45 protein-coding genes (1 of these 45 running past the window's edge) are annotated in these 57,671 nt (G+C 54.0%); 20 read left to right on the top strand and 25 right to left on the bottom strand.

What is annotated here, in order from left to right; genetic code table 11:
• A protein-coding gene (locus tag PMI30_RS26120) for a polysaccharide biosynthesis protein (protein ID WP_032834803.1) crosses the window boundary here: on the bottom strand, positions 1-1,125 show its 5' portion. Its footprint begins 870 nt before the window's first position; only the first 1,125 of its 1,995 coding nucleotides appear in the window; its start codon is at positions 1,123-1,125; its stop codon lies beyond the left edge, outside the window.
• 510 nt (positions 1,126-1,635) lie between these two features.
• Between PMI30_RS26120 and PMI30_RS0129395 the strand changes: the two genes are divergently transcribed.
• The 13 genes from PMI30_RS0129395 (at position 1,636) to PMI30_RS26165 (ending at position 18,194) form a co-directional block, all read left to right on the top strand.
• Positions 1,636-2,616: a glycosyltransferase family 2 protein gene (locus tag PMI30_RS0129395; protein WP_238541968.1), complete on the top strand. Its 981-nt coding sequence runs from the start codon at positions 1,636-1,638 to the stop codon at positions 2,614-2,616.
• A 919-nt stretch (positions 2,617-3,535) separates the two neighbouring features.
• Positions 3,536-4,354, top strand: a complete 819-nt coding sequence (locus PMI30_RS26125) for an ABC transporter permease (protein WP_032834811.1) — start codon at positions 3,536-3,538, stop codon at positions 4,352-4,354.
• A complete protein-coding gene (locus PMI30_RS26130) occupies positions 4,344-5,660 on the top strand; it encodes an ABC transporter ATP-binding protein (RefSeq protein WP_008005986.1) in 1,317 nt (438 codons plus the stop codon). Before PMI30_RS26125 ends, PMI30_RS26130 begins: the two co-directional genes overlap by 11 nt.
• 38 nt (positions 5,661-5,698) lie before the next feature.
• On the top strand, positions 5,699-6,646 hold the full coding sequence (locus PMI30_RS30075) for a class I SAM-dependent methyltransferase (protein ID WP_008005985.1): 948 nt from the start codon (positions 5,699-5,701) through the stop codon (positions 6,644-6,646).
• 113 nt (positions 6,647-6,759) lie between these two features.
• Positions 6,760-9,156 carry a glycosyltransferase family protein gene (locus PMI30_RS30245; RefSeq protein WP_157173009.1) on the top strand — a complete coding sequence of 799 codons (2,397 nt, stop codon included), beginning with the start codon at positions 6,760-6,762 and terminating at the stop codon, positions 9,154-9,156.
• Between the two features lies 1 nt (position 9,157).
• Positions 9,158-10,111 (top strand): CgeB family protein, encoded by a 954-nt coding sequence (locus tag PMI30_RS30240; RefSeq protein WP_008005982.1) that lies wholly within the window; start codon positions 9,158-9,160, stop codon positions 10,109-10,111.
• 7 nt (positions 10,112-10,118) lie between these two features.
• Positions 10,119-11,783 carry a hypothetical protein gene (locus PMI30_RS26135; protein ID WP_008005980.1) on the top strand — a complete coding sequence of 555 codons (1,665 nt, stop codon included), beginning with the start codon at positions 10,119-10,121 and terminating at the stop codon, positions 11,781-11,783.
• Positions 11,784-11,901: 118 nt separating this feature from the next.
• Positions 11,902-13,446 (top strand): UbiA family prenyltransferase, encoded by a 1,545-nt coding sequence (locus tag PMI30_RS26140; RefSeq protein WP_008005979.1) that lies wholly within the window; start codon positions 11,902-11,904, stop codon positions 13,444-13,446.
• Entirely contained in the window at positions 13,443-14,756 is a 1,314-nt protein-coding gene (locus PMI30_RS26145; protein ID WP_008005978.1) for an FAD-binding oxidoreductase, read from the top strand. Before PMI30_RS26140 ends, PMI30_RS26145 begins: the two co-directional genes overlap by 4 nt.
• Positions 14,753-15,493 (top strand): SDR family oxidoreductase, encoded by a 741-nt coding sequence (locus PMI30_RS26150; protein WP_008005977.1) that lies wholly within the window; start codon positions 14,753-14,755, stop codon positions 15,491-15,493. The genes PMI30_RS26145 and PMI30_RS26150 overlap by 4 nt, the downstream gene beginning before the upstream one ends.
• 78 nt (positions 15,494-15,571) lie before the next feature.
• Complete coding sequence (locus tag PMI30_RS26155; RefSeq protein WP_008005976.1) at positions 15,572-16,507, top strand: NAD-dependent epimerase/dehydratase family protein; 936 nt, start codon at positions 15,572-15,574, stop codon at positions 16,505-16,507.
• Between the two features lie 2 nt (positions 16,508-16,509).
• On the top strand, positions 16,510-17,796 hold the full coding sequence (locus PMI30_RS26160; RefSeq protein ID WP_008005975.1) for an NAD(P)/FAD-dependent oxidoreductase: 1,287 nt from the start codon (positions 16,510-16,512) through the stop codon (positions 17,794-17,796).
• Positions 17,793-18,194 carry a GtrA family protein gene (locus tag PMI30_RS26165; protein ID WP_008005974.1) on the top strand — a complete coding sequence of 134 codons (402 nt, stop codon included), beginning with the start codon at positions 17,793-17,795 and terminating at the stop codon, positions 18,192-18,194. The genes PMI30_RS26160 and PMI30_RS26165 overlap by 4 nt, the downstream gene beginning before the upstream one ends.
• Positions 18,195-18,325: 131 nt before the next feature.
• Here PMI30_RS26165 and PMI30_RS26170 read toward each other — a convergent pair whose 3' ends face one another.
• From PMI30_RS26170 to mtnA, 17 genes are all read right to left on the bottom strand, one after another.
• Positions 18,326-19,351 carry an MraY family glycosyltransferase gene (locus PMI30_RS26170; RefSeq protein WP_008005973.1) on the bottom strand — a complete coding sequence of 342 codons (1,026 nt, stop codon included), beginning with the start codon at positions 19,349-19,351 and terminating at the stop codon, positions 18,326-18,328.
• On the bottom strand, positions 19,348-20,310 hold the full coding sequence (locus tag PMI30_RS26175) for a UDP-glucose 4-epimerase family protein (protein ID WP_008005972.1): 963 nt from the start codon (positions 20,308-20,310) through the stop codon (positions 19,348-19,350). The genes PMI30_RS26170 and PMI30_RS26175 overlap by 4 nt, the downstream gene beginning before the upstream one ends.
• Positions 20,307-21,230: a glycosyltransferase gene (locus PMI30_RS26180; protein ID WP_008005971.1), complete on the bottom strand. Its 924-nt coding sequence runs from the start codon at positions 21,228-21,230 to the stop codon at positions 20,307-20,309. Before PMI30_RS26180 ends, PMI30_RS26175 begins: the two co-directional genes overlap by 4 nt.
• 56 nt (positions 21,231-21,286) lie before the next feature.
• The gene (rfbA, locus tag PMI30_RS26185) at positions 21,287-22,177 is read right to left on the bottom strand and encodes a glucose-1-phosphate thymidylyltransferase RfbA (protein ID WP_008005970.1); all 891 of its coding nucleotides are present in this window, start codon (positions 22,175-22,177) and stop codon (positions 21,287-21,289) included.
• Positions 22,174-23,067, bottom strand: a complete 894-nt coding sequence (gene rfbD, locus PMI30_RS26190) for a dTDP-4-dehydrorhamnose reductase (RefSeq protein WP_008005968.1) — start codon at positions 23,065-23,067, stop codon at positions 22,174-22,176. The genes rfbA and rfbD overlap by 4 nt, the downstream gene beginning before the upstream one ends.
• Positions 23,064-24,140 carry a dTDP-glucose 4,6-dehydratase gene (gene rfbB, locus PMI30_RS26195; protein ID WP_008005966.1) on the bottom strand — a complete coding sequence of 359 codons (1,077 nt, stop codon included), beginning with the start codon at positions 24,138-24,140 and terminating at the stop codon, positions 23,064-23,066. Before rfbB ends, rfbD begins: the two co-directional genes overlap by 4 nt.
• A 226-nt stretch (positions 24,141-24,366) precedes the next feature.
• Positions 24,367-24,606, bottom strand: a complete 240-nt coding sequence (locus tag PMI30_RS26200; protein WP_008005963.1) for a LapA family protein — start codon at positions 24,604-24,606, stop codon at positions 24,367-24,369.
• Positions 24,607-24,633: 27 nt separating this feature from the next.
• Positions 24,634-24,930 (bottom strand): integration host factor subunit beta, encoded by a 297-nt coding sequence (ihfB, locus tag PMI30_RS26205; protein ID WP_007899751.1) that lies wholly within the window; start codon positions 24,928-24,930, stop codon positions 24,634-24,636.
• A 150-nt stretch (positions 24,931-25,080) separates the two neighbouring features.
• Entirely contained in the window at positions 25,081-25,359 is a 279-nt protein-coding gene (locus tag PMI30_RS26210) for a hypothetical protein (RefSeq protein ID WP_007899746.1), read from the bottom strand.
• Positions 25,360-25,585: 226 nt separating this feature from the next.
• The gene (gene rpsA / locus PMI30_RS26215) at positions 25,586-27,277 is read right to left on the bottom strand and encodes a 30S ribosomal protein S1 (protein ID WP_008005961.1); all 1,692 of its coding nucleotides are present in this window, start codon (positions 27,275-27,277) and stop codon (positions 25,586-25,588) included.
• Between the two features lie 120 nt (positions 27,278-27,397).
• The gene (cmk, locus tag PMI30_RS26220; RefSeq protein ID WP_007899742.1) at positions 27,398-28,087 is read right to left on the bottom strand and encodes a (d)CMP kinase; all 690 of its coding nucleotides are present in this window, start codon (positions 28,085-28,087) and stop codon (positions 27,398-27,400) included.
• Positions 28,084-30,291, bottom strand: a complete 2,208-nt coding sequence (locus PMI30_RS26225) for a bifunctional prephenate dehydrogenase/3-phosphoshikimate 1-carboxyvinyltransferase (RefSeq protein ID WP_008005959.1) — start codon at positions 30,289-30,291, stop codon at positions 28,084-28,086. The genes cmk and PMI30_RS26225 overlap by 4 nt, the downstream gene beginning before the upstream one ends.
• A 28-nt stretch (positions 30,292-30,319) precedes the next feature.
• Complete coding sequence (gene hisC, locus PMI30_RS26230) at positions 30,320-31,432, bottom strand: histidinol-phosphate transaminase (protein ID WP_008005957.1); 1,113 nt, start codon at positions 31,430-31,432, stop codon at positions 30,320-30,322.
• Positions 31,433-31,444: 12 nt separating this feature from the next.
• Positions 31,445-32,539: a prephenate dehydratase gene (gene pheA / locus PMI30_RS26235; protein WP_007899727.1), complete on the bottom strand. Its 1,095-nt coding sequence runs from the start codon at positions 32,537-32,539 to the stop codon at positions 31,445-31,447.
• Positions 32,539-33,624 carry a 3-phosphoserine/phosphohydroxythreonine transaminase gene (gene serC / locus PMI30_RS26240; protein ID WP_008005955.1) on the bottom strand — a complete coding sequence of 362 codons (1,086 nt, stop codon included), beginning with the start codon at positions 33,622-33,624 and terminating at the stop codon, positions 32,539-32,541. Before serC ends, pheA begins: the two co-directional genes overlap by 1 nt.
• A gap of 304 nt (positions 33,625-33,928) precedes the next feature.
• Entirely contained in the window at positions 33,929-36,598 is a 2,670-nt protein-coding gene (gyrA, locus tag PMI30_RS26245) for a DNA gyrase subunit A (protein ID WP_008005952.1), read from the bottom strand.
• A 417-nt stretch (positions 36,599-37,015) separates the two neighbouring features.
• The gene (gene mtnA, locus PMI30_RS26250; protein ID WP_032834806.1) at positions 37,016-38,092 is read right to left on the bottom strand and encodes an S-methyl-5-thioribose-1-phosphate isomerase; all 1,077 of its coding nucleotides are present in this window, start codon (positions 38,090-38,092) and stop codon (positions 37,016-37,018) included.
• Positions 38,093-38,201: 109 nt separating this feature from the next.
• On the opposite strand from mtnA, the gene PMI30_RS26255 reads away from it, so the two are divergent.
• From PMI30_RS26255 to PMI30_RS26275, 5 genes are all read left to right on the top strand, one after another.
• Positions 38,202-39,536: a TRZ/ATZ family hydrolase gene (locus PMI30_RS26255; protein WP_008005939.1), complete on the top strand. Its 1,335-nt coding sequence runs from the start codon at positions 38,202-38,204 to the stop codon at positions 39,534-39,536.
• A 71-nt stretch (positions 39,537-39,607) separates the two neighbouring features.
• A complete protein-coding gene (gene ubiG / locus PMI30_RS26260; RefSeq protein WP_008005938.1) occupies positions 39,608-40,306 on the top strand; it encodes a bifunctional 2-polyprenyl-6-hydroxyphenol methylase/3-demethylubiquinol 3-O-methyltransferase UbiG in 699 nt (232 codons plus the stop codon).
• Between the two features lie 4 nt (positions 40,307-40,310).
• The gene (gene mupP, locus PMI30_RS26265; RefSeq protein WP_008005936.1) at positions 40,311-40,982 is read left to right on the top strand and encodes an N-acetylmuramic acid 6-phosphate phosphatase MupP; all 672 of its coding nucleotides are present in this window, start codon (positions 40,311-40,313) and stop codon (positions 40,980-40,982) included.
• Between the two features lie 222 nt (positions 40,983-41,204).
• The gene (locus PMI30_RS26270; RefSeq protein ID WP_007899713.1) at positions 41,205-41,945 is read left to right on the top strand and encodes a YciK family oxidoreductase; all 741 of its coding nucleotides are present in this window, start codon (positions 41,205-41,207) and stop codon (positions 41,943-41,945) included.
• Between the two features lie 374 nt (positions 41,946-42,319).
• Positions 42,320-43,246 (top strand): GGDEF domain-containing protein, encoded by a 927-nt coding sequence (locus PMI30_RS26275; RefSeq protein WP_008005926.1) that lies wholly within the window; start codon positions 42,320-42,322, stop codon positions 43,244-43,246.
• 203 nt (positions 43,247-43,449) lie between these two features.
• Here PMI30_RS26275 and PMI30_RS26280 read toward each other — a convergent pair whose 3' ends face one another.
• Positions 43,450-44,211: a TenA family transcriptional regulator gene (locus tag PMI30_RS26280; protein WP_443216277.1), complete on the bottom strand. Its 762-nt coding sequence runs from the start codon at positions 44,209-44,211 to the stop codon at positions 43,450-43,452.
• A 76-nt stretch (positions 44,212-44,287) separates the two neighbouring features.
• On the bottom strand, positions 44,288-46,747 hold the full coding sequence (locus PMI30_RS26285; protein ID WP_008005924.1) for an EAL domain-containing protein: 2,460 nt from the start codon (positions 46,745-46,747) through the stop codon (positions 44,288-44,290).
• Positions 46,748-46,969: 222 nt separating this feature from the next.
• Here PMI30_RS26285 and PMI30_RS26290 point away from each other — a divergent pair, with 222 nt between their 5' ends.
• Positions 46,970-51,610, top strand: a complete 4,641-nt coding sequence (locus tag PMI30_RS26290) for a deaminase domain-containing protein (RefSeq protein ID WP_008005922.1) — start codon at positions 46,970-46,972, stop codon at positions 51,608-51,610.
• A gap of 13 nt (positions 51,611-51,623) precedes the next feature.
• Here PMI30_RS26290 and PMI30_RS26295 read toward each other — a convergent pair whose 3' ends face one another.
• The 5 genes from PMI30_RS26295 to PMI30_RS26315 all read right to left on the bottom strand — a co-directional run bounded on the left by PMI30_RS26295 (position 51,624) and on the right by PMI30_RS26315 (position 56,037).
• Positions 51,624-53,441: an ABC transporter ATP-binding protein gene (locus PMI30_RS26295; RefSeq protein ID WP_008005919.1), complete on the bottom strand. Its 1,818-nt coding sequence runs from the start codon at positions 53,439-53,441 to the stop codon at positions 51,624-51,626.
• Complete coding sequence (locus PMI30_RS26300) at positions 53,434-54,036, bottom strand: DsbA family protein (RefSeq protein ID WP_177318830.1); 603 nt, start codon at positions 54,034-54,036, stop codon at positions 53,434-53,436. Before PMI30_RS26300 ends, PMI30_RS26295 begins: the two co-directional genes overlap by 8 nt.
• Positions 54,037-54,075: 39 nt before the next feature.
• Positions 54,076-55,017: an oxygen-dependent tRNA uridine(34) hydroxylase TrhO gene (trhO, locus tag PMI30_RS26305; protein ID WP_008005914.1), complete on the bottom strand. Its 942-nt coding sequence runs from the start codon at positions 55,015-55,017 to the stop codon at positions 54,076-54,078.
• Between the two features lie 183 nt (positions 55,018-55,200).
• Positions 55,201-55,500, bottom strand: a complete 300-nt coding sequence (locus PMI30_RS26310; RefSeq protein ID WP_008005913.1) for a BolA family protein — start codon at positions 55,498-55,500, stop codon at positions 55,201-55,203.
• Positions 55,501-55,512: 12 nt separating this feature from the next.
• Complete coding sequence (locus PMI30_RS26315; RefSeq protein WP_008005911.1) at positions 55,513-56,037, bottom strand: DUF2059 domain-containing protein; 525 nt, start codon at positions 56,035-56,037, stop codon at positions 55,513-55,515.
• A gap of 192 nt (positions 56,038-56,229) precedes the next feature.
• On the opposite strand from PMI30_RS26315, the gene PMI30_RS26320 reads away from it, so the two are divergent.
• A complete protein-coding gene (locus PMI30_RS26320) occupies positions 56,230-57,624 on the top strand; it encodes a class II fumarate hydratase (RefSeq protein ID WP_032834792.1) in 1,395 nt (464 codons plus the stop codon).
• Positions 57,625-57,671 lie beyond the last annotated feature (47 nt).

The following is a 57,671-nucleotide window of genomic DNA, read 5'->3' as shown; positions in this document are numbered from 1 at the left end:
CCAGGTCTTCATCACATCAAGCAGTTTGTGCGGGTGACGAATGGAACCCAGGATAGGCAGCAACTTGACCGACACTGACTCACGACAGCCACGCTGCTCCAACTCCGACAGAATGCTGTAAAGGTTGAACTCACTGTGCTCAAACAGCAGAAGCGTGGTCGGGCCAAGGGAGAAAATCTGCCGACAAAGCTCTGCACCGATCGAACCGCCCGCGCCAGTCACCATCACGGTCTTGCCTTTGATACAGCGTTCGAGCAAATCGGCCTGGGCTGGCACGGCGTCACGACCCAGCAAGTCAGCGATATCCACTTCCTGAATGTCTTCAACCTTGACCCTGCCGCTGGCCAGATCGGTGAAGTTCGGGACGCTTCGCACGTGAAGCGGGAATCCCTCCAACAGATTGAGAATCTCCCGGCGTCGTGCGCGGGTAGACGACGGTAGGGCCAGAAGGATTTCCTGGGCGCCGGTGACGTCGATCATCTGCTGGATGTGTTTGGGTTTGTAGACCTGGAGGCCTGAGATAGAGCGATCGGCGATGCTCGGGTCGTCGTCGATGAATGCCACTGGGCGCATCACCCGCCCCATGCGCAATGCAGCAACCAACTGATTGCCAGCTACGCCTGCGCCGTAGATGGCGACTTTGGTGAGGCCGTCATCGCGGCTGGTGAACGGCACATGCTGGGCGGCGGTGAACCAGTCGCCCATAAAGTATTGACGCATGCACAGGCGTAGGCCGCCAATGATTACCATGCTCAACCACCAGTAGTTGAAGATGATGGAACGGGGCACGACGGTTTGATGGTTGCTGTACCAATAGACAACCACCGCCAGGATCAGCGACGAGAGGCTGACAGCCTTAATGATGGCTATCAGGGCATCGTTGCCAAAATAACGCATGACCGCTCGGTACATGCCGAAGCGGATGAACAAGGGAATGGCTACAACCGGCGCGCAGGCGAAAAGCCAGAAGTGGACCTTCAAAGGATTGTACATGTCGTCGATGCCAAGGCGGACTATGAAGGCCAACCAAAGAGCGATCCACACGAGCACCACGTCGGTAGCTACCTGCAGAAGACGCTTCTTTCGACGCGGAAGACCCAACAGAGAAGATCTGATTTTATCCATGACATCATCCGACACCGTGTTACGCTCCCTCAATCTATACTCACTCGCGTGCACGGCCATTGTACGCGCCTGAAAAGTCTGGAGCCATTAAAGATATCGACTCCAGCCCCCCCCACAAGATTGTTCGCTAGGTAAGAACCGAACAGATCGCAAAAATCCGACCAATCGTCACGCCCACAGCAAATATGAAAAACATTCTAGTAGAGAATAGCGTGAAAACCTCAGTAGAGAGGCCACCTTGCGCCCTGACGCAAGACTTCGAATAGAAGCTCAGCGACAAATCAAATACCCGCCGCACCACACCGCAGGCTCCACAGCTTGACACCAGCAAAATACGGTGCGTCGTCTTTTGAAGTTTTCTTTAGGCCAGTCAGCACTTTTCGAATGGCTACCAGATCGGTTTGTGATATTTTTAGCGAAGGAAGCAATACCGAAAAGTTTCAAAGGCTAATTGACCTGCAGCTTAACAGACTCAAATAGAATACAATGACACACATGGAAGATTATTGATTGCTCACTGTTAAATATTCTAAAGACAACCAACGCCCTACTCAAGCGGTAAAAAATCCACGCATCGCAATACTAATGTGCACCTACAATGGCGAGCGCTTTCTCCGACAACAACTCGACTCTTTCTTTGCGCAATCGCACAGCAACTGGACGCTCGTAGTTTCTGATGATGGCTCCACGGATAGTACGCAGCAACTACTGCAACACTACATCAAACAGTGGGGCGCCGATCGCCTCTATATAACAAATGGCCCCCAACGCGGCTATGCCGCCAACTTTCTTTCATTAACTCGAAAAGCAAAAACACTCGTAAAGGCTGATTTTTATGCTTGGTCCGACCAAGACGACATATGGCAGAAGGATAAGCTACAGACCGCTCTTCACCATATCGGAAATATCCACTCAGAGATTCCCGCTCTATATTGCGGCCGTACGCAGTTGATCAGTGCATCTGGCAGTCCAATCGGCAAATCGACAAACTTTCAGCGCCCACCACACTTTTTAAACGCATTAGTGCAAAGCATTAGCGGTGGCAACACTATGGTATTTAATCAAGCAGCCCTTGACCTTCTTCAGGAGACTCATGAGGACGTAACGGTGGCGTCTCATGACTGGTGGGCATACCAGCTTATATCTGGAGCTGGAGGAATGATCTACTTCGACAGCGACGCAAAAATTCTTTATCGCCAGCATGAACACAACCTTATCGGCAGCAAACTAGACTGGCTAGCGAGACTTAAACACTTAGCACTAGTTTTTCACGGATTACACTCCAACTGGAACACTCAGAATATTTCAGCACTTGAAAACATGCAGCACTACCTCAATGACGAAAATCGACTAAGACTCCAACAATTCAAAATAGCAAGACAAGAAAAACTACCAAAAAGGCTATTAAGCTTTATAAAATTAGGCGTTTACAGGCAGACCGTGAAAGGCAACATTGCAATGTATGCATCCATTTTACTTAAAACAATATAGATCCCCCAGAAAAATAATAACTAAGCGTTTTATTCGACGACGGACTTCACGCCAAATTGCCCATATAATAGCAACTCATAAAACAATACCACCGCCAAAACTTTCACGATGTTTTCAAACAAACTCATCCTCAGCAACCTCTCGAAGAAAGCTACACGCTCAGCAGTCGCAGACAAATGAGAACAATTCCCGCCAAAGGTCCGTGCCTCGCCCGAACACGAAAACCTGAATGTAGCCCTACGCTCTCAGGAGCCTCAAATTTACTTCAAGAGGCACAAACAGCCCCTCTATAGCCAATTTATGATCAACACATCGACTAGGACAGCTTGTAAGCCGAGTCTTTTGGCGACAAAATATACGCCGCTTAATTTTGCCTCCCCGAGCCACACCAACGAAAAGCCCACAAAGCACAATGAAAGTCAAGAGCTTCGGGAGCGACTCAGATTACCGACAGGTAGCCGACGTCGATCAGGTGTGGTGAATGTGCTGCCCTGAGCGCTTGGTCAACCGCCCCTATTCGCGGTGATACTCGACCTTTCGTGATCGTTGAAAACCGGAAGAGGAAATTCAGGAGGTTTTAATGGAGAAGCGTCACAGATGAAAGCGACCGACCCTAGACTTGAGAATCTGGTCTCATTCAAGCGAAAAGTCTTGGGGGATACTAGCGACGACTTTCACAAGAGCCCAAATCGTAGATGCCTCACAGAGCCGATGGGCAGTGCACTCTGTATCACACGGGCCAGCCACTCCTTTTCGGCAATGTATTCACCAGGCATTTTTTATCGTCAGAATCAGAAATCTCAAGGACGATTTAGGTGTGATTTGGCAGGGCAAGTATTTGATGGCTTGTTCGACATCCATCCGACTGAGCTTGCAACAGCCCCAAGCGCTGGTTCCTTACTACGGAATTGTATTTAAAATGAAAGAGTTTAGTATCTCCCCCGTCGAAATGATTTCTAGTCTGTGGCGAAATCGCAACCTGGGATTAGCACTGATAAAACGCGAAGTAATTGGTCGCTACCGTGGTTCGGCGCTAGGCCTTTTATGGTCCTTTTTGACTCCTGTATTAATGTTGATCGTATACACTTTCATATTCAGTGTCGTATTCAAAACTAAATGGGGAGGAGGAACAGGTTCCAAAGCCGAGTTTGCGCTTATTCTTTTCGCCGGTCTTTTGGTATTCAATTTCTTTTCGGAGTGTATCGGCAGAGCTCCCAACCTCATTATTGCGAATGGAAACTATGTCAAGAAGGTCATATTCCCGCTAGAAATACTACCTTTTGTAAGTATTGGGGCAGCTCTATTTCATACCTTTGTTAGCTTTTTAGTATGGCTCATCTTCTACCTCCTGTTTCTAGGCGAACCTCACTTTACACTCCTGCTATTCCCCGTCGTTCTTTTACCGCTAGTACTATTATCATTAGGTATTTCATGGTTCCTTGCATCACTAGGCGTTTACCTTAGGGACGTAGGACAAATCATCGGTGTTTTCATCACGATGCTGATGTTTCTTTCCCCTATTTTTTATCCCGTAAGCGCACTACCGGAAAAATTTCAGCTATTCATGCACTTGAACCCGCTTACATCAGTCATTGAGCAGGTGAGGGAAATACTGATATCTGAAACAGTTCCAAATACTTGGCTATTTCTCATCAACCTACTGATCTCAGCAGTTTTTGCCTGCCTAGGATTTATGTGGTTTCAGAAAACTAGGAAAGGTTTTGCAGATGTGCTCTGAAATAGTAATAAAGCTAGAAGGCGTCGATAAGTGCTATCAAATATATGAAAAACCGAGAGATCGTCTTCTTCAAATGTTTGCTTTCGGCCGAAAGAAATACTCGCAGGATTTCTGGGCGCTTCGAGATATTTCCTTCGAAGTAAAAAGAGGCGAAACCGTTGGAATTGTAGGGCGAAACGGAAGTGGTAAGTCTACGTTATTGCAAATAATCTGCGGGACTTTGAATACGTCCGCCGGAACCGTGCAGACGAACGCGAGAATTGCCGCATTGCTTGAACTCGGTGCGGGTTTCAACCCAGAGTTCAGTGGCCGGGAAAACGTGTATCTGGCGGCATCGCTCTATGGGTTGACGCCTACGCAAATATCGGAACGATTCGACGCTATCACTACCTTTGCAGATATCGGCGACTTTATAGAGCAGCCGGTCAAATCCTACTCGAGTGGGATGTTTGTCCGGCTCGCATTTGCCGTGATCGCGCACGTCGACGCCGAAATTCTCATAATTGATGAAGCCTTGGCCGTCGGTGATGCCTTTTTTACACAGAAATGTATGCGCTTTCTGCGTGAATTTATGGCCAATGGTACTGTTCTATTTGTAAGTCACGACACCGCGGCAGTAAAAGCTTTATGTACAAGAGCTATCTGGTTAAGAAACGGCAAGCATGTCGCTACTGGTCCCGCTAAAAACATCTGTGACGCTTATCTGGCAGAGATAATCGAATCCAATCAAGGCACCGTAGACGTCCCATCCAGCGAGCAACTTCTCAAGCAAGTAGAGAGTGATACTGGTGACGTGGGAGACGCTGCTGATGGTGAAACACTCTGGTTCATGCCATTTCGGACAACTGAAACCGGGTTCGGCGCCGGCGGAGCCAAGGTTGTTTCAGCAACTTTTCGAGATACTGAAGGGAATGTTATTCACAGAGCAAAGCATCATACAACGGTAGTGTTTCAGATCGACGTTGACGCATTAAAAGAGATTAAATCTCCTATTATCGGGTTCTTCGTCAGAGATCGCCTTGGGCAAACATTATTTGGATCGAATACTTTCGCCGCCTGTAATGAACAATCTGTCAGCTGTGCTGCTGGCGGAAAACTACATGCATCTTTCGAATTTATTTTTCCTGCGCTTCCTGATGCTGATTATACCGTTTCGATTGCCATCGCCGATGGAACTCAACAAGACCACACACAACTGCAATGGATTCACGATGCCCTTGTGATCAAGGCCCAGGGCGTATCTGACGTTGGAGGGCTTATAGGCCTGCCAATGCGAGCGATCGAACTCTATAAATCGGGTTTGTGAATACGTGCTTAACCGAATTGAACATTGGTAATCCCAAAATGAATAGTCTTAACAAAGCAGCTTTAGTAAATAACTCGATGCTTATCGCCCCAAAACGCAATGTATTGAGTGCCTGGACTGGCCACGTCCCATTCGCAGCCTGGCTCATGCAGACGCAAAAGCCGCGAGTGTTTGTCGAACTCGGCACCCATTTAGGAATGTCTTACTTTGCCTTCTGCCAAGCGGCTGTCGAAGGTAATATAGATACACGTTGCTACGCGGTAGACACTTGGGAAGGTGACGAACATGCAGGGTTTTACAACAACAATATATTCAATGAAATTGTCTCCCACAATGAAGAACACTACAGTGCATTTTCGAGGCTGATACGTCAACGCTTCGACGACGCAGCCCTAGAGTTTTCAGACGGTTCTGTAGATCTACTTCACATTGATGGATTTCATACCTATGAAGCGGTGAGTCATGACTTCGAAACTTGGAAAAGCAAGCTTTCCGAAAGAGCTGTTGTAATCTTCCACGATATTAATGTCCGAGACTCTGGATTTGGTGTTTGGCGATTTTGGGAAGAAGTAACAAAACACTACCCGCACTTTCGATTCGACCATTATCACGGGCTAGGTGTACTTCTCGTCGGCAAAGAACAGAACGCCCAATTGAGAGAGCTCTGCAGCGACTCCAATGAAGATACTCAGTTTCTGAAAAGCCTATATTCCAGACTGGGGGAGGTCCCGGCCTTGCGCTATCAGTTGGGGCAAGCAGCACTAAGAATCCAGCACCTGGAAAACCTAAACAATCAGACGTCCGGTGAGATCGCAAGATTAACCGATGAGATCGTAAACTTAAGAAGCAGCCACCAGACTGTACTTGAGAATGAAGTCGCACGCATAAGGCACGAAGATGAGTTACACATTGCATCGCTGAAGAACTCTAAGTCATGGAAATTAACTGCACCTCTTCGAAAGTTGATGTCTTTAATTAAACGCTGACATAGCGAGTACGCCAAGGAAATCGCGTTGTGATAAAGCATAGAATAATTTTGGTTGATACGAAAAGTAGCAATCCCAATCATTATATCTGTATAGCTCTTCATCGGGCTTTGATGAAGAGCCCCGATGTAGAAATAGTTATAAAAGCAGAACTTAACGACGCCGTACCTTTGGCGATTGAAAACAAATGCAATCTATTCTTAGCCTTTGATGGCGAAGAGTTAAATCGTGCTATCTGTTTACGTTTGGCCGCAATTTGTAATCGCTCTGTTCTCTGGGTCACGGAGGATCCATACGAGCTGAGCGTGAACGTCGCCAACTCAGATATGTTTGACCTTGTTTTCACCAACGACTCCGCCTCGGTATCTGCATATGGAGAAAAAGGCAGGCATCTTGCGTTGGCTGGAGCTAAACCGTTCCATTTTATTCCCGTGCAAAACGCAGGTACCCCCCTACGTTATGATGTTTTTTTTGCAGGTACCGCTTGGCCAAATAGAGTTGAGTTGATCCGGGAAATGCTAGGGTCAAATTGGGCTGATGAAAGAATAAAAGCAAAAATTGCACTACCTACCAATCCACACCTGCCCAAGGTAAACCTGTCCCTGCCAGCAAGCCAATTGAACTGGAGAACTTCTCCGGTTGATTTTGCAAGATTCGCTAACTCCAGTGTAACAACACTGGTACTCCCTCGAGTATTTTCTTCGTCGGGTCAAAACGAATTTGCAGAGACTCCACCACCGCGCCTTTTCGAAGCAGCTTTGGCTGGTACCGTACAATTAGTTCAAAGAAAAATAGAAGAAGCAGCGAAATATTTCGAACCAGGAAAAGAATTTATATATTTCGAAAACTCAAAAGAACTCATTGATTCGATAAAAATGCTACATGCAGACCCCCAGCTACGCTACGACATTGCACTACGCGCTCAAAATAAAGCATTAACGCAGCACTGCTACGAAAATCGAGCATCTTATATTCTTTCAGAGCTTCAGAAACTACCAACACCATCAGATACGCAGATCTCCCCCCCCCCCTTGTTGAACCATGTAAAACCACGACTGCTATTCGTCGTTCATAACGTCGTCGCCAATGGGAACTTCGGTGGCGTTGAAGCTTATCTACATAATATCAGTCAAGTTTTACGTGAAACATACGAGATCTATTTTTACTCGCCTAGCTTACGAAAAGTTTCGGATGCCCTTCTTCTTAATGAAGCAGGTATTGTTGTCGAGGCTCTGTCTTTTTCAACAGTACTTTCCCCTTGGCAAGTGACATGCCAGGAAAGGGAAAAGGCATTCGCATCGATTTTGAACCGTTATTATATATCCACCGTCCACTTTCACCACTTGATTGGTCATGTTCCCAGCCTTGTGGAGCTCTGCAAAACATTGGGTATACCATCGGTGATGACCTTTCACGACTATTACGCAATATGTCATAGATTTACATTACTTTCGTTCAAAGGCAATTATTGTAAACCCGATGAAATTTCACCAGCGCAGTGTGATGTATGCCTATGGAATTCTCATCAAATCTTACCGGGTGGACAATCGACACGTAGAGCCGTCTGGGATCAGGTTTTAGCGTCATCCGATTCGCTGATTTTCAACACAAAAGGTAGCCAGGAACTTATTGCGAGAATCTACCCATCCGTCTCCACCCACCTAAATACTCATATTTTGCCAGTACCAACCACCCCTCCAACATCATCAATGAGGGAAAAAGTTAAGAAATTATCATCCCCTCTGAAAGTAGCCATCCTTGGAAACTTCGCCAATCATAAAGGTGGAGACGTGATCAGTAGAGTAATTCCTCTATTGGAGAAGTGCGCTATTGAGTTTCACATCTTCGGACGTGTAGATGGAGCATATTTCTGGCTTAATGACCACAAGGCCTTTCCTCAAGTCTTCGTTCATGGCGGATTTGATCCTGGCCAGATACCTGAAGACGTTTACTCTTGCCATGTATCGTTACACCTCTCCATCTGGCCCGAAACCTATTGCTTAACATTGTCTGAAGCTTGGGACTGTGGTCTGGTTCCGATTGTTAGCGATATCGGGGCGCTTGGCGAACGTGTTACTCATGGTGTGGATGGAATCAAGATCCCTACAGATTCAGAGGGGGCTTTATTCACAGTTCTTCATCAGTTTTTAGACACACCGTCACTATTGTCGAGTTTAAGAAAAAGCACGGCTAATGCACCCATTATGCGCCCAGATACGCATATTGCGGGACTCAAAGCGATATATCGCACCCTTACCGAAAATCGGAATTACTCCATAGGAATGCAAAAAAACTCCACCCTCTTCAGTCTGAACCAACTGCGGCAACCAATCGCAGACATCTGGGCAATCTCACCAGCTTCCGGGGGGATAGTCGGCAGTAGGAATTATGTAAGTAAAATTCGTCATTTAGTCACAGGGTTAAGCGTACACTTTTTAGATCACTGGAAACGCCACGGTATAAAATCCGCGGTGCGTGTAAGTATTCGTTATATTTCTAGGCGCTTGTAACGTGAAAGTATTAATTTGTGGAGCATCTCCGGACCGTATAAACAACAACGCGGTATTGCGAAGTTATGTCGCTCGCGGCTTCTCCGAAGTATTGACTAACGAGAGCGTGTCCTCCTGCTCATTAGATAATGCCAATGAGATAGCAAACTCATTCAAACCTGATCTTATTGTCGTTTTTGGGTCCTGTATGCCAGAGAGTTGTGACTACACAGGCCTTCGAAACTACTGCGTTCGCACGGGTGCTTCACTCGCTTTTTGGCTCCATGATGATCCATACGAATTTGATTTAAACTTCAAAATTTACAAATACGCTGATTATATTTTTTCCAATGATCGTTGGGCGGTAGAACACATTAACCACCCTAAAGTTACGCACCTTCCACTAGCAGCGGATAAAGAGGCGCATTTCATAGAAGTTACAGAGAGCATGGATAGGGATATCTTCTTCTGCGGCGTCGGCTTTCCAAATCGAACACAATTGCTTTTGGACAGCCAAAGTTCTCTAACACACTTCAATGTAGAGGTTATGGGTGCAGAATGGCCCGAAACATTGAGCTTCAGTAAAAATGTACGCATCCCCAACGAAGACATGTCGAAGTACTACAACTCTTCATTAGTCACCTTAAACATTGGGCGCCGTCACAACCTTGCAAATAATAAGTATCAGCTAGATGCAACAACTCCGGGACCGAGAACTTTTGAAGCAGCTATGGCAGGCGCAGTACAATGCTATTATATAGAAGGCTTGGAAATTTTTGATTATTTCACTCCGAATGAGGAAATACTAGTATTCGACTCCCCAGAGGAGCTCGGGCTCATTGTTGAAGATCTACGGTCTTCGCCACAACGCCGTAAAAATATTGCAGAGCGATCTCAAGGCCGCGCACTGAAAGACCATACTTACGCTACACGAGCGAAAACTATACTTGCAAATCTAAATAATCTAAACGGTTGATCATCAGATGATTGAGCTTTATGAATTAAAATATTCACTTAGTGCCTTTTTGGTTACATCACTAATTGTTTTTCTGGGGTTTCTACCTTGGATTACTTCCAGGAAAAAGACGGCACAATCAAGTGAAAGTTTGATTGAGAGAGTTTGCTTATCTGTAATTAGTTGCGCAGTCTATCTGGCAATTATCGGTTGCATCATCGCCATCGTACCTTTACAACTCCGGCATAGCATTGCTCTGCTATTCATAGCACCGCTACTTATACTTGGCGCCTTCAAAACAACGCAGCTACTTAAACAGCAACACTTTAAAAAACCGTCCTCACTAGAAGTATTTACTATCGGCGGTTTTTTTGTTTTTGCAATTTCTATATTGATCTTGTCAAGTATCAAGTTTCCGCTAAAACCCTCCTTGCCGGATGGCGCCTATGTCAACAAAGAGCATGTTACCTCAGTAAGAATTCAATCTATCACTGGCGATTTACCCCCGGACAATGTCATCCCCTATGTTGCACAGGAATATATAGCAAGAAGCATATCATTTATAAATAACAGCCCTATATTACCGGGTCAACATGTCGCGAACAGACCAATACTGGTCAGTCTTGCGGCACTACCTGTGCGTATGGCCCTACGCTCGGTCAAACCCCAAGGAGACCTTCCGACATTCGAATACGTAGACACGCAGTGGCCGGACTTTCGGATACTTTTACGAGATCAGGCAACTTTCCCGATATTTTTAGGTGTTGCAGTTTTTCTAAACTCATGCCTGCTGTTAGGCGTTGGCCTGATTGCAACCAAGATTATAAATCTCAAATGGCATAACAGCGCGTTGATGCTCCTGCTATTTGTCACAAGTCCATATTTCATCTTTCAAACTATATTTACCTGGCCAAAATCATTGGCTGGCTTCTTCATTATTACGTCGTATTTTTTCTATCAGAAGCATCGAAACACCTTAATCGCCGGATCACTACTTGCGCTAGCGTATCTCTCTCACCCCTATACAATTGGTTACTTGGCCGTAGCAACTTTCGCCCTTCTCGCTTTAGACAAATCCACCGATATTTACATAAGAGTCGCCCGATCCGCACGGCTCTGTCTTTCATTCGCAATAGTAGTAAGTCCTTGGTTTATTTGGACAAAATTATATGCCGGAGGGAGTTCAGACCTTATATCTCAGAACTTTAGCCTTGCAAATATTACTGCCTTCCAATTTGTTTGGCCGCGTATTGCAAACCTAGCAAACACCATACTACCAATACATTTACTACCTTTCGAGACGCACTTGACCTCGATGTATATACAGAGTTCACTAAACCTTGCTGGGGCAGTAGGCACTTTGTTTCTTGTATACGTAGCTAGTATGGCCGTATTCTTTTCGTTGGTAAAACCGAACCCGCAGGCTACTCTTTACTCAAGTCAGGCACATACGGAACTGAAACAAGCCGCACTAATTTTTGGAGCCTCCAGCGTACTTTTAGCTTGTGTTTTCAGCTATGCTGCCGTCCCCCTACTGCATGGCTGGCAACCCTTTGCGGCGCTAATAGTTGTATTAGGTGTTTACTGGGCTAGTTTCTCAAAAATTGCTCTTGTAGCTTGCTGGACACAGGTCGGAATAAATTTTCTGATAACAGGTGTCTATTTCTATCGTCGCTTTCTCGTAGCTGCCTGATAGAGATAATGGAAAGCAATCCATTCAGAGTGGGCCCGCCCCACTCTGTGAAGCCCCTGAAACAATCTCGACTTAGCTTAAGATATCCCAATAGATTTCTTCAAAATTCAAGCGTGTTATGCTATTTTCTATCGACGGGTCGCAATGCTCCAGAAGCGTGCGTCCATTACATATAGATCTTCTCCATTTCGCCAGTTTAGCTCCCGTCTGGCAAACCATCAGGGAAGTTTTCGTGACTGCACTCAACATTCCTCTCGTAATTGATCTAGACGGAACACTTCTGCGTTCTGATTTACTGCTGGAAACCGGCCTCTCCTTCGTTCGCCACAATCCACTTTGCTTATTTCAGCCCTTGACATGGCTGGTAAATAGCAAAGCGACGCTTAAAGAAAAATTGGCGGAAGCTACTAACATTGATGTCAGTGTTCTTCCATATGACGAAACTGTAATCGAGTTCATTCAGACTGAAAAACGCAACGGCCGTGTGATTGTCCTAGCGACAGCAAGCCATCATTCGTTGGCAGAACGTATTGCGCAGCATTTAAATTTGTTTGATCATATTTTAGCGAGCGATAGTACATGTAATTTATCTTCGCATCATAAACGCGATTTGTTGGTGGAACACTATGGGGAGAAAGGTTTTGATTATGCTGGCAATTCACACGACGATGTCGTCGTATGGGCATCGGCTCGAGATGCTTATGTAGTTAATCCAGAGCGAGGTGTTGAGCGCAAGGCGCGAGCCTCAGGAAATGTTAAAAAACTGATTAATACAAACCCCTTTCTACCAAGAGACTGGGTAAAGGCGCTTCGCCTACATCAGTGGATGAAAAACATATTAATTTTTGTTCCATTGATGGCTGCGCACAAGCTCTTTAGCCCACTTTTATTGTGGCAAGGTGTGATTGCATTTTTTCTATTTGGACTCTGCGCTTCAAGCGTTTATATATTAAATGATCTATTAGACCTAGCCGATGACCGTCACCATAAGAGCAAACGTAATCGTCCATTCGCCGCTGGACGATTATCTATAAGAACTGGCATTTTTGCGTTCCCTATTCTGCTAGTTATTTCCTTTACTGGCGCTGTGTTTACATTACCCTGGGAGTTTGTAGGCGTTTTAGCAGCCTACTATATATTGACGTTAGCCTATTCCCTGTTTCTAAAGCGACAAATGGCGATTGATGTAATCGTTTTGGCCCTGCTGTATACAATACGTATCATCGCGGGGGCAGCTGCATTTAGCTTAGCGTTGACATTTTGGATGTTGGCTTTTTCGATGTTCATGTTTTTGAGTCTGGCCTTAGTCAAGCGTTATGCTGAATTGCAGGAAGCAAGAAAGAAGGGGAGGTTAGAGAAGACTCGAGGACGAGGTTACTACCCTAGCGATCTTGAGATGATATCGTCACTCGGTGCTTCTTCTGGATACTTGGCGGTAATGGTATTAGCCTTGTATATCCATGATCAAGCGACGGGAGAACTATATTCACATCCCCAAATAATTTGGTTGGCCTGTCCGCTTCTACTTTTCTGGATAACTCGTGTCTGGATGCTCACACATCGCGGAGAAATGCATGATGACCCGGTTGTCTATGCGATCCGAGATCGAGCCAGCCTGATTGTTGGCTCATTGTTTTGTCTAGTATTCTGGATAGCAGCATGAAACCCTCATTGCTCTCTTGGGGACGCTACCCCTATAACCCGCAGCATTCACATGCTTGCTATTGGCGAGATGAACTGCCCCCCCTGCTTGGCTCAGTTTCGTCTAAATATGAAACTACTCTTCCATATGGTAATGGGCGTAGTTATGGAGACAGTTGTTTAGCCGCGTCGGACCATGTAATAAACATGCGCAGCATAGATCGATTTATACATGTCGATTGGGTTAGAGGGATCGTTATTGTAGAGGCAGGGATCACTCTTTCTGAGGTGTTAGCTACCGCTATCCCTAATGGCTGGTTTCTTTCTGTCACTCCTGGAACTCAATTTGCCACGGTAGGAGGCGCAATTGCTAACGACGTCCATGGCAAAAACCATCACTCAAAAGGTACTTTTGGAAATCATCTGCTAAGCTTCGGATTGGAGCGTAGCAATGAAGAATTTTTGACTTGCTCCCCTAACATTAATCCGGAGATGTACGCCGCGACTATTGGAGGCTTGGGGCTAACAGGCTTGATACATTTTGCGGAAATTCAACTTATACCTATAAACACCAGTCATATCGACACCCATGTCGTTCGCTTTGGGAATTTGACAGAGTTTTTTGCGTTATCCTCCGAACTTGATCACCAACATGAATATAGTGTCGCGTGGATTGATTGCCTGGCGTCTGGCAGTCAAGTCGGACGCGGGGTTTACATAGTCGGTGATCACGCACGTTATGGCGAGCTAGTGCTAAATGACAACGCCCCTTTATCTATTCCTTTTACACCGCCGTTGTCTCTGATTAACAACTACTCTTTACGCATACTCAATGAGCTGTATTGGCGTGCTCACCCAACCAAGTTGAAGCAACAACGTAGTGGATACGAGTCTTTCTTTTATCCTCTTGATCGTATCCTGAACTGGAATCGGGTATATGGACCACGGGGGTTTCAGCAATACCAGTGTGTCATTCCTGACGCATCTGCCGAGATGGCCATGAAAGAGCTCTTGAAGGCTATTGCCAAGAGCGGTCAGGGTTCGTTTCTTGCGGTACTTAAACGTTGTGGTGATATCAAATCTCCCGGCTTATTGTCCTTTCCACTTTCCGGTACCTCCCTTGCTTTAGATTTCCCTCAAAGATCTAATTTGAAGGAGCTCTTCAGCCACCTTGACCAAATTGTAAGGCAGTCCGGAGGGCGATTGTACCCGGCGAAGGATGCGCATATGAGCGGCAAAGACTTTCGACAGGCTTACCCTGAGTGGGAGCGTTTGGAATCAATGCGGGATCCATCATTAATTTCCCGCTTCTGGCAGAGAGTGACAGAATGAAAAAAATCCTTATTGTCGGTGCCACCTCGGCCATCGCTTCAGCATGTGCGCGACTATGGGCAAATCAAGGGGCAGAGATGTTTCTGGTTGGCCGTAGTCAAGTAAAGATGGAGCAGGTTGCTGCTGATTTAAGAGCGCGTGGAGCGGGCGATGTTACTACTTATGTCATGGACGCCGCAGACTTCACCGCACATTCAAAAATGATAGAGAGTTGTTTGGCGACACTAAAACAAATCGATATTGGAATGATTGCTCACGGCTCCCTTCCTGACCAGAAAACTTGCGAACTGGATGTGAATATCGCATTAGAAGAACTTTCTCTTAACGGCACATCCGTAATAGCACTACTGACAAGACTCGCAAATCAATTGGAAACCCAACGTTGCGGGACACTTGCGATCATTTCATCTGTTGCCGGCGACAGAGGTCGCCCGTCCAACTATTTATATGGTACAGCCAAAGCTGCAGTATCAACTTTTTGCGAAGGATTAAGAGCAAGACTGTTTAAAGTTGGTGTTCACGTTATTACAATAAAACCAGGTTTTGTCGATACCCCCATGACCAAAAACTTATCTCTTCCTAGTCACCTGGTGGCAAGCCCTGAGCAGGTTTCAATAAGAATTGTCAAGGGAATCGAGAGAAATGTCGATACTATTTATACTCCAGGATTCTGGAGCTTTATAATGTTGATCATTCGCTTGATTCCTTCATTTATTTTCAAGCGTCTATCGCTTTGACTGCCTCTTAAAGCGCACGATATGCCTTTAAGAAACAACTCTATCGCCTATTTTATATGATCATTACCGAGCTAGTTTATGAAAAATAAGATTATTCTCCCAGGTGGTGCAGGTCTGGTGGGCCAGAATTTGGTGGCTCGACTAAAAGCGAAAGGTTATAGCAACATTGTGGTGCTTGACAAACATCAAACAAACTTAAAAATACTTGAACAAGTTCATCCAGACATCACGACTGAGTTTGCCGATCTTTCTAAACCTGGGTCGTGGCAACAACATTTCTCCCAAGCCGACGTTGTCGTGATGTTACAAGCGCAAATTGGCGGAAACAACCACGAAGACTTTACGCTAAACAATCTTGATTCAACACGCATCATCCTTGATACGATAAAAAGTAGTGGCAACCCATATCTAGTACATATAAGTTCATCTGTAGTAGAATCAGCAGCCAATGACTTCTACACGAAAACCAAAAAAGACCAAGAGAAAATGGTGCTCGACAGCGGCATAGCATGCCCTATTCTACGGCCGACTCTTATGTTTGGCTGGTTTGATAGAAAGCACCTTGGATGGCTTTCCCGATTCATGAAAAAAGTACCGGTTTTTCCGATACCGGGAGACGGTAAATATATGCGCCAGCCCTTGTACGCGGGTGATTTCTGCAATGTAATTATTAGCTGTATCGAACGCCGCACACAGAATGGCATATACAATATTTCCGGACATGAAAAAATAGACTACATCGACATAATCCGAGAAATAAAGCGAGTCACAGCGTCAAAAACTCCGATCCTGAAAATCCCTTACGGATTATTCTATTCGCTCATTTGGACTTGGGCATTATTTGATAGAAACCCACCATTCACGACTCAACAACTTTCGGCATTAAGCACCAAGGATGAGTTTGAAGTCATTGACTGGCCGGATATTTTTGGAGTGCCTTACACTAAGTTTAGCGATGCAATTGACGAAACCTTCAATGACCCTGCCTACAGCAAGATTATTCTGGAGTTTTGATCATGGACAAACGTATTGCGGTCCTAGGGGCTGGGCCGATGGGATTGGCAGTAGCCTATCAATTAGCTCGTGATGGTTATCAACCCATCGTATTTGAAGCCGATGATCGAGTAGGCGGAATGACCGCGGCATTCGACTTCTCGGGATTGAGCATCGAACGCTACTACCATTTCCACTGCATTTCCGACCATGCGTTTCTAAAGGTTCTGGATGAGTTGGGGCTGGCAGGGCAAATGCGCTGGGTAGAAACGAAGATGGGCTACTGGTACCAAAATCAGTTACAGCCTTGGGGTAATCCCATTGCACTCCTCAAATTCCGCGGACTGAGCTTTGTGGCCAAGTTCCGTTATGGCTTGCACGCATTTTTGTCCACCAAGCGCAACGATTGGAAGCCACTCGATCACGTCGAGGCGACAGGCTGGATTCAACGTTGGGTTGGTAAGGAGGCGTACGATGTCTTATGGCGTAAGCTGTTTGATTACAAGTTTTATAACTACACAGATAACCTGTCTGCAGCATGGATCTGGAGTCGAATCAGGCGAATTGGCAGATCCCGATACAGTTTATTCCGTGAAAAACTGGGCTACCTGCTGGGAGGATCTGAAACGCTGCTTCAGGCAATGCGTGTCGACATTCAGGCAAACGGTGGTGAAATCCGTCTCCAGTCTCCCGTAACTCGAGTACTGATTGAAGAGGGCAAGATCCGGGGTCTTGACGTTGGCGGGCGAGTTGAAGCATTTGATAAGGTCATCAGCACAATTCCGCTCCCTTATGTGCCTAAAGTAATACCTGACTTACCACTGCACATTCTTGAACAGTTCAAGGCAGTCAAGAATATTGCCGTGGTATGTGTCATCGTTAAACTTCGGAAGGCGGTGACTGAAAACTTCTGGTTGAATACCAACGACCCCGAGATGGATATCCCAGGCCTGGTTGAGTACACCAACCTGCGCCCCCTAGATCATCACATCGTTTACGTGCCTTTCTACATCCCAGGTGAACACCCGAAATTTTCCGAGCCAGATCAGAACTTTCTGGACAAGGTCCGTACTTATCTAAAGAAAATCAATCCTTCGCTAACCGACGAAGACTTTATCGATATACACGCTAGCCGCTACCGTTACGCACAGCCAATCTGTGATCCCGGCTACCTTGATAATCTGCCACCGGCAGCACTTCCTATCAAAGGTCTTTGGGTAGCAGATACGTCTTATTATTACCCTGAAGACCGAGGTATATCCGAGAGTATTGATTTCGGCAGAAAAATGGCCAAGGAAGCGACTGCGTGATTCAGCAATTTCTATCCAAACAATTCATGGTATTCCTGATTACCGGCGGCACCGCGGCCGCCGTTAACTTTTGCTCCAGGATTATCTATAATTTATGGTTGAGTTTTTCGCTTTCAGTAATTATTGCTTATATCACGGGGATGATTACTGCCTTCGTACTGGCCAAACTCTTTGTTTTTAAGGAGAGTCAGCAATCAGTCCATCGATCCATCCTCTTTTTCACGCTGGTGAATCTAGTCGCTGTATTACAAACATGGCTGATCAGCATGGGGCTAGCATATTACTTACTACCTTCGCTTGGCATGACGTCGTTTGTAAAAGAAATCTCACATGCAACAGGTGTAATCGTTCCAGTATTTACTAGTTACTTGGGACATAAGCATTGGTCGTTCAAATAACACTTGGCGCGGAGCAACACACCTCACTACATAGTGGGATATATTGCTCCGCGCCAATACACTTATCTCGACCATGACAATATTATGGTGACACTATAAAACTCATAATTGCAGCACCTTCATTACAGCTTCTAACTTCTTTTTCCAGCCTCCGCCTCCCCTGCGTTGAATTTATACGCCAGCCATATAAGCGGAACAACTCCTAACAGAACCCCGCTAACTCCATCTAATGACCTCAATCCCACAGTAATAGAAATAGGGGTCAGCCATAAAATATTGATTGTCACTACACTCAAAGTTACGGCCTGATGACTCCCATAACATCTCGATGCATACTGATAGGCATGACTGCGATGTGCCTCATACACTTTTTCTCCGCGCAGCAGACGTCGAATCAATGTCCACGTCGCATCAACAATGAACACCCCAAGCAGGATCAACCAACTCCAAAGCAATTGAGGCGCCGCCCATACGGCCTGAACAGATAAGAACGCAAGGACGATACCAAGAAACCCACTCCCCGCATCCCCCATAAAAATCCGAGCCGGTGGAAAATTCCACCACAGAAACCCCGACACCGCCGCCGCCAGAATCAACGGAGCCCAGATCAGCTCAAGATTCCCGCTAAACCAGTAAACCAGACACATCCCCAGGCAAACACTGATCGCCTCAGCACTGGCCAAACCATCAATGCCGTCCATAAAGTTATAGAGGTTGAGCATCCAGACCAGATAGACCAACGCCAGAATATTACCGAACCACCCCAAATCAATGGTGATGCCGAACAACTCAATGGGCGGAAGCCCGTTCAACCAAAACAGCGCCCAAGCTGCAGCGATGAAATGCCCTAGCAACCGCCATCTGGCAGCGATATGCCCATGGTCATCAGCGAACCCGATAATCGCAACGAGCAATCCCGAACCAAACAAGCCATACAAGGCCGCCGTGCTCAGCAGACCAAGGCCAGTGAAGACAGGAAGCGCCAGTAGAAAGGCGACAACTATGGCCACCCCTCCCCCACGCGGCGTCGGGACCGAATGAGAGCTGCGCTCGTTAGGTATGTCCATCAAACTCTTCGCCAAGGCGTAACGACGCAAGACGAGTGTCAATACCCAGGAAACAGCGAGTACCGCAAGTAACAGCCACCAAACCGTCATTTCGTTTGCTTTTCCAGATAATGGCCAGCGGTTTGACGCATGGCTTTGTCCATGTTGATGGGTGGCGTCCACCCTAATAATTCGCGATTTTTGCTGATATCGACTTGTAGCGAGCCGCATATGCGTTGAGCAACGGCTTGCTTGCCCAGTGTCGAGGCTGCCAGTTTCAATAGCCACTCAGGTAGAGGCAAGAGTCGGGCAGGTTTGCCTAGTGCCTTGGATAGACGACGCAGCAGTTGAGTTGTGGACAGGTCTTCGCCATCGCTGGCCAGAAAGGTCTGATTGGCCGCGGAGGGATGATCGATGCAAGTCACTATCAGGCTCACCAGGTTTTCGATGGCCACCAGGCTACGTTGATTCCGAATCGAGCCAAAGGGCAAAGGCCCCCCCTTATTGAGCCAGCTCAACATACTCAGAAAATTAGCCTTCACTCCAGGTCCGTAGACCAGTGGTGGACGGATGATCACCACTTCCATGCCGGTGTCGTGGCCTAGTCGCTTCAGAGCCTCTTCGGCTTCATACTTGGACACACCGTAAGGATCTTGCGGATTCGGATGATCGTCAGCTTTAAATGGCTGACCTGGGTGAGTGCTTTCGCCGTTCACCTTGATCGAACTGATGAAAATAAAGCGCTTTACTCCCGATGCCGCAGCGCACTGAGCCAGCTTGAGCGTTCCTTCCACATTGACCTTACGAAACTCGGCCAATGCATCCACTGCGGTTTCATTCATGACATGCACTCGGGCAGCGGCATGAACGACTATCTGGACATCGTCGAGTGCAGGCAAGATCTTGGCATGGGTGAGATCGAAGGGCACCACTGGGCACAATCCGTGCAACCGCGTGGCACCTCGTGCCGCCGCTATCGGGCTGAACTTCTTGTCCACTAACAGCCTGAAAACCAACGCCTCTCCAACAAACCCGCTTGCGCCCGTGACCAATACTTTCGGGCCAATCATTTGGCTTTTTTCCCTATCAATGCGGTTGCCCAGCAAATACAAAAGAAAAACACTTTATCCCGCACTCGCCGTCGGCAACGCCAGGCGCTGAAAGAAAGCTTCATGAGTTGAATGCGGTGTAGTTTCAGCCATGTTTGCACGAAAGGGTCGTCATCCTGCCCTACCAACAGCGCTATCAACTGGACCTGATTGAACCACCAACCGTCATGAATGGTTTTGTAGCGGGCAATCAGCGGACTCAAGCCCTTATTGGCGCCTACCTGGTTACGCTCATGCTGGCGATAGTCCATGGACGGCTCAGGGTCGATGTACCAGCGGTAACCATGGCTCCGGGCGAAGGCGTAGCAATACCAGTCATGCAGGCTGACACCTTGTAGTTGCTGCCAATTGGCGAGCATCGAAGCCTTTAGCGAGTCCACGAGACTTCTGCTCATCACGTAGGTGCAGCCAGGACCAGCCGCTTCGAACAGGAAATCCCATGCGACCTGAGGCTGCGCCTTGTCCAACATATGAGTGCTGCCATCTGACCAGAAGGCCGTGACATTACTAGAGTAGGCATCTACGCGACGCGCCTGAATAGCTTGGGTCGCACGCTGGAGTTTATTCGAATGCCAGACATCATCCTGGTCGGCAAAAGCGACAAAGTCGTAGCCTTCGAAGTCGACATCGCGGATGAGGCGGAAAAAATTACGGGAGGCACCGCCAAAACTACCGGCGGTCGGCAAGACCAAAACTTCGGGGTGCTCAACGGCATAGGCTGCACACCAGGCCTCGGTACCGTCGCTGGAGGGGTCGATACTGATATAAACGGTCACGTCGACAGCTGACTGGCCGAGGATCGAGGCCAACTGCTCCTCGATCCACTGCATGCCATTATAGGCAGCCAGCAAAACCGCAACCTTGGGATGTTTTACTGGCATACCATTCCTGCCTGGACCGGTTAAACGCTACTGTTCGAAAGGTTTGAACATTCGAATCAGTGAGAAGGCGAGTCCAGCAGTTTCTGCAGGTACTGACCATAGCCAGTCTTCTTCAGAGCATCAGCCTGAGTACCCAACTGCTCGGCAGTAATCCAGCCATTGTGGTAGGCGATCTCTTCCAGGCACGCCACTTTCAGGCCTTGGCGCTGCTCGATGGTGTGCACGAAGTGGCTGGCTTCCAGCAGCGAATCATGGGTCCCGGTATCCAGCCAGGCGAAGCCACGGCCGAGCATTTCAACGTTGAGGGTCTTCTGCTCGAGGTATGCACGGTTAACGTCAGTGATTTCCAGCTCGCCACGTGGGGATGGCTTGATGTTCTTGGCGATCTCAACGACCTGGTTGTCGTAGAAGTACAGGCCAGTCACCGCGTAGCTGGATTTCGGCTTCAGCGGCTTTTCTTCGATGCTCAAGGCACGGCCGGCAGCGTCGAACTCGACCACACCAAAACGCTCCGGATCCGACACGTGATAGCCGAATACGGTCGCACCAACCTCTTGAGTGGTGGCGGAACGCAGGTTTTCCGAAAAGTGTTGACCGTAGAAGATGTTGTCGCCCAGGATCAGGCAGCAAGGGTCTTTACCGATGAACTCTTCGCCGATGATGAAGGCTTGCGCCAGACCGTCCGGGCTAGGCTGTTCGGCATAGGTCAGCTTGATACCGTACAGGCTGCCGTCACCCAGCAATTTCTGAAAAGATGGCAGGTCTTCAGGGGTGGAGATAATCAGGATTTCGCGCATACCGGCGAGCATCAGCACCGACAACGGATAGAAGATCATCGGCTTGTCGTAGATCGGCAGCATCTGCTTGGACACGCCGAGGGTCAACGGGTGCAGTCGAGTGCCCGAGCCGCCAGCGAGGATGATGCCTTTACGATTTGTCGTGGTCATTTATTCAGGACTTCCATAAGCATTCGGGTGACACCACTTTGCCAATCCGGCAAGTGCAGAGAAAAGTTGTCGCGCAGCTTCTGAGTGTTCAACCGGGAATTCAGGGGCCGGCGCGCCGGTGTTGGGTAGGCGGTTGTGTCTATCGGATTGATCGCCGCGACGGCGAGCTCTTCACCGCTGGCCTTGGCAAAACCGATTACATGGCTGGCATAGCCGTGCCAGGACACTTCGCCACTGGCCGCCAGATGATACAGGCCCGCCAGCTCAGGGCGCTGCTGGACTTGCTGAATGGCGAGCGCTGTTACGTCTGCGATCAAATCTGCGCCGGTCGGGGCGCCGATCTGGTCGGCGATGACACTTAGGGTGTCGCGGTCCTTGGCCAGGCGCAGCATGGTCTTGGCGAAGTTATTGCCGCGAGCGCCGTAGACCCAGCTGGTGCGGAAGATCAGGTACTTGCAGCCCGAGGCAATGATCGCTTGCTCGCCGGCCAGTTTGCTGGCGCCATAGTGATTCACCGGGGCCACGGCATCTGTCTCTTGCCATGGCGCCAGACCTTCCCCGCTGAACACGTAGTCAGTCGAGTAGTGAATCAGCCAGGCATCCAGAGATGCAGCCTCTTCAGCCATGACCTGACTCGCCTGACCGTTCACGCGGTCGGCCAGCTCCGTCTCGGATTCGGCTTTATCGACGGCGGTGTAGGCCGCTGCATTGACGATGACATCAGGCTTGACCTGACGAATCGTCGCACGCAGTGCATCGAGGTCGGACAGGTCTCCGCTCAAGCCATCGACCGGGTGACGGTCCAGGGCGATCAACTCGCCAAGCGGTGCAAGGGAGCGTTGCAGCTCCCAGCCTACCTGACCGTTTTTTCCCAACAGAAGAATTTTCATGCTTTGTCCGAACGATCCGTGTAGTTCTGGTCAATCCATTGCTGGTAGCTGCCGCTCTTCACGTGAGCCACCCATTCAGTGTTGTTGAGGTACCACTCGACGGTCTTGCGGATGCCGGTTTCAAAAGTTTCTTCCGGTGTCCAACCCAGCTGGCGCTGGATTTTGCTCGCATCGATCGCGTAGCGCTGGTCGTGGCCCGGGCGATCCTGAACGTAGGTGATCAGGCTGGCATGTGGACGATGCGCGGAATCTGGACGCAGTTCGTCGAGCAGTGCGCAAAGGGTATGCACCACTTCGATGTTTTGCTTCTCGTTATGGCCGCCGATGTTGTAGGTCTCGCCAATCACGCCTTCGGTCACGACTTTGTACAGTGCGCGGGCGTGGTCTTCGACGTAGAGCCAGTCACGAACCTGGTTGCCTTTGCCGTAGACCGGCAGCGGCTTGCCTTCCAGTGCGTTGAGAATGATCAGCGGGATCAACTTCTCAGGGAAGTGGCAAGGGCCGTAGTTGTTCGAGCAGTTGGTGACCAGCGTCGGCAGACCGTAAGTACGAGCCCAGGCGCGAACCAGGTGATCGGAACTGGCCTTGCTGGCCGAGTACGGCGAGCTTGGCTGGTACGGCGTGGTTTCGGTGAAGAGGTCTTCCGGACCTTCGAGGTCTCCGTAGACTTCGTCGGTGGAAATATGGTGGAAGCGGAAGTTGGCTTTACGCGCATCATCCAGTGCCGCCCAATAGTGGCGTGCAGCTTCCAGCAAGGTGTAAGTACCGATGATGTTGGTCTGGATGAATTCAGACGGACCGGAGATCGAGCGGTCAACGTGGGACTCTGCGGCCAGGTGCATGATGGCATCCGGTTGGTGTTCACGCAGGACACGGTCCACTTGATCACGGTCGCAGATGTCGACGCGTTCGAACACGTAACGCGAGTTCTGGCTGACTTCAGCCAGCGACTCAAGGTTACCGGCATAAGTCAGTTTATCGACGTTTACGACAGCGTCGTTAGTATTGGAGATGATATGACGAATGACTGCCGAGCCGATAAATCCGGCGCCGCCGGTTACTAGAATTTTCACGCGAAACCATACCCTTAAGTTACTGACAGGGCCGCCAACCGCGCACTGTCTAATCCATGAATTGCAAAAGCCATCAAGTCCGCCGAGGCTTCTGACAGAGTCAGTCTGAACGATGCGGGAATACCCTATCGATCAAGCGCAGCATTTTACAGCTTAATGAAGGTTTTACTAATGGATATGGACAGGCTGTGACGCGAATCCGACGCGTACAACGGGTTTGTTACAATCAGACAAGACGCTTGCGCGAGGCTCTGGACGTACGTCCCAGAAACCAGCCGAGAATCGGCCCGATCACCATACCGGCCAACAACGCAATCACCATGATCAGCGATACTGGCAATTGCGGGCCCGCCCAGCCCAGGAACAGCAATGACACGCCTTGCTGGTTCTCAAGTACAAACGCCAGGATCGCGAGAACGAGCAATAGAACAAATACAGCAAGAAGTACGCGCTTGAGGTTACGCATCAGCGGTTCCTTTTAGTGCAGCAACTGTCAAAGTCCCTCCTCCTCTTCCTCGTTCACGCGATCGCGCAGTTCTTTGCCTGGCTTGAAATGCGGAACGAACTTGCCGTCGAGGCTGACGGACTGACCGGTTTTCGGATTACGGCCTACGCGCGGTGCGCGATAGTGCAAGGAGAAGCTGCCAAACCCACGGATCTCGATTCGATCACCGGTGGCCAGACATTGGGACATTTGCTCAAGCATGGTCTTGATGGCCAGCTCCACATCCTTGGATGAAAGCAGCCCTTGATGGGTGACAATTCGTTCGATCAACTCCGACTTCGTCATATTTTTCCCTTCTTTTTCAAGCAGCTAGGAAAAGCGCTTCAAAGGTTTTAGCATGCCCGGAGAAATTTGAACAGCCCGAGTTTTGACATATCTTTCCTTGTAATGAGGTGCCCGATTTCAGAACATCGGAACATTGCTCAAACCCAACATTCATCTACAGATAACCAGCATGGTGCGCGTCAGATAACCCGCGGGATTGAAGCCAAAAGGAAACTCATCTTCCTCCTTCGCGTCATCGGACCTTACGACAACTTTATAACCTGCACCCTTGCACTCCTTGGCGGCTCTCTTGTGACACTTCTCCCATCCGGAGCCCAATCCTGAACAATCGATCTCTATACCACTGACTCCGCGTACCGCATGAGTTTTAGCGCTGGTGGTACAGCCCGCCAATGTCAGTACTGCTATCACGACAATGAGCTTGTTCATTCACTTCCTTAATACCAGGCCACTGCCCGACTGCGTTCACTTCATACCAAGCCTAGCCTTGAATAGACGACTGACCTGTATGAAATTACAGACAGCTTATGTAGATCATTGGTTTCACGAAAGAAATAAGGCGGCGGGCGGTGGTGTCAGCCCCCTTGGGACTCACCAAATCGCAGACACAAAAAAGGGCGACCGAAGTCGCCCTTTTTCTATGGTCTGACAGAACTCAGTTCTGTTTTTCCATTTGTGCACGCAACAGGTCGCCCAGAGTGGTAGGACCAGCAGCGATGCTATCCGAAGGCTTGTCTTTCAAGCTTTGGATGGCTTCTTTCTCGTCTTCAACGTCTTTCGACTTGATCGAGAGCTGGATTACGCGGCTCTTGCGGTCAACGCTGATGATCTTGGCTTCTACTTCTTCGCCTTCTTTCAGAACGTTGCGCGCGTCTTCAACGCGGTCACGGCTGATTTCAGAGGCTTTCAGAGTCGCTTCGATATCGTCGGCCAGAGTGATGATGGCGCCTTTAGCGTCAACTTCCTTCACGATGCCTTTAACGATGGCGCCTTTGTCGTTCTCTTGAACGTACTCGGAGAACGGATCGCTTTCCAGTTGCTTGATACCCAGGGAGATGCGCTCGCGCTCTGGGTCAACCGACAGGATAACGGTGTCCAGCTCGTCGCCCTTCTTGAAGCGGCGAACGGCTTCTTCGCCCACTTCGTTCCAGGAGATGTCGGACAGGTGAACCAGACCGTCGATGCCGCCGTCCAGACCAATGAAGATACCGAAATCGGTGATCGACTTGATGGTGCCGGAGATTTTATCGCCCTTGTTGAACTGGCCAGAGAAATCTTCCCATGGGTTAGATTTGCACTGCTTGATGCCGAGGGAGATACGACGACGCTCTTCGTCGATGTCCAGAACCATAACTTCCACTTCGTCGCCGACTTGTACGACTTTCGAAGGGTGGATGTTCTTGTTGGTCCAGTCCATTTCGGAAACGTGTACCAGGCCTTCAACGCCTTCTTCCAGCTCAGCGAAGCAGCCGTAGTCGGTCAGGTTGGTTACACGAGCGGTAACGCGAGTGCTTTCTGGGTAACGGGCTTTGATAGCAACCCATGGATCTTCGCCCAGCTGCTTGAGGCCCAGGGAAACACGATTGCGTTCGCGATCGTACTTCAGAACCTTGACATCGATCTCGTCGCCAACGTTGACGATTTCGGAAGGATGCTTGATACGCTTCCAAGCCATGTCGGTAATGTGCAGCAGGCCATCGACGCCACCCAGATCGACGAATGCGCCGTAATCGGTGAGGTTCTTGACGATACCTTTGACTTGCTGGCCTTCCTGCAGGGATTCCAGCAGAGCTTCACGCTCGGCGGAGTTCTCGGCTTCGAGGACGCTGCGACGGGAAACGACAACGTTGTTGCGTTTCTGGTCGAGTTTGATGACCTTGAATTCCAGCTCTTTGCCTTCCAGGTGCGTGGTGTCGCGCACTGGACGGACGTCAACCAGAGAACCTGGCAGGAACGCACGGATGCCGTTAACGTCGACAGTGAAGCCGCCTTTAACCTTACCGTTGATAACGCCCTTGACCACTTCTTCGGCTGCGAAGGCTGCTTCCAGAACAATCCAGCATTCAGCGCGCTTGGCTTTTTCACGGGACAGCTTGGTTTCACCAAAGCCGTCTTCAACCGAGTCCAGAGCAACGTGAACTTCGTCACCGACGTTGATAGTCAGTTCGCCAGCATCGTTGTAGAACTGCTCAAGCGGGATGAGTGCTTCAGACTTCAGGCCAGCGTGAACGGTTACCCAGCGAGCTTGGTAATCGATATCAACGATAACACCGGTGATGATGGAGCCTGCCTGAAGGTTCAGGGTTTTTAGGCTTTCTTCAAAGAGTTCCGCAAAGCTTTCGCTCATTTTAATTCCTGTTGATGAGGGCGAAGAATACGCCCATCTCCACACCCCAGACGGTATGGGTTAGTTTCATTTAAAAGAAGCCACCGCAGGACTATGACTGGTCCCCTGCGGCCCTCTTGGTCACCCGGCGATATCGCGAATGGCGATCTCGCTCATGATGCGTTCCAGCACCTGATCGATGGATAATTCCGTGGAATCCAGCTGGATGGCGTCAGCCGCCGGTTTGAGCGGGGCTACCGCTCGCTGGGTGTCACGCTCATCGCGCGCACGTATCTCATCTAGCAGACTCGACAGACTAACACCATCGACTTTGCCCTTCAACTGCAAGTATCGACGGCGCGCACGCTCCTCGGCACTGGCGGTCAGGAAAATCTTCAACGGTGCGTCGGGAAATACCACCGTGCCCATGTCGCGGCCATCGGCCACCAGACCCGGTGATTCCTGAAAGGCCCGCTGGCGCTGAAGCAGCGCGTCGCGCACGGCGGGCAACGCAGCGACTTGCGAGGCACCCGAGCCGATACTTTCAGTACGAATGACATCACTGACTTCGTCGCCTTCCAGAATAATGCGCTGCAGCTGACCGTCGGTCGCCGCGATGAATTGCACATCCAGATGAGCGGCAAGCTTTTTGAGCAATTCCTCGTTCGTCAGGTCGACGCCATGGTTATGCGCAGCGAAAGCCAGCAATCGATACAGCGCACCGGAATCCAGCAGGTTCCAGCCCAGGCGCTTGGCCAGCATCCCGGCGACCGTGCCCTTGCCAGAGCCGCTTGGCCCATCAATGGTGATGACCGGTGCGATGTTTTTCACGACTGAGCCTCTTGTGCAACACGGATACCGACCTGCGCGCACAGCGCGAGGAAGTTCGGGAACGAGGTCGCGACGTTGGCGCAATCATGGATGCGAATCGGTGCACTTGCGCGCAGCGAAGCCACGCTGAAAGCCATGGCAATCCGGTGATCGCCGTGACCGTGCACTTCGCCGCCGCCGATCTGGCCGCCGTCGATGATGAGGCCGTCCGGGGTTGGCTCGCACTTGACGCCCAACGCCAGCAGGCCGTCCGCCATCACCTGGATCCGGTCCGACTCCTTCACGCGCAGCTCTTCGGCGCCGCGCAGCACGGTGCGCCCTTCGGCACACGCGGCGGCCACGAACAGCACCGGGAACTCGTCGATAGCCAGTGGAACCAGCGCCTCAGGGATCTCGATACCTTTGAGTTTAGCTGCCCGTACGCGCAGATCCGCTACCGGCTCACCGCCGACTTCACGCTGGTTTTCCAGGGTGATGTCCGCACCCATCAGGCGCAGGATGTCGATCACGCCGGTACGGGTCGGGTTGATGCCGACGTGCTCAAGTACCAGCTCCGAACCTTCGGCAATCGACGCCGCCACCAGGAAGAACGCCGACGACGAGATATCGCCCGGCACTTCAATGTGGGTCGCGGTCAACTTGTGGCCGGACTCGACCGAGGCAGTCGCGCCGTTGACGGTCACCGGGTAGCCGAAGCCGCGCAGCATGCGCTCGGTGTGGTCGCGAGTCGGTGCCGGCTCGGTGACGGTGGTCTTGCCTTCGGCATACAGACCCGCCAGCAACAGGCAGGATTTAACCTGGGCGCTGGCCATTGGCATGGTGTAAGTCAGGCCCTTGAGCTTGTTGCCGCCACGAATGGTCATCGGTGGACGACCTTCAGCAGCGGTCTCGATCACGGCGCCCATTTCGCGCAGCGGATTGGCCACGCGATTCATCGGACGCTTGGACAGAGAAGCGTCGCCGGTCAGGGTGCTATCGAAGTTCTGCGCAGCCAAAAGGCCAGACAGCAGACGCATCGAGGTGCCGGAGTTGCCCAGATAGATCGGGCCCGGCGCAGGCTTCAGGCCGTGCAGGCCGACGCCGTGGATGGTCACACGACCGTGGTGCGGACCTTCGATGACGACACCCATGTCGCGGAAAGCCTGCAAGGTTGCCAGAGCGTCTTCGCCCTCGAGGAAACCTTCCACTTCGGTGACGCCTTCGGCCAGGGAACCGAGCATGATCGAGCGGTGGGAAATCGATTTGTCGCCCGGTACACGAATCCGCCCAGTCAGGCGGCCACCAGGTTGTGCCAGGAAAATCAGATCGTTGGAATTCATAGCGTCCACATAGGCCCGGCGGGCCAGGATTTTACTGAAATGCTCGCGGGCAACCCGGGCGCGAGTGAACACGCCCAACAATTGGTGCCCATCCCCTGCATCGACCGCGTCGCGCAAGGCGTCGAGGTCGCTGCGAAATGTATCGAGTGTGCGCAGGACAGCTTCGCGGTTGGCGAGGAAGATGTCGTGCCACATGACCGGGTCGCTACCGGCGATTCTTGTGAAATCGCGGAAACCGCCCGCAGCGTAACGGAAGATCTCAAGATTTTCATTGCGTTTGGCCAACGAATCGACCAAACCGAACGCCAGCAAGTGCGGCAAATGGCTGGTCGCCGCCAACACTTCGTCGTGACGCTCGACCTGCATGTGCTCGACGTCGGCGCCCAATTCACGCCACAACCGGTCGACCACTGCCAACGCGGCCGGGTCGGTCTGATCCAGCGGCGTCAGAATCACTTTATGGCGACGGAACAGCTCGGCATTGGAGGCTTCCACCCCGCTCTGCTCGGAACCGGCAATCGGATGCCCCGGCACGAAACGCGTTGGCATGCCGCCAAACGCCTCGGTCGCCGCGCGCACCACATTGCCCTTGGCACTGCCAACGTCGGTCAGAATCGCTTGCCCCAGATCCATGCCCGCCAACAGCGCGAGCAACTTCTCCATGGCCAGGATCGGCACCGCCAACTGAATCACGTCAGCGCCCTGGCAAGCCGCCGCCAGCTCTTCTTCACAGCGATCCACCACGCCCAACTCGACCGCCAGCTTGCGCGACTGCGGGTCGAGATCGACCCCCACCACTTCGCGGCACAGGCCACTTTCACGCAAGCCTTTGGCAAACGAACCACCGATCAACCCCAGGCCGACCACCACCAGGCGACCGATCATAGGTTGAGCAGATTGCAGTGCAGTGACATCAACCACGAGCCATAACCTTGGTCAGCGCCTCGAGGAAGCGGCTGTTTTCAGCCGGCAAACCGATGGTGATACGCAGGTGGTTCGGCATGCCGTAGTTGGCCACCGGACGCACGATCACGCCTTCGCGCAGCAACCCCTCGAACACTGGAGCCGCAACGCGCCCCAGATCGACACAGATGAAGTTGCCTTTAGATGGAATCCAGCTCAGACCCAGCTCACGGAAACCCGCTTGCAGCTGCTGCATGCCGGATTCATTCAGGCGACGGCTTTCAGCCAGGTACTCGAAGTCTTGCAACGCCGCACAAGCGGCGGCCAGTGCGAGGCTGTTGACGTTGAACGGCTGACGCACGCGATTCAGCACATCGGCGACGATAGCCGAGGACAAGCCGTAGCCGACCCGCAGCGACGCCAGGCCATAGGCCTTGGAGAAGGTGCGCGAGACCAGCAGGTTCGGGTAGGCCGCCAGATAGTCCAGGCCATCGGGCAAGTCGCTGCCTTCGGCGTACTCGATGTAGGCCTCGTCCAGCACCACCAGCACATGGGCCGGTACGTCCTGCAGGAAATCATCCAGCGTTTGGGCGTCGAACCAGGTCCCGGTCGGGTTGTTCGGGTTGGCGATGAACACCACGCGGGTATCGGCATCGATCGCGGCGAGCATGGCCGACAGATCATGACCCCAGTCTTTGGCCGGGATCACTTTTGCCTGGGCGCCGACGGCCTGGGTCACGATCGGATAGACCGCGAACGCATGCGCGCTGAATACCGCGTTCAGGCCTGGCGCCAGATAGGCACGTGCCACCAACTCCAGAATGTCGTTGGAGCCGTTGCCCAGCGTTACCTGGTTCAGCTCGACGCGGCACTGATCGGCCAGCAGGGTCTTGAGTGCAAAACCGTTGCCGTCCGGATAGCGGGTCAGCTCGGTCAGCGCTTCGCGAATCGCCGCCAGCGCCTTGGGACTGGCGCCCAACGGGTTCTCGTTGCTCGCCAGTTTGACGATATTGGCCGGATCGAGGTTCAGCTCACGGGCCAGTTCGTCCACGGGCTTGCCCGGAACGTAAGGCGAAAGTTGTTGCACGCCCGGCTGTGCCAGAGCGAGGAAGTTGCCACTCATTTGCTACCGCCCTTAGAGAACTGCTTTCGGGTAGGAACCCAGCACTTTGAGTGCTACTGCTTCCTGACTGATCTTTTCCAGCACACCTTTGACCAGTGGGTCGCGGTGGTGGCCGACGAAGTCGATGAAGAACACGTAGGTCCATTTACCGCTGCGCGACGGACGGGTCTCGATGCGCGTCAGGTCGATGCCGTTGTCGTGGAACGGCACCAGCAGCTCGTGGAGCGCGCCGGGTTTGTTGCTCATGGAGACGATGATCGAGGTCTTGTCGTCGCCGGTCGGCGGTACTTCCTGGCTGCCGATCATCAGGAATCGCGTGGAGTTGTCCGGACGATCCTCGATTTTCTCGGCCAGACGGGTCAGCCCGTACAAGCCTGCGGCCATGTCGCCGGCAATCGCCGCCGAGTTCCACTCACCCTTGACCCGCTTGGCCGCTTCGGCGTTGCTCGAAACCGCCACGCGCTCGACATTCGGGTAATGGGCGTCCAGCCACTTGCGGCACTGGGCCAGGGACTGGGCGTGGGAATAGATGCGGCTGATGCTGTCGGTCTTGGTGTTTTCACCCACCAACAGGTGATGGTGAATACGCAGCTCGACTTCGCCACAGATCACCATGTCGTGTTCGAGGAAGCTGTCGAGGGTGTGGTTGACCGCGCCCTCGGTGGAGTTTTCCACCGGGACCACGCCAAAGTTCACCGCACCGGCCGCGACTTCACGGAACACTTCGTCGATCGCCGCCATCGGCTTGCTGATCACCGCGTGACCGAAGTGCTTCATGGCTGCAGCCTGGGTGAACGTACCTTCAGGGCCGAGGTAAGCCACTTTCAGCGGCTGCTCGAGGGCCAGGCACGAGGACATGATTTCGCGGAACAGCCGCGCCATCTCTTCGTTGCCCAGCGGCCCCTGATTACGCTCCATCACACGCTTGAGCACCTGAGCTTCACGCTCAGGACGATAGAACACCGGCACTTCGCCTTCGGCCAGCGAGGCCATCTTTACTCGCGCAACTTCCTGGGCGCAGCGTGCGCGCTCACTGATCAGCTCCAGGACTTTTTCGTCCAGGGCATCAATGCGCAGGCGCAGTGCCTTGAGTTCTTGCTCAGACATTAGCCGTGTTCCTTCTCGAACTCTGCCATGTACGAAACCAGTGCGTTGACCGCAACGATGTCGACGGCGTTATAGATGGAGGCACGCATGCCGCCCACGGAACGGTGGCCCTTGAGGTTCAGCAGGCCACGTTCGTCGGCACCGGCCAGGAACGGCTTGTCGAGACGATCGTCGGCCAGACGGAACGGCACGTTCATCCACGAGCGGTCAGACTTGTTGATCGGGTTGCTGTACAAGCCGCTGGCGTCGATGAAGTCATACAGCGTGCGCTGCTTCACTTCATTGAGCTTGCCGATGGCTTCGACGCCACCCTGCTCTTTCAGCCACTCGAACACCAGACCGGACAAGTACCAGGCCAGCGTTGGCGGGGTGTTGTACATCGAGCCGTTATCGGCCGCGACCTTGTAGTTGAGCATGGTCGGGCAAATGGAACGGGCGTGACCCAGCAGGTCTTCGCGCACGATGTTCACGACGACGCCACTCGGGCCGATGTTTTTCTGGGCGCCGGCGTAGATCATGCCAAAACGCGAAACATCCACCGGACGCGAGAGAATGTCCGAGGACATGTCGGCCACCAGCGGTACATCACCGGTTTCCGGAATCCATTGGAATTCCAGGCCGCCGATGGTTTCGTTCGGTGCGTAGTGAACGTAGGCCGCATCTTTCGACAGGTTCCATTCGTTCTGACCGGGAATAGCGAAATAGTCGTAAGGCTTGGCGGTAGCGGCAACGTTGACGTTTCCGTAGCGCGAAGCTTCTTCGATGGCTTTCTGCGACCAGATACCGGTATCGATATAGTCGGCGGTGCCGCTTTCCGGCAACAGGTTCAGAGGAATCTGAGCGAATTGCTGGCTCGCGCCACCTTGCAGAAACAGCACTTTATAGTTCGAGGGGATATTCAGCAGATCACGCAGATCCTGCTCGGCCTTGGTGGCAATGGACACGAACTCATCGCTGCGATGGCTCATTTCCATGACCGACAGGCCCTTGCCATGCCAATCAAGGAGTTCACCCTGGGCGCGCTTCAGGACAGCTTCGGGAAGCGCCGCAGGACCGGCACAGAAGTTATAGGCTCTCTTGCTCACATCCAATCTCGCTCTGATTTGGTGGTATCACGCAATAAATCACAACATCAATCGCCACGAAACTCATGTGGGAGCGGGCTTGTGTGGCGAGGGGGCTTGCCCCCGTTCGATTGCGAAGCAATCGTAAACCGGTCACCGCTTTCTAATGCAAGATCGCGGTGGCTGATTTCAGGGGCGCTTCGCACCCCAACGGGGGCAAGCCCCCTCGCCACAAAAGCTCCCACACCGGACCTTCGTGGGTGTCAATATTCTCAAGGGACAAATAACAAGGGGGCGAATCTTCATCCGCCCCCTGCTTGCCCGCTTACTCTTGCGGCTCTTCGTCAGCGGCGGCGTCGAGTTGCTGGTCTTCGGCAACGTCGTCGATCACGACCTCACCGTCGAACACTGCACCCTCTTCACCTTCAAGCCCTTCGCCTTCCAGCTCTTCGCCTTCGACTTCCGATGGCTCTTGAACCCGCTCCAGGCCCACCAGCGTTTCATCGCTGGCCAGTTTGATCAGGGTCACGCCCTGGGTGTTACGACCCAGGCTCGACACTTCGTCGACACGGGTACGAACCAAAGTCCCCTGGTCGGAAATCAGCATGATTTCCTCGCCGTCGAGCACCTGAACCGCGCCGACCAGACGGCCGTTACGGTCGTTGCTGACCATGGCGATAACGCCCTGACCGCCACGCTTGTACTCAGGGAACTCGGTGATCGCGGTGCGCTTGCCGAAACCACGCGCCGAAGCGGTGAGGATCTGGCTGCCTTCTTCCGGGATCAGCATGGAAATCAGCTTCTGGCCTTCCGGCAGACGCATGCCGCGGACACCGCGAGCGGTACGGCCCATGGCGCGGACGTCGGTTTCCTTGAAGCGAGTGACCTTGCCACCGTCGGAGAACAGCATGACTTCGCGCTCGCCATCGGTAATGGCGGCAGAGATCAGTACGTCGCCTTCATCCAGCTCCAGCGCGATCAGGCCGACGCTGCGTTGACGGCTGAAGGATTCCAGCGGGGTCTTCTTCACAGTGCCTTTGGCAGTGGCCATGAAGATGAAATGACCTTCGGTGTATTCCTCGACCGGCAGCATGGTGGTGATGTATTCATCACTGTCCAGCGGCAGCAGGTTGACCAACGGACGACCACGGGCAGCGCGGGAGGCTTCCGGGATTTCGTAGGTTTTGAGCCAGTACACTTTGCCTTTGCTGGAGAACAGCAGCAGCGTGGTGTGGCTGTTGGCGACCAGCAGGTGAGCGATGTAGTCCTCATCCTTGACGCCGGTAGCCGATTTGCCTTTACCGCCACGACGCTGAGCCTGGTACGCAGCCAATGGCTGGGTCTTGGCGTAGCCACCGTGGGAAATGGTCACGACGCGCTCTTCTTCCGGGATCATGTCACCCAGGGTCAGGTCGAGACGGGCATCGAGAATCTCGGTGCGGCGCACGTCGCCGTACTCGGCGCGGATCACTTCCAGCTCTTCGCGAATCACTTCCATCAGGCGCGTCGCGCTGCTGAGGATACGGATCAACTCGCCGATCTGGTTGAGGATCTCTTGATACTCGGCCAGCAGCTTCTCGTGTTCCAGACCGGTCAGGCGGTGCAGACGCAGTTCCAGAATGGCTTGCGCCTGTTCCGGCGACAGGAAGTACTTGCCTTCGCGCAGACCGTATTGCGGGTCCAGGGTCTCTGGACGGCAAGAATCGGCACCGGCACGCTCGACCATCGCGACCACTGCAGAGGATTCCCAGGCAGTGCTGATCAGCGCTTCCTTGGCTTCCGACGGCGTTGGCGAAGCCTTGATCAGGGCGATGACCGGGTCGATGTTCGACAGGGCAACCGCTTGACCTTCCAGAATGTGACCACGTTCGCGCGCTTTGCGCAGTTCGAACACGGTACGGCGGGTAACCACTTCGCGACGGTGACGAACGAAAGCTTCCAGCAGGTCCTTGAGGTTGAGGATCCGCGGACGGCCGTCGATCAGCGCGACGATGTTGATACCGAACACCGCTTGCAGCTGGGTCTGGGCGTAGAGGTTGTTGAGGATCACCTCAGGCACTTCACCGCGACGCAGTTCGATCACGACGCGCATACCGTCCTTGTCGGACTCGTCGCGCAGCTCGGTGATGCCCTCGAGCTTCTTCTCTTTTACCAGCTCGGCGATCTTCTCGATCAGACGCGCCTTGTTCAGCTGGTAAGGGAGTTCGGTGATGACGATCTGCTGACGACCACCGACCTTGTCGATGTCTTCGATCATCGAGCGGGCACGCATGTAAATGCGCCCGCGACCGGTGCGGTAGGCTTCGATGATGCCGGCGCGACCGTTAATGATCGCGGCGGTCGGGAAGTCCGGACCGGGGATGTATTGCATCAGTTCATCGACGGTCAGCTCAGGGTTGTCGATGAGTGCCAGGCAACCGTCGATGACTTCACCGAGGTTGTGCGGCGGGATGTTGGTCGCCATGCCCACGGCGATACCGCTGGAGCCGTTGACCAGCAGGTTGGGAATACGGGTCGGCATGACCGCCGGGATCATTTCGGTGCCGTCGTAGTTCGGCACCCAGTCCACGGTTTCTTTGTGCAGGTCAGCCAGCAGCTCGTGCGCCAGCTTGGTCATGCGCACTTCGGTGTATCGCATGGCCGCGGCGTTGTCGCCGTCCACCGAACCGAAGTTGCCCTGGCCGTCTACCAGCAGGTAACGCAGCGAGAATGGCTGCGCCATCCGAACGATGGTGTCGTACACCGCGGTATCACCGTGAGGGTGATACTTACCGATCACGTCACCGACAACACGGGCAGATTTCTTGTACGGCTTGTTGAAGTCGTTGCCCAGCTCGCTCATCGCGAACAGCACACGCCGGTGCACGGGCTTCAAGCCATCGCGCGCATCCGGCAGTGCCCGCCCGACAATCACGCTCATCGCGTAGTCGAGGTAGGACTGCTTCAGCTCGTCTTCGATATTGACCGGGAGGATTTCTTTGGCCAGTTCGCCCATGAGAAGCCTGATTCCTTTTTCTGGTGAAACTTCGTCACATCCATATGGGACGAACGAAGCTCGCCGATGCAGACTGAGTGCCATGCACCGACTTACGACAAATCAACGAGTTATGCCATGGATCTGCGCAGTAAAGGCAGCCACATCAGGCTACCCTGGAAACCGCCGGATGTTATCACAAGAGCCGCCACGCACCTATCCCCCAGATGCGCATGGAGCATAGTTAGTTGACCGGTGACAGGCTTGAGGGAGACGAGAGGGGCTTAGAGCCAAATTTCATGGGAGATTGAAGTGTATTTGTTGCCTATCAGGCCCCATCGCGAGCAGGCTCGCTCCCACATTGGATCTGCATCGTGCACAAATCCCCTGTGGGAGCGAGCCTGCTCGCGATGGCAATCTCTCAGGAGCCAGAAATTATCAATGCAGACGCTTACGGCACATCAACTGCGCCATTTTTGCGGTGTCCGGCCGTTCGACGATGCCTTTTTCGGTAACAATCGCGTCGATCAAATCCGCAGGCGTTACGTCGAACACCGGGTTGAACGCATCGACATCCGCCCCGACCCGCTTGCCGCCAACTTCCAGCAACTCGCGGCCGTCGCGCTCCTCGAGAGGGATCTCGTCACCACTGGCCAGGTTCATGTCGATGGTCGAACTCGGCGCCACCACCATGAAGCGCACGCCGTGGTGCATGGCGTTGACCGCCAGTTGGTAGGTGCCGATCTTGTTCGCCACATCACCATTGGCGGTAATGCGGTCGGCACCGACGATCACCCAGGTCACGCCTTTGGTTTTCATGATATGCGCAGCGGCGGAATCGGCATTGAGGGTCACGGGAATGCCTTCGTTGGCCAATTCCCATGCGGTCAAACGCGAACCTTGAAGCCACGGACGGGTTTCATCGGCATAGACGCGCTCGACCATGCCCTCGATGAAAGCCCCGCGAATCACTCCCAGCGCCGTGCCGAAGCCACCTGTGGCCAGTGCGCCGGTGTTGCAGTGCGTGAGGATCGCCTGGGCGTTGCCCTGATGCTTGCGGATCAGGTCCACCCCCAGCTGGGCCATGGTCAGGTTGGCTTCGCGATCACTTTCATGGATGGCAATGGCCTCCGCCTCCAGCGCCGCCAGAGGGTCTGCGTCGTCCTTGAGGCGGTCCAGGCGGTCACGCATGCGATTCAAGGCCCAGAACAGATTAACCGCTGTTGGGCGGGAATCGGCCAGTAACGCGTAATCCTCTTCCCACGCGGCCTGCCAGTCACCGCCCTCGGCAATTCGGACGCGGGCCGACAGCACCATGGCATACGCCGCACTGATGCCAATCGCTGGCGCGCCGCGCACCACCATCGAGCGAATGGCCTCAGCCACACCCGCGGCGCTGGTGTAGGCGATCCAGGTTTCCTCGAACGGCAAAATACGCTGATCCAGCAGATACAGGGCGTCATTACGCCAATCGATGGCCTTCACCTTCTCCGCAGCCAACAGTCGATCGCGCATCCCCATACCCCGCACTCATGAACAAAAACCGCCGATTATAGCGAGCCCCACGCGAAGACGCTCGGGTATACTTCGCCATCCTTTACAAAAGCACTGGAACCGACTTTCGATGCCGACCCCCACCGCTGCGCTCGACCTGTTATTGCTGCCGACCTGGCTGGTACCCGTCGAACCGGCTGGCGTGGTCCTTAAAGAGCATGCCTTGGGCATCCGCGACGGTCGTATCGTATTTATCGGCCCGCGCGCAGCAGCCTTGAAGTTTAACGCAACCGAAGTCCGCGAATTGCCGGACATTCTGCTCAGCCCCGGCCTGATCAATGCTCACGGGCATGCGGCAATGACGCTGTTCCGCGGCCTGGCCGACGATCTGCCGCTGATGACCTGGCTGGAAAAGCACATTTGGCCCGCTGAAGCCAAATGGGTAGACGAGGCGTTCGTACGCGACGGCACCGACCTGGCCATCGCCGAGCAGATCAAAGGCGGCATCACCTGTTTCTCCGACATGTATTTCTTCCCGAAGGTTGCCAGCGAACGCGTACATAACAGCGGCATTCGCGCCCAGATCGCCATTCCGATCCTCGATTTCCCGATTCCAGGCGCCGCCACGGCGGATGAAGCCATTCGTCAGGGCGTTGAATTATTTGGCGATCTCAAGCATCACGAGCGGATCAAAATCACTTTTGGGCCCCATGCACCCTACACCGTGGGCGACGAAACCCTGGAAAAAATCCGGGTGATCGCCGAAGAACTGGACGCCTCGATTCATATGCACGTCCATGAAACCGCTTTCGAAGTGCAGCAGTCGGTCGAGCAGTGCGGCGAACGCCCGTTGGCCCGCCTTGGCCGCCTGGGCCTGCTCGGACCGCGCCTCCAGGCCGTTCACATGACCCAGATCAGCGATGAAGACCTGATGCTGCTGGTAGAAAGTAACACCAATGTGATTCATTGCCCGGAGTCGAACCTGAAGCTGGCCAGCGGTTTCTGCCCGGTCGAGCGCTTGTGGCAGGCCGGGGTCAATGTGGCGATCGGCACCGATGGCGCGGCCAGCAACAATGACCTCGACCTGCTCGGCGAAACCCGCACCGCTGCGTTGCTGGCCAAGGCCGTCGCTGGCTCCGCCACCGCGCTGGACGCCCATAGTGCCCTGCGCATGGCCACGCTCAATGGCGCTCGCGCGCTGGGAATCGAAGCTGAAACGGGTTCGCTGGAAGTCGGCAAAGCGGCGGACATCGTCGCGTTCGACCTGTCGGGCCTGGCGCAGCAACCGGTCTACGACCCGGTTTCGCAACTGATCTATGCCACTGGCCGCGACTGCGTGAAACACCTTTGGGTCGCCGGCAAGCAACTGCTCGACGACCGTCGCTTGACCCGCGTGGATGAAGCACGGCTGTGCGCCACCGCCAAGGCCTGGGGCAGGCGCATCAGCGGCCACACCGAATCGTAAGCACCGAATTGTAAGCACCCTGGACCGAAACCGGGGCAACAGGATTTTTCAAGTTTTAGAGGACTGACACCATGAGCAACGTCGACTACGCCGAAATCGCCAAATTCGAAGCCCTGGCCCATCGCTGGTGGGATCGCGAAAGCGAGTTCAAACCGCTGCACGACATCAACCCGCTGCGGGTCAACTGGATCGACGAGCGCGTCAATCTGGCCGGCAAGAAAGTCCTCGACGTCGGTTGCGGCGGCGGCATCCTCAGCGAAGCCATGGCTCAGCGCGGCGCGACCGTGACGGGCATCGACATGGGTGAAGCGCCGCTGGCCGTCGCTCAGCTGCATCAGCTGGAATCCGGCGTGAGCGTCGAGTATCGGCAGATCACCGCCGAAGCCCTGGCCGAAGAAATGCCCGAGCAGTTCGACGTAGTGACTTGCCTGGAAATGCTTGAACACGTGCCGGATCCGTCGTCGGTCATCCGCGCCTGCTTCAAAATGGTCAAACCGGGCGGCCAGGTGTTCTTCTCCACCATCAACCGCAACCCGAAGGCGTATCTGTTCGCCATCGTCGGCGCCGAATACATCATGAAGTTGCTGCCACGCGGCACCCACGACTTCAAGAAATTCATTCGCCCGTCGGAGCTTGGCGCCTGGAGCCGCATGGCCGGCCTGACCGTCAAGGACATCATCGGTTTGACCTATAACCCGCTGACCAAGCACTACAAGCTGGCCGCCGATGTCGACGTCAACTACATGATCCAGACCCTGCGCGAGGAGTAAGCCGATGCGTATCAGAGCAGTTCTTTTCGACATGGACGGCACCCTGCTCGACACCGCGCCGGATTTCATCGCCATCTGCCAGGCGATGCGCGCTGATCGTGGTTTGCCGCCAATCAACACTCAACACATTCGCGATGAAATTTCCGGCGGCGCCAAGGCGATGGTCGCTGCGAACTTTTCCATGGACCCGGAATCGCCGGGGTTCGAGGACCTGCGTCAGGAATTCCTCGACCGTTACCTCAAGGGTTGCGCGGTCCACAGCCATCTGTTCGACGGCATGGCCGAGGTACTGGAGAAAATCGAAAAGGCCAACCTGATCTGGGGCGTGGTCACCAACAAACCGGTGCGTTTCGCCGAGCCGATCATGCAACAGCTGGGCCTGGCCGAACGTTCGAAAGTACTGATTTGCCCCGACCATGTGAAGAACAGCAAACCGGACCCGGAGCCGCTGATCCTGGCGTGCAAGATGCTCGACCTGGACCCGGCCAGCGTGCTGTTTGTGGGCGATGATCTGCGGGACATCGAATCCGGCCGCGATGCTGGCACCAAAACCTGCGCGGTGACCTACGGTTATATTCACCCGGACGATAACCCCAAGCACTGGGGCGCGGACGTGGTGATCGATCATCCGCTGGCGTTGCTCAAGGTGCTGGATAACGCTTTGTGCAGTTGCTGATCTAATTGGGCGGCAGGAAGCATTTTGTGGCGAGGGGGCTCGTCGGAACGCCGCATCGCCCCGTTAGGTCGCGAAGCGGCCCTCCATTTGGTAGCTTCAGTCAGACCGTGTTCTCAGGTTTTACGACTGCTTCGCAGCCGAACGGGGGCAAGCCCCCTCGCCACAATAAGCTCCCTCGCCACAGATACGATGCCTGCCTGTTGAATTGTTGTGAGGTTTTTTATGTTTGATTATTCCGCCCGCCCTGAATTGCTCAAGGATCGGGTCATCCTGGTCACCGGCGCTGGCCGTGGTATCGGCGCTGCCGCTGCAAAAACCTACGCCGCCCACGGCGCCACCGTGCTGTTGCTGGGCAAGACCGAAGCCAACCTGACTCAGGTCTACGACGAAATCGAAGCCGCCGGGCATCCACAACCCGCTGTGATTCCGTTCAATCTGGAAACCGCACTGCCTCATCAATACGATGAACTCGCAGCCATGATCGAGACCGAGTTCGGCCATCTCGACGGCTTGCTGCACAACGCCTCGATCATCGGTCCCCGGACACCGATCGAGCAGTTGTCCGGCGAGAACTTCATGCGCGTCATGCACGTCAACGTCAACGCCATGTTCATGCTTACCAGCACCCTGCTGCCACTGCTCAAGCTGTCTCAGGACGCCTCGGTGGTGTTCACCTCCAGCAGCGTTGGTCGCAAGGGTCGTGCGTACTGGGGCGCTTACGGCGTTTCCAAGTTCGCTACCGAAGGCCTGATGCAAACCCTGGCCGACGAAGTAGACACAGTGGCACCGGTGCGTTCCAACAGCATCAACCCCGGAGCTACTCGCACCAGCATGCGCGCTCAGGCCTACCCCGGTGAAAACCCGCTGAACAACCCGACACCCGAGGAGATCATGCCGGTCTACCTTTACCTGATGGGTCCGGACAGTACCGGCATCAATGGTCAGGCATTTAACGCTCAGTAATGCCCGTGCGTCGCTTTTCTGCCGCGACGGCTTCCCGCCGCGGCACTCAAACTCGGTGGCAACCACCCCTGCTTCAAGTCAAATAAATGTCACCGCCCTTCGCGATTCCTCTCGCATGACCTTCCAGTATTTTGATTTTTAAAGCTTTTTATTCGACTGAACCGAATGGCACGACTTTCGCTCTAATTTTGCTCAGACACGCCGTGTGAAAGCAGACGAGGCGGAGCTTGAGCCGATAGGTTACTAATCTTCGGTAAAGCGGACTAAACTCGTGCCAAATGTCCTACGGGACTGATGGACCAGTATGACGCGCAGCCCAAAGCCGCTCTCACCCAGCCTGTAAGACAGCCTTACTGCTCAGGGGCTCACGCCATATGAAATCACCTTCCCAGACCAACGCAATTGACTTCGACAGTGCCAAATTGCAACGCCTGGGCTTTGGTCAGCAGCCTCCCCTCCTGGAGCGGCCCGTCAGTCTTGCGCAGTTGCGCCAAGCGCTGGGCCTGCAACTGCAAACCAGTCTTGAGCCGCAACGCATTCTCGGACTTTTCTTCCGTGAAATTCAGCGCCTTGTGCCGCTGGATGCCTTGAGTTACGAACATCAGCCCAGCGACTTGCGCCTGCAATTCGGCGCGCGGGGTCATCATTCAATCAGCTACATCCTCAGCCATGAAGGCGAGCAATTGGGCGAGCTGGTGTTCCGTCGCAATCAGCGTTTCAGTGAACAGGAACAGGGCAACCTGGAGTCACTGTTGTCGACCCTGCTCTTCCCCATGCGAAACGCTCTGCTCTACCGAGCGGCGACTCAAAGTGCATTGCGTGATCCGCTGACCGATACCGGCAACCGCATCGCTATGGATCAGACGCTGGAACGGGAAATCGAAATGTCGCGGCGACACTCCCAACCCCTGTCGCTGTTGATGCTGGACATCGATCACTTCAAACAGATCAACGACACCTACGGGCACAGCGCCGGCGATGAAGTGCTGAAGGCCGTCGCAGCCTCGATCAAAAACCAGTTGCGCAATGTCGATATGGTGTTCCGGTTTGGTGGCGAAGAATTCCTGATTCTGCTGTCCAACACCAGTCGGGAAGCTGCAGCCATGATCGGTGAGCGACTGCGGTTTGCGGCGCAGGCTCAGGACTATGAAGCCGAGGGCAAGATGATCGAGCTGACGGTCAGCATCGGTTGCTCGACGCTGCTGCCCGGCGAATCTGCCGAGAGTCTGTTGCGACGGGCCGACAGTGCGTTGTATGTGGCCAAGCGCGAGGGGCGTAACCGGCTGGCGATGGCGGGCTGATATTTCAGCACCGCTGCATAACCAATGTGGGAGCGGGCCCGTGGCGAGGGGGCTCGTCGGAACGCCGCACCGCCCCGTTGGGCTGCAAAGCAGCCCCCAAATCTCTGATGTACCAAAGATCTTGTGAGTGCTACGCACTCAAACGGGGGCGAGCCCCCTCGCCACAGGTTCGCTCCCACATTTGGTTTGTATTGCTCAGTGGATCAGCTTTCGGCCAACGCCATCCGCTCACGGGCTACCGGGGGTTTCACTGCCAGTTCCAACTGCATGCAACGTTCCAGGAACAGATACATGTAGTCGTAACTTTTGCAGACAGCCTGGCGCAGTTCCACTTGCAGTGCCTTGCTCGGGTTCATGCCCGCCAAGGTGCAGATGATTTCCAGCGCTTCCCATGGATGGGCATCGTCATACTGGGCGTGCATCTTCAACCACTTCATGGCCCGCTTGCGATCTTCCTCGGGGAACGCTGCCGCGTAGACGCCACTGGAACAGACCAGCGCCGACCACTCTCCGGTCGCACCCTCGATGGCGTAGTTGGTGGCGGCGATGGCCACGATCAGCGAGTCCGACGAACTGGTGTGCCAGCACCAGTGGCTCAAGGCATGAAGCTCAGGGGCCACCTGTTGGGCTTGCAGATCTTCCAGGCTGATACCGTGAGCACGGCTCCAATGCACCCAGTAATCGGCATGGTTCAATTCGACGCGAATGTTGCGCATCAGCCAGCGACGCGCCATGTCTTCGCCAGGGTGGCGCGCAAAACGGGTCTTGGTCAGGTTCTGTGCCATGTACAAAGCGAACTGTTCGACCACCGGCCAGCCACCAATAAGGTACTGACGCATGGTTTTTGCACTGAGTTTGTTATCTCGCATGCGTTGATACAGTTCGTGTCCGACAACCCGGCGCTTGCTCTCGCTGCAATCCTGGATCAGTTGCTGAGCCCAGGCGGGATAACTTGCAGCTTCCATGAGTGGTCCGGTTCTGTTGAATGTGTCGATCACTGTCGCGCTCCTTTTGATTGTGATTTTCAGATCAACAAAAGTTTCAACGGAACGTGCCGGGCGCCTTGAACAACAAAGGTCGGGGCCGGGCAGGACGACTTTGCAAACTATCCCAGGTAAACAGATGCGGGCGTTCAATCACATACCCTTGAGCGTAATCCACCCCGATCTCCAGCAATGCCTGCTCGATCTGAGGTGTTTCAACGAACTCGGCAATCGTGCGCTTACCCATGACATGACCGATGTGATTGATCACTTCGACCATGGCGCGGTTAATCGGGTCGTCCAGCATATCCTTTACGAAACTCCCGTCGATCTTCAGGAAGTCTACAGGTAAATGTTTCAAGTAAGCGAATGAGGACATACCAGCGCAAAAGTCATCTAGCGAGAAATAACAACCTAAACCTTTGAGTTCATTGATAAATCTAATCGCACTGCCCAGATTTGCAATCGCACTGGTTTCTGTAATTTCAAAACAAATCATTTCAGGTGGAATTGAATATGCAACAAACTGTTCACGAAGGAAGTCCAGAAACGCCTCATCTCCGATAGTAATACCTGACAGATTTATCGCACACATGGCCAACGGCCCTGCGCGCTCTTCAGCGATGCATTGGGCAATGACCTTGAAAACATTTTCCACCACCCAACGGTCAATCGACGTCATCAAACCGTAACGCTCGGCAGCCGGAATGAAACTGTCCGGCAGAATCATGCGCCCCGCTTCGTCATGCAGGCGCAGCAGGATTTCGATATGCCCGCGGCCCTGCTCGTCAGTGCCAAGGGGCGCGATTTCCTGGGCATACAGACAGAAGCGGTTTTCTTCCAATGCTACGTGCAGGCGCTGCACCCAGGCCATCTCCCCAAAACGCAGGGACAGCTCCGAGTCGTCGACGTGATAGACCTGAACCCGGTTGCGGCCCTTTTCCTTGGCCATATAACAAGCCATGTCAGCGGCCCGTAGCGAAGCTTCGAGGGTGGCCGGACTCTGGGCCACATGCACCAGACCGATACTCACGGTGGTCACGAACGGCCGGCCCTTCCAGACAAAATGCAGGTTCTGCACGGTCTGGCGCAGGCCCTCGGCGATTTTTTCGGCCGCTTCCGGCGCGCAGTTTTCCAACAGTATGCCGAACTCGTCGCCACCCAATCGGGCCAGGGTGTCGCCTTCACGCAAACCTGATTGCAACAACGCACAGATATGCCGCAACAGCTCGTCGCCCGCTGCATGACCGCAGGTGTCGTTGACCAGTTTGAATTGATCCAGGTCGAGAAACATCAAGGCGTGACGCCCCGCCTGGCGCGTCAGGTTATGCAGGGCCTGTTCGAGGCGATATTCGAATTCGCGGCGGTTGGCCAGCCCGGTCAGGGCGTCATGGGTCGCCTGCCACGACAGATTGGCGATGTACTGTCGCTCCTGGGTCATGTCATGCAGCACCAGCACGGTGCCACTGACCTTGCCCGTATTACGGATCGGCGCACCGACCAGAGTGACCGACACCGTGCTGCCATCAAGACGCTGGATCAGTTTGGAATGCTCGCTGCCACCGCTGAGCTGACCGCTCAAAATGTGCTCGATCAAGGTAAAACCGTCGGCCTGAGCGTTCTCGTCCAGCAGATTGAACAGCGCCGCCAATGGCAACCCCGCCGCCTGTTCGGCTTTCCAGTGAGTCAAGGACTCGGCGGCCGGATTCATATAGGCAATCGCACCCTCGACATCCGTGGTGATCACCCCATCGCCAATCGATTGCAGAGTGATCTGTGCCCGGTCTTTCTCCAACTGCAAGGCAGCGGCGAAGGCATGGCGCTGCTTGAGCAGTTTATGAGTGCGCAGCAGGGCCAACACAATCAAACCCAGCGCGGTGGCGAGGTTCGTCACCAACAGCAGCCGGAGAATCACCCGCGAGCCTTCGCCCAAAGCGTCGCTGAACGCTTTGGCGGCAGGTGTCACGCCATCGTTGATGGCAAAAATCTGGTCTTTCCAGCGTTTGACGTCGGCATCGGTGACCTGGCTATCGGCAATGCGCTGATGCATCTCCCGCGCGACGTCATCGAGTCGCACCAGGTACGCGTCACCGACCGTCCAGAGGTCGATGGCTTTTTCAAGGTAACTGAAGTGGCGGAAATTGAGGTACAGCCAAATCAGGCTGGAGACGTCGTCCGGGTGGTTGCCGCCCTTGAGGATCGCGATCCGCGCCGCCTCGATATTCGGAGGCTGATGATCCAGCGCCAGACGCAATTCATGGCCACCCTGAGGCACCGCAATCGCATTCTGGTATTTGAGAAAAATCGTTTCGTCGCGACTGTCGGCGTAGAGATTGAGGTAATAGATGGCGTCTTTCTGGCCCTTGGACCACAGGCTTTCACCACCGACGTAGCCGCGTACCGCCGAAAGAACGTAAAGACTGACGCTTCCCAACACTGCCTGAAATAACACGACGGCGATAAAAGGCCAGACGATGCCCAACAACCGAGGGGTTCCGAGAGTCCGTTTCTGCTTCATGAGGTCCTTTACGTACGCACTACCAGATCATCATCAGGTTGAAACCGCTATCGCTAGACTAGGGTGCGATCGTGATCCCGACAAGTGCGAACCTGCTGTCATCCTTGAGCAAGGATTTCGCAATACATATGTACCGCACGGCTTCTCGTATGAATCGTTGTAATCGATGGCGTGCAACAGCACGAAAACCATCCGAAACAACGAACAATGAGAAAGCACACCATGCCAACGCTTTTTAGCTCTGCATCAGCAGACATCCAAGACGCATCCCCGTCCGCAACGCAGGTGTATCAAAGCCAATTGGAGGACTATGAACTGTTGCTGTCCTTCATGCGTGCCGAAATCGGTTCGATTTCCCAATTCAGGCAAACCCTGCTCAAGCCCCGCACGTTCTCCCCCCTGGACCAGGAAAACGAAACGGGCCAGGAGGCCTTGCAACAGTTACTGAAAACGACCGACTACCTGGTGTTGTGCAAAAAGCACAAAGTTTCCCCCTATTATCTGATGGTCACCCTCAGAGACGGGGCCTACGTCTACGAGACATCGAATCGCGGCAGCGAAAAAAAGGTCATCTTGCCGATACGCGGGCATGCAAGCTTGCAAGTGCTGACAACCCGGATCGAAAAGTCCGCCACATTGATGGGTGGAGAAATTCGCTATGACCGCCTTGTCAGTCTGCCCGGCATCGCCACATTTTACGGTATCGCACCGTGGGATCCGGCAGACACTGCCGCCCATAAAGCCGCCACCGATACTGTTGAAGAAAGGATCGCCAGCTATCGTTTGGGTCTGGAGGATGACTTCAACATTCTCGACCTGAGGCGCCGTCCCACCGAAAAAGATCGCGCGGTGATACGAACCGTCCTGCCCGCCTCCTCGGCCCCTTCCCAGGTCGACAGGCAGAAATTGCAAGCACAGCTTATTGCCAGGGAAATAGTCGACGCCGCCATTAAATTTCTGCCGCAGACCAACACTTCCCTTCTGACCTACCTCGCCCAAGACGTTCTTCCCTCTGCCACTATTGAACAGGTGCGGGCAACGCCAACTGTTTATCTGCAAAAAATCCTGCAGGGCCCGGAAGCCAAGAAGCTTGCAACGATCTTACTGTCGGTGATGGATTGGTACGGGGGGGAAACCGGCGAAGAGACCTCGCCGCAGATCCGCACCAAAGTAGTCGCCAATGCACTGCAAATGTGGCTGAAAACGCCGACCAGCGAGAATCCCGACGGGATCGCCGGTTTCGACTGGCAGTCTCGTTCACACTGGGGAAAGAGTTATCAGGCTATCTGGCACGAATTCGAAACCCATCTCCGCTCAAAGCGGGCATCGTCGGAAAAAGAAGCGGTTGTTATTGCAAGGTTGTTTCTGGGTCAGTTTCCCACTGAGTTCGGCGTCAACGATATTCCGCCCGACCTTGCGTACAGGAGTTCCGTCGTCTGGGTGAACTTCGTCAACGGCGTGAACCTGATCAATGCGACCGATCCCAAGGCCTTGCGCAGGATGACTTTTCAGAAACTGGTCAACTTGCCCCTCCAACGGGCTGAAGCCGCGACCAGGGAACAACTGAATGAGATCAGCCTGGCGCGGCTGCTGCCGACGCTCGACTGGGCCGTGACCCAAGGGGTCATCCTGCAAAAACATCGTGAGGATTACACGCAGTCCGAGATTGCGCTGGCGCTAACGGCACTGGATAAACACACCGGCGCGCTCAACGATTCGATCACCCTGCTCAAGGAAGAACCGCCCCAACGAATGTCGATGGCGAAAACAGTCGCGCAGAAGTTCTTTGGAAAACGCTATGTAGAGCAAGGTCGAAAAGTGGCAAGGAAGCGTCAGGAATCGATACTGTGGAATAGCGTGCCGACGCTCCGCGGCAAGGAGTATGACTATTACTCGCTTATCGACGTCCTGGCTTCGGATGAGCTCGATAATCAGACACGATGGTATTACACACTAAGTGACGGCTCCCGCAGCACATGTTTTTTCAGCATAAACAGCGACCGGCACATAACGGCGACCTTCGACGACTTATTCTCCACGTCGGGGATACCGATAGCGCGCGGCGCCCTGCCTGACGTCAAAACCGAGTTCCATAAAAGTTTCCAAAGTCATCAGGAACAACAGACAACGGCTTATAAAACGCTGATCAGCAGTCAATTGGCGTCGCTTGCGTTCTCTGATCGCCAGGCCATCGAATCGGGCGAACTGAAAATCTACAGCCTGAGAAAGGAAACCAGCCGTGTCGAGGCTCAGAACGAAACATCCGAAATGATCCTGCCGCTGCGAGCCCGCAATGGGCTGATTTTGCAAACAACCTGCGTCACCGAAACGAGGACCTACGAACTGCTGCCCAGAGCAGGCGTGATACGCCGCATCGAAAACCTTGCTCCGAAAAAATTCGGCGCTGCCGAAAAGACTGAGCAGTGGCGTACCGCTAAATCGACCGTCTCCGTATCGGTATTACGCCATAAGGAATTACCGTTTGACTGGGACGCTCATGCAACTGGGAGCACACCGAAGAAGGGCGCGGTTTGCCAGGCAATCATCGAACAACTGGGTAACGCTTTCACCGCGCCTCCCGATACCGTGGCAACTTCAAATAACGTTCCGCTGACGCTGTTCTCACCCCGTTGCATGGAAATCAGCGATTTCATTGCCACCCATTTACTATTCATAGATCCAAAAAAACTTTACACAACCGCCTACGGGCAGACAGCGTTTGAAAAGGAAAAGGCCGATAAAGATAAAACTCTCGAAATTATCAAGATATTCGTGCCGTTCTGGAAAAGTATCGAAGATCTGGCGTCGGGAGACAAAACGCGCCTGATCAATGGAGCGTTCGGGCTATTTACCGACCTGGCGTCATTTGCATTGCCCGTCGGCAAGTTTGCTTCGGGCTCGGCAAAGTTGATCAGCAATGCAGGCCGTCTGACCTTGCGCGCCAGACTTCCCGAGTTTGCGTCACTGACCAAAGAGTTGCTGATTTTGACTCTGCAAGCACTGAACCCGATTGATGGCATCGGGCAGTTGCTCAAGGCGTTGGGAACAAGAGGGTTGAAATCAGGCCGATTCGGCATTGCCCAGGTCAAGGAGCTGGCGGGCAAAGCCGGTCATTATGACTTCGCCCGCAGTTTGCCGCAGATAAGCGATGGCGGCCGGTGGAGGCCATTGGTGAGCGGCGACCAGTTGGCCACGATCAGAGGGATCGACGACGTGCCGGTACGCAATATCACCGCCACAGGCAAGGCCAACTACCGTCTGATTGATCCGGTATCGTCCAAGCCCTATGGCCCGTCGCTCACTACCCACTCGGGTGGACTGTCATTGGGGCGTTCACGCTACAGCACGCTGGAAAACAACAATCGACACGTCATTGTCGAGCTCGCTGAAAACAGCCGCGTCCGAGAAGTACTTGAGGTCAATGGCAGCACGACACTGTTCATCAATGAGCAGCCTTATCGTTTGAAAAACGGTTCGTTGCGCCGCGCTGAACTGACGGAGGACACCTATAAGGCGATTCCCTGCCGAGTACCGCGCGCGCCCGACCCGCAGCTGTGCAAGACAAGTTATGTCGTTCGCGACCCGGCCCCTGCTCCGGATATCGGGAGCGTCGATGACGTCAAAGGTTGGGCCCCCTGGTTCGGAGATACCCTCTACACCCCGGCTACCGGCAGAGCTGCGATGCGCATTGATACGATGCTTATGCCCTCGACGCTGACCGCCACGATGGAATTTCAAAAGGGGATTTATGGGCGCGTCACGGTCAGCGTGCCCGCTGCGGGGCACGAACTGGTCGATACAGTGCGCACGGGCGCCACGATCGTCGAAGCAATGGACGGATCGAAGCACTACATTTTCATGCGCCTGGACGCCGGAAACTTTTACGTCGCCGAGCGTGCCAAGGGGCAGAACGTATTCGACACTCTGACGTTCAAGAAAGCCGACACCCTTCCCGAGGAATTGAAAAGCGAGTTGATGGTGGTCTACATCGGCTCTCTGAATGCCAACAACATGGTCAGAATCCATGGTCAGGCGTCGGTCGAACGAGCATTGAAAGCCATGGATGACATCGCCATTTCGATCGGTAGCCATGCCAACCCGCCCGATACCCTCAAATTGCTCAAGGTTGATACCAGCCCGGGGGAAGCGGCGCTGTTCGATCATTCCACAAGAATGATTGTGCGCAGCTCCACTGATGGTGCAGCAACTTGGTCGTTGTCCAAGGCCGCGCCCGACAGTGTGCGTGAAACAACCGCAGAAATTTTCAATAACCTGTTCGGTAGAACAGTCATAACCGTCGGGCCGTCGACTCAGGCAGGACCTAAAGCATTGAAAATTGATAAGACGATGATGGAACTGCAACACCTGATCAGCACAAATACAGGCCGCCCCCTGCACAGCCCCAGGAACATTGCGTTCGCAGAGATCAAGACCAAGGCAGGGGTGCGTGAGGTATACGTCAGCGTTTCCGGCCAACAAGGTGATACCGATTTTCTGCCGTTGTTTGACAAAAACAGGACTACGAACGAGGTAAAAGTCGGCAGCACCCGTTACTTCAACATCGATAGTGGACCCCGCTTCCCGGAGACGGCACTTAGCGTAACGCCCGAAGGCAAGTTGCAGGCGATCCCCCACACCATCGACAACATTGAAAAGTACACACCTAAGCTCACGTCTCGTCCCACCTCGCTGGACACCGAGAGTAAACTCATCGGCGTTATTCGAGGCAAATACCCTGACCCGAAAGATCTTGATTCCATCACGATCGCCACCACCATGGCACCGTGCGACTCATGCTCGGTGGTGATGAAGCAATTCGGTTATGACGGCAACCCCAGTGCGCTGGACGTGATCTGGAAATAAGCGCTCGCCGCGATCAATGCTGCTGCAAATGCCCATAAAGCTTGGCGTACAACCCACCATCGGCAATCAATTGCTGATGGTCACCATCCTCGGCAACCTGGCCGCCGTCGAACACCAACACCCTGTCGGCCTGCTTCACGGCCGACAACCGGTGCGCAATGATCAGCGTGGTGCGGTTGCTCAAGAACCGCGCCAGTGCCTGGTGCAGGTTGTATTCGGTGGCCGCGTCCAGGGCGGACGTGGCCTCGTCGAGGATGACCACCTTGGGTTCGGCCAACACCATCCGCGCAATCGCCAGGCGTTGACGCTGCCCGCCGGATAAACGCACACCGGAGCGCCCGACAATACTGTCCAGGCCGTTGGGCAACTCACGCACCGTGTTGTGCAGTTGAGCAATTTCCAATGCCTGCCAGCAGGCTTCGTCGCTGCGCTCGCGGCCCATGGTCAGGTTGGCGCGCACGGTGTCGTTGAACAGTGCCGGGTGCTGCAAGACCACGGCGACATTTTCACGCACGGTTTCCAGGCCGATCTCTTCCTGAGTCGAACCACCGAAACGGATGGTGCCGGCCAAAGGCGTATACAAGCCAAGCAGCAACTGCACCAGGGTGCTTTTGCCTCCCCCGCTGGCGCCGACAATCGCGACTTTTTCACCGGGGGCAATCGACAGGTTCATTTGATTCAGCACCAACTCGTCGCCGTAGCCAAAACTCAGCCCCTGAACTTCGATGCCTACCGTGTCACGCCCTTGAAACGGGTCGACACTGCCGGTGTATTGCGGTTCATCAGCGCGGGCCAGCAACTCGTTGATCCGCGACAGTGCACCGCCGGCGGCGTAAAAGGCGTATTGCAGGTTGAGCAGTTGCTCCACCGGACCGATCATGAACCACAGGTAGCTGAACACGGCCAGCATCTGGCCGATGGACAGGTCGGAAAACAGCACGGTGAGCATGGCCGCGGCGCGAAAAATATCGATGCCGAACTGGAAGAGCAAGCCGCTGGCGCGGTTCGATGCATCGGTTTTCCACTGCGAGTTCACTGCGTAATCACGCACTTCACGCGCTCGCTGGCCAAGCCGTCCAAGGAAAAAGCCCTGACGATTACCGGCGCGTACTTCCTGGATGGCATCCAGGGTTTCGGTCAAGGCCTGGGTGAAGCGCGAGGTGCTGTCGTTCTCGAGTTTCTTCAGGTGTTTGACCCGCTTGCCCAACTGCACCGTGGCATAGATCACCAGCGGGTTGAACAGCAGGATCAGCAACGCGAGTTTCCAGTGCATCCACATCAGGATGGAGGCGGTGCCCACCAGCGTCAGCATGGCGACGAGGAAACGACTGAGGGTTTCGCCGACGAATTTGTCCAGCGTGTCCAGGTCGGTGACCAGGTGCGTAGTCACCGTGCCGCTGCCCAGGCTTTCGTATTCCCCCAGCGAGATGCGCTTGAGTCGCTCGATCAGCCGCACCCGAATCCGATACACGATGTCCTTGGCCAACGCCGCAAACAATTTCGCCTGCACCACGTTGAACAACAACGCCGCACAGCGTAGTACGAGCGTCACCAGCAGCATCAGGCCAATGTAACCCGCAGCTTTCTGCCAGACGTCGGGCAGCGCGTAGTTCATGATTTTCAGCGCAGCGTCACCGTGGCCCAGCAGTACTTCGTCCACCAGCAACGGCAACAGCAAGGGGATCGGCACGCTGCACAGCGTTGCCAATACCGCAACGCCGTTGGCGATCCACAGGGATTTTTTATGGTGAAGGGCCAAGCGACGGATTTCCGCCCAGCTCAGACGGTCGACACGTGCAGGGGCTGGAACGTCGTCGGGCAGATCATGCACAGGCAGCGCGCTCCAGCCAGCGGCCGAGCAACGGTGACAACACACTCAGAGGCTGATACCCATTGGTCAGCAACGCCAATTGACCATCACGCTCTGCCAGCAAGGTCGGGAAACCGGCAATGCCCAGGTCCTGGACCCAGGTGAAATCGGCAGCGGTGGCGGCGTGCTGATCGGCACGGTCGAAGGCGGCGGCGAACTCGATGCGCGGCAAACCAGCCTGTTCTGCCAGTTCCACCAACACGCTGGCGTGGGTGACGTCGCGACCTTCGGCGTAGAACGCATGCTGGATCAGCCCGAGCAGTGTCCACGCGCAATCCGGTGCCAGGCTGCGCGCCGTCACCAGCGCCCGACACGCCGGCTCGGTGTCGTAGACAAACCCGTCGGGCAGCGCGCCTTCAAACTTGAACGGTTGGCCAGTGGCCTCGTGGACCGCCTGCCAGTGTTCAAGGATGTAGCGCCGGGTGGTCGGCTCCAATGCTGAGCCGCTGCCGGTGCGCAAACCGCCGACCACCAGATGCACGTCCACCCCCGCTGCCTGCGCCTGCTCGACCAGCGCTTTGGCCACCGGCGCAAAACCCCAGCACCAGGAACACATCGGGTCCATCACATAGAGCAGGCGACGTGCAGACATGGTTCAAGCCTCGGAAGGAGTTTGCTTGTAGTTGTAGCCGATCGGGTGCGGCATGTTGCGCGCCTTGGCCAGTTCGATCTGCTTCTGCCGGTCGATGGCACTGCGACGGGTTTTCTCGCTCAGCTTATCCCAGCAATGCGGGCAACTGATGCCGGCCACATAATGCTCGGATGCACGGTCTTCCACGCTGACGGGCGTACGACAGGCATGACATTGATCGTAGTCACCTTCGCTGAGGTCGTGACGAACGGTCACGCGGTTATCGAACACGAAGCAGTCACCCTGCCATTTGGTTTCTTCCTGCGGCACCTCTTCGAGGTACTTCAGGATGCCGCCCTTGAGGTGATAGACCTCATCGAAACCCTGGTTGAGCATGTAGCTCGAAGCCTTTTCACAGCGAATACCACCGGTGCAGAACATCGCGACTTTCTTGTGCACGGCCGGGTCGAAATTGGCTTTGATGTAGTCGGGGAATTCGCGAAAACTGGTGGTCTTCGGATCGATGGCGCCTTCGAAGGTGCCGATCGAGACTTCATAGTCGTTACGGGTGTCGATCAGCAGTACTTCCGGATCGCTGATCAGCGCGTTCCAGTTCTGTGGATCCACATAGGTGCCGACCTTTTTGTTCGGATCCACGCCTTCGACGCCCAGGGTGACGATTTCTTTCTTGAGTTTGACTTTGGTGCGATAGAACGGCTGCTCGTCGCAGTACGACTCTTTGTGATCGATGTCGTCCATGCGCGGGTCGTTCTTGAGCCAGGCCATCAGCCCGTCAATGCCTTCGCGGCTGCCGGACACGGTGCCGTTGATGCCTTCTTCGGCGATCAGCAGCGTGCCTTTGATGCCGTTGTCGACCATTGCTTGCAGCAGCGGCTCGCGCAGGGCAACGTAATCTTCCAGGGTGACGAACTTATACAGTGCCGCCACGACAATCTGTTGTGTCATGGGTGATTCTCCAGGTGGCTACCCTCGTAAGGGGTGAACCGGATGCGAAAAAAAACGCGCCGGGTAAGGGCGCGTTGCGGATTCTAGCAAAAATAAACCCTCCTGTAGGAGCATGGCTTGCCAGCGATAGCGATCTTGGATACGCCTTCGCGGGCAAGCCTCGCTCCTACAGGTGACAGGACATTAATGTTTGCTGCCGCCAGCACAGGTCGGCGAGGCCGGAGCCGCGTCGATCTGTGCCCATTCTTGCGGCGTGTAGGTATGCAGCGCCAACGCATGGAACTCGCCCATCAGTTCGCCCAAAGTGCCGTACACCTTTTGGTGACGTTTGACGCGATTGAGGCCCTCGAACTGCTGACTGACCACCACCGCCTTGAAGTGGGTCTGCAACCCACGGCTGTGCATGTGGCTTTCATCCAGCACTTGCAGATGCTCGGGCTGTAGCAGCCCAAGCGTCGATTCGATGCGTTGTTGCATGGTCATCCCGAACTCCGCTTAAGGCTTTTTCTTGGCAGGAGCGGCGGCGCCTTTAGGCTCCAGCTCGGCCGTCATGTCAGCCAGCAGTTTGTTGACCACAGGCACCGCGCTTTCCAGCTTGGCTTGAGTCATCTGGGCCGATTGCTGAGTCAGCTGCGGCATTTTTTCCAGGACTTTCTTGCCCAGTGGCGACTGGTAGAACGCAACCAGATCCTTGAGTTCGGATTCGCTGAAATTGGTGGTGTAAAGCTTGACCATGTCCGGCTTCAGCTTGTTCCAGCCAATGGCTGCGTCCAGAGCGGCGTTGGCCTTGGCCTGGTAAGTTTCCAGCAGGGCTTTTTTCGATTCAGGGGCTTTGGTCTGTTCAAAGCGCTGAGCGAACATTTGCTGCACTTGCATGTACACCGGAGTGCCCAATTTGTCAGCGTGCGCCAGGGTCAGGAAAGCTTCGGCACTGGCGTTGTGGCTGGCGGTATCGGCAAAAACCTGGCCGCTGGCGCAAACCAGTGCAACCGCGGTACAGATGGCACGAAGACGAGTCATCGAGTTTCCTTTTCTAGCAGGCGAGGCAAAACCTCAAGGGCGTCCATTCTGCACCTAAAAAAGTGTGTCACTCAACCCCAAGCCATGTCGCGCCTGATTTAGAGGGGTTGAACGGTCAAATTCCAGACTGATGGAACCACGACCGGCGATCACGGCCTAAACTGCGCTATCAGACCTACAGGAGTGCGCATGATGAGCCGTATCGAAACCGACAGCCTGGGCCAGGTGGAAGTCCCGGATGACGCTTACTGGGGCGCTCAGACACAACGCTCGCTGATCAACTTCGCCATTGGCAACGAGCGCATGCCGCTGGCGGTGCTGCACGCCCTGGCCCTGATCAAGAAAGCCGCAGCGCGCGTCAACGATCGCAATGGCGACCTGCCCGCCGACATCGCCCGGCTGATCGAACAGGCTGCCGACGAAGTACTCGACGGCGACCATGACGATCAGTTCCCGCTGGTGGTCTGGCAGACCGGCAGCGGCACCCAGAGCAACATGAACGTCAACGAAGTGATCGCCGGTCGTGCCAACGAACTGGCCGGCAACCCGCGTGGCGGCAAGGCCCCGGTACACCCCAACGATCACGTCAACCGTTCCCAGAGTTCCAACGATTGCTTCCCCACGGCCATGCACATCGCAACGGCTCAGGCGGTGCAGCAGCATTTGCTGCCGGCGATCAGTGAGTTGTCTGGCGGGTTGGCGGAGCTGTCCGCACGGCACATGAAACTGGTCAAGACCGGTCGTACCCATATGATGGACGCCACGCCGATTACCTTCGGCCAGGAACTCTCGGCGTTCATCGCGCAACTGGATTACGCCGAGCGGGCGATCCGCAGCGCGCTGCCGGCCGTCTGTGAACTGGCTCAGGGCGGCACTGCGGTCGGCACCGGATTGAACTCGCCCCACGGTTTTGGCGAAGCGATCGCGGCTGAACTGGCCGCCCTCTCCGGCCTGCCGTTCGTTACGGCCCCCAATAAATTTGCCGCTCTAGCTGGCCACGAGCCGTTGGTCACCCTCTCCGGCGCACTGAAAACCCTTGCCGTGACCCTGATGAAAATCGCCAATGACTTGCGCCTGCTGGGCTCCGGGCCGCGAGCAGGGTTTGCCGAAGTGAAACTGCCGGCCAATGAACCCGGTAGCTCGATCATGCCCGGCAAGGTCAACCCGACTCAGTGCGAAGCCCTGTCGATGCTGGCCTGTCAGGTATTGGGCAATGACGTTGCCATCGGTTTTGCCGCCAGTCAGGGCCACCTGCAATTGAACGTGTTCAAACCGGTGATCATCCACAACCTGCTGCAATCTATCCGCTTGCTGGGCGATGGCTGCAGTAACTTCCAGCAGCATTGCATCGCCGGGCTGGAACCGGATGCCGAGAAAATGGCCGAGCATCTGGAACAAGGTTTGATGCTGGTGACGGCGCTGAACCCGCATATCGGCTACGACAAGTCGGCGGAGATTGCCAAGAAGGCTTACAGCGAGGGACTGACCTTGCGTGAGGCGGCGTTGCAGCTGGGGTATCTGACGGATGAAGAGTTTGATGCGTGGGTGAGGCCGGAGGATATGTTGGAGGCTGGCAAGCAGGGGTGAATCTGAAAGTGATTTAGTGCCTGACAGTCAGTCTTCGCGAGCAAGCC

This window comes from Pseudomonas sp. GM50 (assembly GCF_000282375.1).
Lineage (GTDB): Bacteria > Pseudomonadota > Gammaproteobacteria > Pseudomonadales > Pseudomonadaceae > Aquipseudomonas.
This window is presented reverse-complemented; position numbering and strand designations above follow the sequence as displayed.

What these genes read in the sequence shown, in the direction of transcription:
- gyrA (WP_008005952.1), bottom strand. Translation starts at nt 36,598, where the DNA reads ATGGGCGAACTGGCCAAAGAAATCCTCCCGGTCAATATCGAAGACGAG.
- PMI30_RS26315 (WP_008005911.1), bottom strand. Translation starts at nt 56,037, where the DNA reads ATGACTCGTCTTCGTGCCATCTGTACCGCGGTTGCACTGGTTTGCGCC.
- PMI30_RS26275 (WP_008005926.1), top strand. Translation starts at nt 42,320, where the DNA reads ATGAAATCACCTTCCCAGACCAACGCAATTGACTTCGACAGTGCCAAA.
- mtnA (WP_032834806.1), bottom strand. Translation starts at nt 38,092, where the DNA reads ATGCGCGATCGACTGTTGGCTGCGGAGAAGGTGAAGGCCATCGATTGG.
- PMI30_RS26255 (WP_008005939.1), top strand. Translation starts at nt 38,202, where the DNA reads ATGCCGACCCCCACCGCTGCGCTCGACCTGTTATTGCTGCCGACCTGG.
- PMI30_RS26130 (WP_008005986.1), top strand. Translation starts at nt 4,344, where the DNA reads ATGTGCTCTGAAATAGTAATAAAGCTAGAAGGCGTCGATAAGTGCTAT.
- PMI30_RS26290 (WP_008005922.1), top strand. Translation starts at nt 46,970, where the DNA reads ATGCCAACGCTTTTTAGCTCTGCATCAGCAGACATCCAAGACGCATCC.
- PMI30_RS26135 (WP_008005980.1), top strand. Translation starts at nt 10,119, where the DNA reads ATGATTGAGCTTTATGAATTAAAATATTCACTTAGTGCCTTTTTGGTT.
- PMI30_RS26320 (WP_032834792.1), top strand. Translation starts at nt 56,230, where the DNA reads ATGAGCCGTATCGAAACCGACAGCCTGGGCCAGGTGGAAGTCCCGGAT.
- ubiG (WP_008005938.1), top strand. Translation starts at nt 39,608, where the DNA reads ATGAGCAACGTCGACTACGCCGAAATCGCCAAATTCGAAGCCCTGGCC.
- rfbD (WP_008005968.1), bottom strand. Translation starts at nt 23,067, where the DNA reads ATGAAAATTCTTCTGTTGGGAAAAAACGGTCAGGTAGGCTGGGAGCTG.
- PMI30_RS26210 (WP_007899746.1), bottom strand. Translation starts at nt 25,359, where the DNA reads ATGAACAAGCTCATTGTCGTGATAGCAGTACTGACATTGGCGGGCTGT.
- hisC (WP_008005957.1), bottom strand. Translation starts at nt 31,432, where the DNA reads ATGAGTGGCAACTTCCTCGCTCTGGCACAGCCGGGCGTGCAACAACTT.
- pheA (WP_007899727.1), bottom strand. Translation starts at nt 32,539, where the DNA reads ATGTCTGAGCAAGAACTCAAGGCACTGCGCCTGCGCATTGATGCCCTG.
- rpsA (WP_008005961.1), bottom strand. Translation starts at nt 27,277, where the DNA reads ATGAGCGAAAGCTTTGCGGAACTCTTTGAAGAAAGCCTAAAAACCCTG.
- rfbA (WP_008005970.1), bottom strand. Translation starts at nt 22,177, where the DNA reads ATGACCACGACAAATCGTAAAGGCATCATCCTCGCTGGCGGCTCGGGC.
- PMI30_RS26200 (WP_008005963.1), bottom strand. Translation starts at nt 24,606, where the DNA reads ATGCGTAACCTCAAGCGCGTACTTCTTGCTGTATTTGTTCTATTGCTC.
- PMI30_RS26270 (WP_007899713.1), top strand. Translation starts at nt 41,205, where the DNA reads ATGTTTGATTATTCCGCCCGCCCTGAATTGCTCAAGGATCGGGTCATC.
- PMI30_RS26285 (WP_008005924.1), bottom strand. Translation starts at nt 46,747, where the DNA reads ATGAAGCAGAAACGGACTCTCGGAACCCCTCGGTTGTTGGGCATCGTC.
- PMI30_RS26160 (WP_008005975.1), top strand. Translation starts at nt 16,510, where the DNA reads ATGGACAAACGTATTGCGGTCCTAGGGGCTGGGCCGATGGGATTGGCA.
- PMI30_RS26180 (WP_008005971.1), bottom strand. Translation starts at nt 21,230, where the DNA reads ATGCCAGTAAAACATCCCAAGGTTGCGGTTTTGCTGGCTGCCTATAAT.
- PMI30_RS26145 (WP_008005978.1), top strand. Translation starts at nt 13,443, where the DNA reads ATGAAACCCTCATTGCTCTCTTGGGGACGCTACCCCTATAACCCGCAG.
- PMI30_RS26300 (WP_177318830.1), bottom strand. Translation starts at nt 54,036, where the DNA reads ATGTGTTCCTGGTGCTGGGGTTTTGCGCCGGTGGCCAAAGCGCTGGTC.
- PMI30_RS26310 (WP_008005913.1), bottom strand. Translation starts at nt 55,500, where the DNA reads ATGACCATGCAACAACGCATCGAATCGACGCTTGGGCTGCTACAGCCC.
- PMI30_RS30075 (WP_008005985.1), top strand. Translation starts at nt 5,699, where the DNA reads ATGAATAGTCTTAACAAAGCAGCTTTAGTAAATAACTCGATGCTTATC.
- PMI30_RS26225 (WP_008005959.1), bottom strand. Translation starts at nt 30,291, where the DNA reads ATGATCGGTCGCCTGGTGGTGGTCGGCCTGGGGTTGATCGGTGGTTCG.
- ihfB (WP_007899751.1), bottom strand. Translation starts at nt 24,930, where the DNA reads ATGACGAAGTCGGAGTTGATCGAACGAATTGTCACCCATCAAGGGCTG.
- PMI30_RS26280 (WP_443216277.1), bottom strand. Translation starts at nt 44,211, where the DNA reads ATGGAAGCTGCAAGTTATCCCGCCTGGGCTCAGCAACTGATCCAGGAT.
- PMI30_RS26140 (WP_008005979.1), top strand. Translation starts at nt 11,902, where the DNA reads ATGCTATTTTCTATCGACGGGTCGCAATGCTCCAGAAGCGTGCGTCCA.
- PMI30_RS26125 (WP_032834811.1), top strand. Translation starts at nt 3,536, where the DNA reads ATGAAAGAGTTTAGTATCTCCCCCGTCGAAATGATTTCTAGTCTGTGG.
- PMI30_RS30245 (WP_157173009.1), top strand. Translation starts at nt 6,760, where the DNA reads ATGAAGAGCCCCGATGTAGAAATAGTTATAAAAGCAGAACTTAACGAC.
- PMI30_RS26150 (WP_008005977.1), top strand. Translation starts at nt 14,753, where the DNA reads ATGAAAAAAATCCTTATTGTCGGTGCCACCTCGGCCATCGCTTCAGCA.
- PMI30_RS26175 (WP_008005972.1), bottom strand. Translation starts at nt 20,310, where the DNA reads ATGATTGGCCCGAAAGTATTGGTCACGGGCGCAAGCGGGTTTGTTGGA.
- trhO (WP_008005914.1), bottom strand. Translation starts at nt 55,017, where the DNA reads ATGACACAACAGATTGTCGTGGCGGCACTGTATAAGTTCGTCACCCTG.
- mupP (WP_008005936.1), top strand. Translation starts at nt 40,311, where the DNA reads ATGCGTATCAGAGCAGTTCTTTTCGACATGGACGGCACCCTGCTCGAC.
- PMI30_RS26155 (WP_008005976.1), top strand. Translation starts at nt 15,572, where the DNA reads ATGAAAAATAAGATTATTCTCCCAGGTGGTGCAGGTCTGGTGGGCCAG.
- PMI30_RS26170 (WP_008005973.1), bottom strand. Translation starts at nt 19,351, where the DNA reads ATGACGGTTTGGTGGCTGTTACTTGCGGTACTCGCTGTTTCCTGGGTA.